The 54,708-nt window shown below is 65.4% G+C and carries 55 protein-coding genes (2 of these 55 only partly in view); 28 read left to right on the forward strand and 27 right to left on the reverse strand.

All coding sequences use genetic code 11. The annotated features are described in order from the left end of the window. Positions 1-463: the 5' portion of a glutathione S-transferase N-terminal domain-containing protein gene (locus ACSFA7_RS10330; protein ID WP_435499271.1), read on the reverse strand. The gene continues 149 nt to the left of window position 1, outside the view; only the first 463 of its 612 coding nucleotides appear in the window; the start codon lies at positions 461-463; its stop codon lies beyond the left edge, outside the window. A 137-nt stretch (positions 464-600) separates the two neighbouring features. Here ACSFA7_RS10330 and purB point away from each other — a divergent pair, with 137 nt between their 5' ends. From purB to ACSFA7_RS10350, 4 genes are all read left to right on the forward strand, one after another. Continuing rightward, positions 601-1,980: an adenylosuccinate lyase gene (purB, locus tag ACSFA7_RS10335; protein WP_176661248.1), complete on the forward strand. Its 1,380-nt coding sequence runs from the start codon at positions 601-603 to the stop codon at positions 1,978-1,980. A 144-nt stretch (positions 1,981-2,124) separates the two neighbouring features. Then, positions 2,125-3,264, forward strand: a complete 1,140-nt coding sequence (locus ACSFA7_RS10340; protein WP_435499272.1) for a PepSY-associated TM helix domain-containing protein — start codon at positions 2,125-2,127, stop codon at positions 3,262-3,264. Between the two features lie 91 nt (positions 3,265-3,355). Beyond that, a complete protein-coding gene (locus tag ACSFA7_RS10345) occupies positions 3,356-5,488 on the forward strand; it encodes a TonB-dependent receptor family protein (protein ID WP_435499563.1) in 2,133 nt (710 codons plus the stop codon). A gap of 34 nt (positions 5,489-5,522) precedes the next feature. Continuing rightward, a complete protein-coding gene (locus tag ACSFA7_RS10350) occupies positions 5,523-6,083 on the forward strand; it encodes a YaeQ family protein (protein WP_307649578.1) in 561 nt (186 codons plus the stop codon). Positions 6,084-6,090: 7 nt separating this feature from the next. On the opposite strand, the gene ACSFA7_RS10355 is transcribed toward ACSFA7_RS10350, so the two are convergent. Then, complete coding sequence (locus ACSFA7_RS10355) at positions 6,091-6,396, reverse strand: putative signal transducing protein (protein ID WP_435499273.1); 306 nt, start codon at positions 6,394-6,396, stop codon at positions 6,091-6,093. A 12-nt stretch (positions 6,397-6,408) separates the two neighbouring features. Further along, a complete protein-coding gene (locus tag ACSFA7_RS10360) occupies positions 6,409-6,873 on the reverse strand; it encodes a DUF3717 domain-containing protein (RefSeq protein ID WP_435499274.1) in 465 nt (154 codons plus the stop codon). Positions 6,874-7,370: 497 nt separating this feature from the next. Here ACSFA7_RS10360 and ACSFA7_RS10365 point away from each other — a divergent pair, with 497 nt between their 5' ends. The 3 genes from ACSFA7_RS10365 (at position 7,371) to ACSFA7_RS10375 (ending at position 9,117) form a co-directional block, all read left to right on the forward strand. Further along, positions 7,371-8,117, forward strand: coding sequence for a TerC family protein (locus ACSFA7_RS10365; protein WP_435499275.1), 747 nt, complete (start codon positions 7,371-7,373; stop codon positions 8,115-8,117). Between the two features lie 94 nt (positions 8,118-8,211). Further along, a complete protein-coding gene (locus tag ACSFA7_RS10370) occupies positions 8,212-8,676 on the forward strand; it encodes a hypothetical protein (protein ID WP_435499276.1) in 465 nt (154 codons plus the stop codon). A gap of 87 nt (positions 8,677-8,763) precedes the next feature. After that, complete coding sequence (locus ACSFA7_RS10375; protein ID WP_198785351.1) at positions 8,764-9,117, forward strand: phage holin family protein; 354 nt, start codon at positions 8,764-8,766, stop codon at positions 9,115-9,117. 6 nt (positions 9,118-9,123) lie between these two features. Here the strand turns inward: ACSFA7_RS10375 and ACSFA7_RS10380 are convergent, their stop codons facing one another. After that, positions 9,124-10,701, reverse strand: coding sequence for a M48 family metalloprotease (locus ACSFA7_RS10380; protein ID WP_435499277.1), 1,578 nt, complete (start codon positions 10,699-10,701; stop codon positions 9,124-9,126). Between the two features lie 109 nt (positions 10,702-10,810). Here ACSFA7_RS10380 and moaC point away from each other — a divergent pair, with 109 nt between their 5' ends. The 7 genes from moaC (at position 10,811) to ACSFA7_RS10415 (ending at position 19,057) form a co-directional block, all read left to right on the forward strand. After that, positions 10,811-11,293, forward strand: coding sequence for a cyclic pyranopterin monophosphate synthase MoaC (gene moaC / locus ACSFA7_RS10385; RefSeq protein ID WP_435499278.1), 483 nt, complete (start codon positions 10,811-10,813; stop codon positions 11,291-11,293). A gap of 194 nt (positions 11,294-11,487) precedes the next feature. Further along, positions 11,488-11,955, forward strand: a complete 468-nt coding sequence (locus ACSFA7_RS10390; protein WP_435499279.1) for a type IV pilin protein — start codon at positions 11,488-11,490, stop codon at positions 11,953-11,955. 72 nt (positions 11,956-12,027) lie between these two features. Next, positions 12,028-12,606, forward strand: a complete 579-nt coding sequence (locus ACSFA7_RS10395) for a GspH/FimT family pseudopilin (protein ID WP_435499280.1) — start codon at positions 12,028-12,030, stop codon at positions 12,604-12,606. Next, positions 12,606-13,100, forward strand: a complete 495-nt coding sequence (gene pilV, locus ACSFA7_RS10400) for a type IV pilus modification protein PilV (protein ID WP_435499281.1) — start codon at positions 12,606-12,608, stop codon at positions 13,098-13,100. Before ACSFA7_RS10395 ends, pilV begins: the two co-directional genes overlap by 1 nt. A gap of 8 nt (positions 13,101-13,108) precedes the next feature. Then, positions 13,109-14,275 (forward strand): PilW family protein, encoded by a 1,167-nt coding sequence (locus tag ACSFA7_RS10405; protein WP_435499282.1) that lies wholly within the window; start codon positions 13,109-13,111, stop codon positions 14,273-14,275. 44 nt (positions 14,276-14,319) lie between these two features. Further along, positions 14,320-14,952 (forward strand): pilus assembly PilX family protein, encoded by a 633-nt coding sequence (locus tag ACSFA7_RS10410; protein ID WP_435499283.1) that lies wholly within the window; start codon positions 14,320-14,322, stop codon positions 14,950-14,952. Between the two features lie 25 nt (positions 14,953-14,977). Beyond that, positions 14,978-19,057 carry a pilus assembly protein gene (locus ACSFA7_RS10415; protein WP_435499284.1) on the forward strand — a complete coding sequence of 1,360 codons (4,080 nt, stop codon included), beginning with the start codon at positions 14,978-14,980 and terminating at the stop codon, positions 19,055-19,057. A gap of 3 nt (positions 19,058-19,060) precedes the next feature. On the opposite strand, the gene ACSFA7_RS10420 is transcribed toward ACSFA7_RS10415, so the two are convergent. The 11 genes from ACSFA7_RS10420 to sucC all read right to left on the reverse strand — a co-directional run bounded on the left by ACSFA7_RS10420 (position 19,061) and on the right by sucC (position 30,548). After that, on the reverse strand, positions 19,061-20,812 hold the full coding sequence (locus ACSFA7_RS10420) for a PglL family O-oligosaccharyltransferase (RefSeq protein WP_435499285.1): 1,752 nt from the start codon (positions 20,810-20,812) through the stop codon (positions 19,061-19,063). Between the two features lie 45 nt (positions 20,813-20,857). Further along, on the reverse strand, positions 20,858-21,364 hold the full coding sequence (locus ACSFA7_RS10425) for a pilin (RefSeq protein WP_435499286.1): 507 nt from the start codon (positions 21,362-21,364) through the stop codon (positions 20,858-20,860). 191 nt (positions 21,365-21,555) lie between these two features. Beyond that, entirely contained in the window at positions 21,556-22,086 is a 531-nt protein-coding gene (locus ACSFA7_RS10430; protein WP_435499287.1) for a methyltransferase family protein, read from the reverse strand. A gap of 146 nt (positions 22,087-22,232) precedes the next feature. Further along, the gene (locus ACSFA7_RS10435) at positions 22,233-22,748 is read right to left on the reverse strand and encodes a pilin (RefSeq protein ID WP_435499288.1); all 516 of its coding nucleotides are present in this window, start codon (positions 22,746-22,748) and stop codon (positions 22,233-22,235) included. 209 nt (positions 22,749-22,957) lie between these two features. Beyond that, a complete protein-coding gene (locus tag ACSFA7_RS10440) occupies positions 22,958-23,761 on the reverse strand; it encodes a 3',5'-cyclic-nucleotide phosphodiesterase (RefSeq protein WP_435499564.1) in 804 nt (267 codons plus the stop codon). A gap of 53 nt (positions 23,762-23,814) precedes the next feature. Continuing rightward, entirely contained in the window at positions 23,815-26,067 is a 2,253-nt protein-coding gene (locus ACSFA7_RS10445) for a CHASE2 domain-containing protein (RefSeq protein WP_435499289.1), read from the reverse strand. A gap of 48 nt (positions 26,068-26,115) precedes the next feature. After that, positions 26,116-26,769 (reverse strand): FHA domain-containing protein, encoded by a 654-nt coding sequence (locus tag ACSFA7_RS10450; RefSeq protein ID WP_206176255.1) that lies wholly within the window; start codon positions 26,767-26,769, stop codon positions 26,116-26,118. A 69-nt stretch (positions 26,770-26,838) separates the two neighbouring features. After that, on the reverse strand, positions 26,839-27,648 hold the full coding sequence (locus tag ACSFA7_RS10455; RefSeq protein WP_435499290.1) for a Stp1/IreP family PP2C-type Ser/Thr phosphatase: 810 nt from the start codon (positions 27,646-27,648) through the stop codon (positions 26,839-26,841). A 28-nt stretch (positions 27,649-27,676) separates the two neighbouring features. Next, positions 27,677-28,360, reverse strand: a complete 684-nt coding sequence (locus tag ACSFA7_RS10460; RefSeq protein WP_435499291.1) for a TerC family protein — start codon at positions 28,358-28,360, stop codon at positions 27,677-27,679. 118 nt (positions 28,361-28,478) lie between these two features. After that, entirely contained in the window at positions 28,479-29,372 is an 894-nt protein-coding gene (sucD, locus tag ACSFA7_RS10465; RefSeq protein ID WP_116910422.1) for a succinate--CoA ligase subunit alpha, read from the reverse strand. Between the two features lie 9 nt (positions 29,373-29,381). Beyond that, the gene (sucC, locus tag ACSFA7_RS10470; RefSeq protein ID WP_354352815.1) at positions 29,382-30,548 is read right to left on the reverse strand and encodes an ADP-forming succinate--CoA ligase subunit beta; all 1,167 of its coding nucleotides are present in this window, start codon (positions 30,546-30,548) and stop codon (positions 29,382-29,384) included. A 207-nt stretch (positions 30,549-30,755) separates the two neighbouring features. Between sucC and argC the strand changes: the two genes are divergently transcribed. Next, the gene (gene argC / locus ACSFA7_RS10475; RefSeq protein WP_435499292.1) at positions 30,756-31,679 is read left to right on the forward strand and encodes an N-acetyl-gamma-glutamyl-phosphate reductase; all 924 of its coding nucleotides are present in this window, start codon (positions 30,756-30,758) and stop codon (positions 31,677-31,679) included. A gap of 21 nt (positions 31,680-31,700) precedes the next feature. Here the strand turns inward: argC and ACSFA7_RS10480 are convergent, their stop codons facing one another. After that, on the reverse strand, positions 31,701-32,426 hold the full coding sequence (locus tag ACSFA7_RS10480) for a hypothetical protein (protein ID WP_435499293.1): 726 nt from the start codon (positions 32,424-32,426) through the stop codon (positions 31,701-31,703). A gap of 113 nt (positions 32,427-32,539) precedes the next feature. Between ACSFA7_RS10480 and yiaA the strand changes: the two genes are divergently transcribed. After that, the gene (gene yiaA / locus ACSFA7_RS10485; protein ID WP_435499294.1) at positions 32,540-32,980 is read left to right on the forward strand and encodes an inner membrane protein YiaA; all 441 of its coding nucleotides are present in this window, start codon (positions 32,540-32,542) and stop codon (positions 32,978-32,980) included. 10 nt (positions 32,981-32,990) lie between these two features. Here the strand turns inward: yiaA and ACSFA7_RS10490 are convergent, their stop codons facing one another. The 3 genes from ACSFA7_RS10490 to recA are packed head-to-tail and all read right to left on the reverse strand — an operon-like array spanning position 32,991 to position 35,028. Further along, positions 32,991-33,422, reverse strand: coding sequence for an SRPBCC family protein (locus ACSFA7_RS10490; RefSeq protein WP_435499295.1), 432 nt, complete (start codon positions 33,420-33,422; stop codon positions 32,991-32,993). After that, a complete protein-coding gene (gene recX, locus ACSFA7_RS10495) occupies positions 33,403-33,864 on the reverse strand; it encodes a recombination regulator RecX (RefSeq protein WP_435499296.1) in 462 nt (153 codons plus the stop codon). Before recX ends, ACSFA7_RS10490 begins: the two co-directional genes overlap by 20 nt. 54 nt (positions 33,865-33,918) lie before the next feature. After that, positions 33,919-35,028: a recombinase RecA gene (gene recA, locus ACSFA7_RS10500; RefSeq protein ID WP_042577340.1), complete on the reverse strand. Its 1,110-nt coding sequence runs from the start codon at positions 35,026-35,028 to the stop codon at positions 33,919-33,921. 147 nt (positions 35,029-35,175) lie between these two features. Between recA and ACSFA7_RS10505 the strand changes: the two genes are divergently transcribed. Continuing rightward, positions 35,176-35,661 (forward strand): MarR family winged helix-turn-helix transcriptional regulator, encoded by a 486-nt coding sequence (locus tag ACSFA7_RS10505; protein ID WP_435499297.1) that lies wholly within the window; start codon positions 35,176-35,178, stop codon positions 35,659-35,661. 64 nt (positions 35,662-35,725) lie between these two features. Then, positions 35,726-36,400: a response regulator transcription factor gene (locus ACSFA7_RS10510; RefSeq protein WP_013544267.1), complete on the forward strand. Its 675-nt coding sequence runs from the start codon at positions 35,726-35,728 to the stop codon at positions 36,398-36,400. A gap of 23 nt (positions 36,401-36,423) precedes the next feature. Here ACSFA7_RS10510 and ACSFA7_RS10515 read toward each other — a convergent pair whose 3' ends face one another. Then, on the reverse strand, positions 36,424-37,383 hold the full coding sequence (locus ACSFA7_RS10515; RefSeq protein WP_435499298.1) for a hypothetical protein: 960 nt from the start codon (positions 37,381-37,383) through the stop codon (positions 36,424-36,426). A gap of 147 nt (positions 37,384-37,530) precedes the next feature. Between ACSFA7_RS10515 and ACSFA7_RS10520 the strand changes: the two genes are divergently transcribed. Beyond that, positions 37,531-38,973 (forward strand): sensor histidine kinase, encoded by a 1,443-nt coding sequence (locus ACSFA7_RS10520; protein ID WP_435499299.1) that lies wholly within the window; start codon positions 37,531-37,533, stop codon positions 38,971-38,973. Beyond that, positions 38,970-39,710, forward strand: coding sequence for a hypothetical protein (locus tag ACSFA7_RS10525; protein ID WP_435499300.1), 741 nt, complete (start codon positions 38,970-38,972; stop codon positions 39,708-39,710). The genes ACSFA7_RS10520 and ACSFA7_RS10525 overlap by 4 nt, the downstream gene beginning before the upstream one ends. Before the next feature lie 7 nt (positions 39,711-39,717). Here ACSFA7_RS10525 and ACSFA7_RS10530 read toward each other — a convergent pair whose 3' ends face one another. The 3 genes from ACSFA7_RS10530 to ACSFA7_RS10540 are packed head-to-tail and all read right to left on the reverse strand — an operon-like array spanning position 39,718 to position 41,374. Further along, the gene (locus tag ACSFA7_RS10530; protein WP_206176267.1) at positions 39,718-39,915 is read right to left on the reverse strand and encodes a sporulation protein; all 198 of its coding nucleotides are present in this window, start codon (positions 39,913-39,915) and stop codon (positions 39,718-39,720) included. Between the two features lie 14 nt (positions 39,916-39,929). Beyond that, positions 39,930-40,742, reverse strand: coding sequence for a biotin--[acetyl-CoA-carboxylase] ligase (locus ACSFA7_RS10535; RefSeq protein ID WP_435499301.1), 813 nt, complete (start codon positions 40,740-40,742; stop codon positions 39,930-39,932). Between the two features lie 2 nt (positions 40,743-40,744). Beyond that, on the reverse strand, positions 40,745-41,374 hold the full coding sequence (locus tag ACSFA7_RS10540; protein WP_435499302.1) for an SET domain-containing protein: 630 nt from the start codon (positions 41,372-41,374) through the stop codon (positions 40,745-40,747). 85 nt (positions 41,375-41,459) lie between these two features. On the opposite strand from ACSFA7_RS10540, the gene ACSFA7_RS10545 reads away from it, so the two are divergent. From ACSFA7_RS10545 to ACSFA7_RS10555, 3 genes are all read left to right on the forward strand, one after another. Further along, the gene (locus ACSFA7_RS10545; RefSeq protein ID WP_435499303.1) at positions 41,460-44,429 is read left to right on the forward strand and encodes a DNA topoisomerase III; all 2,970 of its coding nucleotides are present in this window, start codon (positions 41,460-41,462) and stop codon (positions 44,427-44,429) included. 6 nt (positions 44,430-44,435) lie between these two features. Further along, positions 44,436-45,416 carry a tripartite tricarboxylate transporter substrate binding protein gene (locus tag ACSFA7_RS10550; protein ID WP_435499304.1) on the forward strand — a complete coding sequence of 327 codons (981 nt, stop codon included), beginning with the start codon at positions 44,436-44,438 and terminating at the stop codon, positions 45,414-45,416. A gap of 93 nt (positions 45,417-45,509) precedes the next feature. Beyond that, positions 45,510-45,695 carry a hypothetical protein gene (locus ACSFA7_RS10555; RefSeq protein WP_435499305.1) on the forward strand — a complete coding sequence of 62 codons (186 nt, stop codon included), beginning with the start codon at positions 45,510-45,512 and terminating at the stop codon, positions 45,693-45,695. A gap of 3 nt (positions 45,696-45,698) precedes the next feature. Here ACSFA7_RS10555 and ACSFA7_RS10560 read toward each other — a convergent pair whose 3' ends face one another. Then, positions 45,699-46,580 carry a gamma-glutamyl-gamma-aminobutyrate hydrolase family protein gene (locus ACSFA7_RS10560; protein WP_435499306.1) on the reverse strand — a complete coding sequence of 294 codons (882 nt, stop codon included), beginning with the start codon at positions 46,578-46,580 and terminating at the stop codon, positions 45,699-45,701. A 136-nt stretch (positions 46,581-46,716) separates the two neighbouring features. Here ACSFA7_RS10560 and ACSFA7_RS10565 point away from each other — a divergent pair, with 136 nt between their 5' ends. Next, positions 46,717-47,772: a sugar phosphate isomerase/epimerase family protein gene (locus tag ACSFA7_RS10565; protein ID WP_435499307.1), complete on the forward strand. Its 1,056-nt coding sequence runs from the start codon at positions 46,717-46,719 to the stop codon at positions 47,770-47,772. Between the two features lie 7 nt (positions 47,773-47,779). Here ACSFA7_RS10565 and ACSFA7_RS10570 read toward each other — a convergent pair whose 3' ends face one another. Next, on the reverse strand, positions 47,780-48,862 hold the full coding sequence (locus ACSFA7_RS10570; protein ID WP_435499308.1) for a catalase family protein: 1,083 nt from the start codon (positions 48,860-48,862) through the stop codon (positions 47,780-47,782). Between the two features lie 101 nt (positions 48,863-48,963). Further along, positions 48,964-50,421 (reverse strand): MocR-like pyridoxine biosynthesis transcription factor PdxR, encoded by a 1,458-nt coding sequence (gene pdxR / locus ACSFA7_RS10575; RefSeq protein ID WP_435499309.1) that lies wholly within the window; start codon positions 50,419-50,421, stop codon positions 48,964-48,966. Between the two features lie 82 nt (positions 50,422-50,503). On the opposite strand from pdxR, the gene ACSFA7_RS10580 reads away from it, so the two are divergent. The 4 genes from ACSFA7_RS10580 to dbpA all read left to right on the forward strand — a co-directional run bounded on the left by ACSFA7_RS10580 (position 50,504) and on the right by dbpA (position 54,244). Then, the gene (locus ACSFA7_RS10580; RefSeq protein ID WP_435499310.1) at positions 50,504-51,751 is read left to right on the forward strand and encodes an MFS transporter; all 1,248 of its coding nucleotides are present in this window, start codon (positions 50,504-50,506) and stop codon (positions 51,749-51,751) included. Between the two features lie 389 nt (positions 51,752-52,140). After that, a complete protein-coding gene (locus ACSFA7_RS10585; RefSeq protein ID WP_206179820.1) occupies positions 52,141-52,392 on the forward strand; it encodes a hypothetical protein in 252 nt (83 codons plus the stop codon). A gap of 60 nt (positions 52,393-52,452) precedes the next feature. Then, positions 52,453-52,719, forward strand: a complete 267-nt coding sequence (gene infA / locus ACSFA7_RS10590) for a translation initiation factor IF-1 (protein WP_093128941.1) — start codon at positions 52,453-52,455, stop codon at positions 52,717-52,719. 85 nt (positions 52,720-52,804) lie between these two features. Continuing rightward, a complete protein-coding gene (gene dbpA, locus ACSFA7_RS10595; RefSeq protein ID WP_435499311.1) occupies positions 52,805-54,244 on the forward strand; it encodes an ATP-dependent RNA helicase DbpA in 1,440 nt (479 codons plus the stop codon). Here dbpA and ACSFA7_RS10600 read toward each other — a convergent pair. After that, a protein-coding gene (locus ACSFA7_RS10600) for an MATE family efflux transporter (RefSeq protein WP_435499312.1) crosses the window boundary here: on the reverse strand, positions 54,210-54,708 show its end. The gene runs 986 nt beyond the window's last position; 499 of the gene's 1,485 nt are visible here — the last part of the coding sequence; its start codon lies off the right edge, out of view; the stop codon is at positions 54,210-54,212. The two genes, dbpA and ACSFA7_RS10600, sit on opposite strands and share 35 nt — an antisense overlap.

Raw genomic sequence — 54,708 nt, forward strand, 5'->3', positions numbered from 1 at the left:
GGTGGATGCCGCTGCAGAAGGGCTTGTCGCCCAAGCCCTTGGACATGGCGGCCACGCCATCCACGACCTTCGCGCGCTGGCGCTCGATCCAGGTCGTGCTGCGCTCGTGGTCGTTGCGGCCGGACCAGGTGGCTTCCAGGCGCCACAGCACGCCGGCGTCCATGACGCCATCGGCCAGCGCCTCCCAGGTCTTGACCTCGGCGCGCTCGCGGCCCTGCTGCGGGATGAGCTTGCCTACCGGAGACAGCGTGTCGAGATATTCCACGATCACGCGCGAATCGAACATCGCCTCCCCGCCTTCCATGATCAGGCAGGGCACCTTGCCCAGCGGATTGGAGTTGGAGATGGTGGTGTCGGCGGACCAGACGTCCTCGAGCACGAACTGGTAATCGAGCCGCTTTTCGGCCAGCACCACGCGCACCTTGCGCACATAAGGGCTGGCGGCGGATCCGATCAGTTTCATGAAGGCTCTCTCCCTTTGTTCTTGGCTTGATAACACTTGCTCATAATCATTTTAGGTGAACGGGACAACCCGGGGCCCGGATCCACCCCGATGTGTCGGTACGGCCCCACGGACCGCCGGCCGCCTAAAATTCGGGCATGAGCTTTTCCACCGTCTCCGCCCTCTCCCCCCTTGACGGCCGCTATGCGGCCAAACTCGCGGCCTTGCGCCCGCTGATGAGCGAACAGGGCTACATGCACCGGCGCGTGCAGGTCGAGGTGGCGTGGTTCATTGCGCTGTCCGACTGCGGCTTCGCCGAATTCAAGCCCCTCACCGGCGGCGCCCGCAAGTACCTGCTGGGCCTGGTGTCCCACTTCTCCGAGGCCGATGCGCTGGCCATCAAGGAGATCGAGAAGACCACCAACCACGACGTGAAGGCCGTCGAGTACTGGATCAAGTCCAAGTTCGAAGCCCGGCCCGAGCTGCTTGCCGCCGCCGAGTTCGTGCACTTCGCCTGCACCAGCGAAGACATCAACAACACCAGCCACGCCCTGCAGATCCAGGCCGCGCGCGAAAAGGTGGTGCTCCCCGCCATCGACGGCCTCATCGCCAAGCTGCGCGAAATGGCGCACCAGTTCGCCGGTGTGTCGATGCTCTCGCGCACCCACGGCCAGACCGCCAGCCCGACCACGGTCGGTAAGGAAATCGCCAACGTGGCAGTGCGCCTCTCGAAGGCCCGCGCGCAGATCGCCTCGGTGCAGCTCCTGGGCAAGATGAACGGCGCGGTCGGCAACTACAACGCCCACCTGGCGGCCTGGCCCGATTTCGACTGGGAAGCCTTCAGCCGCAAGGTCATCGAGACGCCCGCGCCGCTGGGCCTGGGCCTGAGTTTCCAGCCGTACAGCATCCAGATCGAGCCGCACGACTACATGGCCGAGCTCTTCGACGCGGTGGCGCGCGCCAACACGATCCTGGTCGACTTCTCGCGCGACGTCTGGGGCTATGTGAGCCTGGGCTACTTCAAGCAGCGGCTGAAGAAGGGCGAGATCGGCTCCTCGACGATGCCGCACAAGGTCAACCCGATCGACTTCGAGAACGCCGAAGGCAACCTGGGCCTGGCCAACGCGGTGCTGCGCCACCTGAGCGAGAAGCTTCCCATCAGCCGCTGGCAGCGCGACCTGACCGACAGCACGGTGCTGCGCAACATCGGCGTGGCTTTCGGCTACGCCACCCTGGCCTACGCGAGCCTGGCCACGGGCCTGGGCAAGCTCGAACTCAACGAAGAAGCGCTGGCCGAAGACCTCGACGCCTCGTGGGAAGTGCTGGCCGAGCCGATCCAGACCGTGATGCGCCGCTACGGCGTGCAGGGCGCCTACGAGCAACTCAAGGAAGTGACGCGCGGCAAGACCGTGACGGCCGAGGCGCTGCATGGGCTGATCCGCTCGCTGGCCATTCCGGACGAGGAAAAAGCCCGCCTTCTGGCCATGACACCCGCCAGCTACGTCGGCAAGGCCGCGGAACTCGCCAGTAGAATCTAAAGTTCCCGTGTATCGATCCACCAGCCGCAGCGAACGGTTGGTCTGACGCACACGCGGACCCCAACTTTCCAGCCAACGCGCCCTTCTTTTCACGGGTGCGCCAGCCAACAACCATGACGGGACTCCTCGAGGTCCCCGTGTTTCATGCTGCGCGCTCCGCTGCGACGTCTCTGGCTGAAGATCCACCGCTGGACCGGGCTCACGCTCGGACCGATCCTGGCCCTCACGGCGCTGCTCGGCGCGGTGCTGGTGGTGGCGCAGCCAATCGACCGCCGGGTGCATGCCGACCTCTTCGTCTCGCGCAGCGCGGGCGATGCCATCGCGGCTGCGGCCGCATTGCCGCTCGAGCCGCTGCGCCAGCGCATCGTGTCCGAATTCGGCCCCGACACCAATTTCACGCTGCGCCCGCCGCACCACGCCGACGAAACGCTCTGGGTGCTGGTGCGCGGCAAGTGGGACGGCACGCTCTACCTCGACCCGGCCACCGGCGCCGAGCAAGGCCGGCGCGGCACCGAGGAAGGTTTCTACAACCTGGCCTACAAGATCCACAACAGCCTGCTGCTCGACAGCACCGGCAAAGGCATCCTGGCCTTCGTGGCGCTGTCCTACCTGTTCCTGCTGGTGACGGGCCTGGTGCTGTGGTGGCCGGTGCGCTGGCCGCCGTCGCTGCGCATCGTGCTGAACCGTGGCCTCCTGCGCGGGCTGTTCGACCTGCACCGCACAGGCGGCGCGGTGCTCGGCCTCCTGATCGCGGTGTCGGTGGCCACGGGCGCCTACATGGCCTGGCGGCCGCTGGGCGACTTCATCTCCGCCGCCGTGGGTCAGAAGCCGGTCAAGCCGCCGACGATCGCCAAGGGCAGCGCCAGCGGCCCGCGCATGCCGCTCGACGACCTCGTGGCCCGCGCGCAGCAGGTGTATCCGGGCCAGCCGATCGGCTACGTGCTGGTGCCCGGCAAGGCGGACCGGCCGATCCGCGTGCGCTTCCGGCTCGCCGACGATCCGCACCCGAACGGCATCAGCTCGGTGTGGCTCAACCCCGTCAGCGGGGAGGTGCTGGCGGCGCGCAAATGGCAGGACCTCGATGCCGGCAACGGCGCGGTGGCGGTGATCTTTCCGCTGCACACGGGCGAGTTGGGCGGCGTGGCCCACCAGGTCGTCACCGCGCTGCTCGGCCTGGCGCTCGGCGGCCTGGGTTTCAGCGGCATCTGGCTCTGGTGGCGCCGACGCGCCATGGCCGCCGCGGCCCGCAACAACAACGCGCTTTCCAGCCGCACGACGTCCTGAAGAAGACGCCCCACGCCCTGCCACACGCATTTCTTGTTTTTCATTCCCGGAGGAGTCCCCCTTGTTCCCGCACAAACGCACCGCCATCGCGATGGCCTTGTTGCCCCTGAGCCTGCAGAGCTTCGCAGCCGACGCAGAACCTGCCGCCGACCCGTCGAAGTCGCTGGAGACCATCACCGTCACGGGCGACTGGCTCGCCAGCCCCAAGGAGACCAAGGTGCTCGAACACGCCGGCGCGCGCAGCATCGTCGAGCGCAAGCAGATCCAGGAAAGCGGCGCCTCCAGCGTGCGCGACGTGCTGCGTCAGATCCCGGGCGTGCAGGTGCAGGAGAGCAACGGCACCGGCGGCAGCGACATCTCGCTGAACGTGGGCGTGCGCGGCCTGACCTCGCGCCTCTCCCCGCGCTCGACCATCCTGCTGGACGGCGTGCCGCTCGCCTACGCGCCCTACGGCCAGCCGCAACTGTCGCTCGCGCCGCTGTCGCTCGGCAGCATCGAGACGGTCGACGTGGTGCGCGGCGCGGGCTCGGTGCGCTACGGCCCCCAGAACGTGGGCGGCATCATCAACTTCGTGACGCGCTCGATTCCCAAGCAGTTCTCGGGTGAAGTCGGCGTGGGCGTCGAAGGCGCGAGCCGCGGCGGCGGCACCAAGACCACGCCCACGCTGTTCGTCGGCGGCACCAATGAGAACGGCCTGGGCCTCGCGCTGCTGTACTCGGGCACGCATGGCAACGGCTTCCGCGAGAGCAACGACCACACCAGCATCGACGACCTGATGCTCAAGGGCGCCTACCGAATCTCGAACACCGACGACATCGCCATTTCGCTGCACCGCTTCGAAGGCAAGGGCCGCATGCCGGGCGGGCTGACCACCGCGCAGTTCGCGGCGAACCCGTTCCAGTCGGACCGCCCCTTCGACGAATTCACCGGCAGCCGCACCGACGGCTCGGTCAAGTACACGCACAACGACGGCGTGAACAAGTTCGAGATGCTGACGTACTACACGGACTCGTACCGCAGCAGCTACCTGGAGCAGGAAGGCACCGGCGCCAACGCCGGCAGGCGGCGCCTGACCACCGCACCGCGCAACTACAAGACCTTCGCCGTCGAGCCCCGCTACTCGCGCCTGTTCGATTCGGGCAGCGTGGTGCAGGAAGTCAGCGTGGGTTTCCGCTACCTCAGGGAACAAGCCTCCGAGGTGGCGGCGCGCACTCGCTACTACACGCCCTCGCCCCTGGAGAACGCCTACAGCCTCACCCAGGCGCCGTACCAGACCAGCAAGGGCGGCACGACCGCGCATGCGTTCTACATCGACGACCGCATCGACTTCGGCAACTGGACGGTCACGCCCGGCGTGCGCTACGAATCCTTCAGCTCGCACAACGACGTGTTCACCGTGGCGAACAACCGCATCACGAACGCGATCTATCCGAAGATCGATTCCAACGAAGTGCTGCCGACGCTGTCGGTGCTCTACCGCGCGAGCGAGCGCTGGTCGCTGTTCGCGAATGCCGGCGTGTCGTTCGGCCCGCAGCAGTACGCCCAGCTCGCGCAGTCCACCACCAGCCTGCATCCCGAGAAGGCCAAGACCTATGAAATCGGCACGAAATACAAGGGCGAGGCCTGGAGCGGCGAGCTGACGCTGTTCAACATCAACTTCGACAAGGAACTGCTGCTGGCGCGCTCCATCACCGGCGACGTCGGCCAGTGGACCGACCTGGGCGCCACGCGCCACCGCGGCCTGGAGTCGGCGCTGCGCTACGACCTCGGCGACCTGAGCGCATCGCTCAAGGGCCTGTCGGTCTCGGGCACGTACACGTACACGCAGGCCACCTCCAAGGCCGGCAACTTCGCCGGACGCGACCTGCCGTTCTATTCGCGCCAGATCCTGACGCTGGGTGCGCGCTACGAGCGCGGTCCGTGGACGCTGAATGCCGATGTGTATGCGCAGTCGAAGCAGCGCTCGCCGGGCTCGCCTGACGATGGCAAGCCATACATCACGCTCGAAGATTCGACCGGCCGCCTCGGCAACATCCCGGGCTACAGCACCGTGAACCTGCGCGCCGCCTACGACTTCGGCCCATCGATGAGCAACCTGAAGCTGGCCGTCGGCATCAAGAACCTGTTCGATCGCCGCTACTACAACCGCTCGGTGGACAACAACGGCGGCAAGTACGTCGGACAGCCTCGCACGCTGTACCTGCAGGCGTCGGTGGCGTTCTGAAGCCAAGGGAGCGCGGGCATACACTCGCGCACCCATGGCCCTCAAATCCACCATCTTCAAGGCCACCCTCGCGGTGGCCGACATCGACCACGGCTACTACGCCGACCATGCGCTGACACTGGCGCGCCACCCGAGCGAGACCGACGAGCGGATGATGATCCGGCTCGTCGCGCTCGCGCTCAACGCCCACCAGCTGCAGGACATCTGCCAGGGCGACGGCACGCTGGCCTTCGGCGCGGGTCTCTCGAACGTCGAGGAGCCGGACGTGTGGCTGCGCGACTTCACGGGCGAGACCAAGATCTGGATCGAGGTCGGCCAGCCCGAGGACAAGCCCATCATCAAGGCCTGCGGCAAGGCGGACGAGGTGATCGTCTACTGCTTCAACCACGCGGCCGAGATCTGGTGGCGCGGCATCGAGAACAAGCTCACGCGGCCGCAGAACCTGAAGGTCTACCGCGTGCCGACCGAGGCCTCGCAGGCGCTGGCCGCGCTCGCGCAGCGCAGCATGCAGCTGCAGGCGACCATCCAGGAAAACACGCTCACGCTGGGCGACGGCACCAACAGCATCGACGTCGAGTTGTTGCGCTGGAAATGAGCGGCGCCTAGGCGGCCGGCATCATCTCGCCGCACTGCCAGCACTGCTCGAAGCCGCCCTCGATTTGCTCGCCGCAGACGCATTGCCAGTTGCGCTGCGGCCGGTGCTGCGCTGCGTGCAGCAGCTCCTTGGCGCGCTCGAACTGGGCGTCGTCTTCGATCCAGATTTCGGGCAGGCACTGGTCGGGCGGCAGCTGGCCCATGACGGCGCCGAGGAACTCGCGCTGCACCGAGGCTTCGACGCCGTCTTCACGCAGGGCGTGTACCCACAAGGTCGCGATGGCGAGATTGGGTGCTTGGGCGAGACGACGCATGGCGATTGCTCTTCAAGGCGTGTCGTCGGGGCCGAGAGGTTCGGCCGGATCGTCGGGCCATTGCGGCGGTTCCGCTTCACGCGCCCGCTCGGCGTACTTGTTGAAGCGCCAGGCCGAGTCTTCCATCGTGATGCGGCGCCAGGTCACGCGCTTCTCGACGGGCGTCATGGCGGGCCAGTGCTGCACCTCGTCGAAGGTGCGGCCGCACCCCTTGCATTCGTCGTCGCCCTGGCTGGTGGAGCAGATCGCGATGCAGGGCGTGTCGGGGGTGCTGTGGTACCAGTCGAGCCAGGCGGCCCAGGCCTTGGGCGGAAAGCCGACCTCGTCGACCTCGTCCTCGTGGTGGAACACCATGAGCGCGTAGACCTCGGCCAGCGCGCGCAGTTCGGGTGCCAGCGTGACGCCGTCGGGCGAAGGACTTTTCGCGCGCCAGTGGTTGATGGCGGCCTCGATGTCTGTGATGTGGATGGCGGCCATGGGGGAGTGAAAAAGCAGCGAGCGGCGATCATAGTCCGCCAATGTCCCGCCGCCTCAAAGGGACATGAATGCTACAAATCAGATAGCGCGAAAGCGCCTGTTCATAGGCCCTGCCGGGCGGTTCCCCGTGAATGCCTGAAAACTTTCGGTTGCCACATCGCGGCCTTCGATGCTCTAATCCCGCCCACGAAGGGGAGTAGCTCCCGACCGCTGTGCACAACGGCGGGAATCGACAGGTCGTCAATACGAAGCAAAACACTTCCGGCCTTTCGGGCAACGCATGCGCACTGGCGCAGGCGCTGTCGAGCAAGACCTTCGATTTGAACCTGTGCAGGTTTGGTCGAAGCGTTCGCAAGTCCCCGGAGTCATCCCGGCGTCTTCGTCTATTCGCTTTCGACCAGCCCTTCGTGGGATGAATCGAAACGCATCGGTATGCGCCTGCCCGTCGCGATCCACACAAGGAACGGCAGGAACGGCGCGAAGACAAAGAGGAACCTATGGAACAGTTCATGACCCCGGAATTCTGGGTCGCTGTCGGTCAGATCATCATGATCGACATCCTGCTCGGCGGCGACAACGCCGTCGTCATCGCACTGGCGTGCCGCAAGTTGCCGCCCGCCCAGCGCACCCAGGGCATCCTGTGGGGCACCGCCGGCGCGATCGTGCTGCGCGTGATCCTGATCTTCTTTGCGCTGACACTGCTGGCCATTCCATTCCTGAAGCTGGTGGGTGCGATCCTGCTGCTGTGGATCGGCATCAAGCTGCTGGCCCCCGAGCATGACGACGCGCACGGCAACATCACCGGCAGCGACAAGCTGTGGGGCGCCGTCAAGACCGTGATCGTGGCCGACCTGGTGATGAGCGTGGACAACGTGATCGCCATCGCCGGCGCCGCACAGGGTGCAGGCGAAGGCCACCAGATGCCGCTCGTGATCTTCGGCCTGCTCGTGAGCATTCCGATCATCGTCTGGGGCAGCCAGCTGGTCATCAAGCTGATGGACCGCTTCCCGATGATCATCACGCTGGGCGGCATGCTGCTCGGCTGGATCGCCGGCACGATGGCCGTGTCCGACCCGGCCCTGGCGAACGCCGCTGCCTGGACCTGGGTGCCGAAGGTGCCGCAGACCGACACGATCAAGTACGCAGCCGGCATCGGTGGCGCACTGCTGGTGCTCGCGATCGGCAAGTGGGTGGCCATGCGCCAGGCCCGCAACAAGCCGGCAACGGCTGTGACGAGCGGCTGAGCACTGGCATACCCCATTGATCGCCAGAGCCTTCGCTGAGAAACTTTCCTGTCCAAACCAGTCTCTGCCACTCTAACTATCTGAAGGAGCACTCATGGAAAAGATCATTCTTTATGTCGACGACGCCGTGTATGCCAGCGAGCAGTTCGCCGAACTCGCGCCGGACGCCAACAGCGTCGTGGCGCGCCATTGGGTGCTCGTGGCCTGCGCGCCGCGCATGACGCATCGCATCAGCAAGTGGGTGAGCCACAGCGCGCGCGAGAACTGGCGCGCCAAGTGGTTCAGCAAGGTGCAGGCCCAGCTGCTGCCCCTGCTCGAGCGCAACGGCGGACAGGTGACGCCGGTGCTGGCCAAGGGCCCGCTCGCCGAGCTGACGCAGCAACTCAAGCGCGAGCACGGCGCCACCCATGTGGTCGATGCACGCCGCCCGAAGATCGGCGTCGACCTGGAACCGGTCACGCCCGACCAGACGCCCGCGCACCAGTCGGGCTGGGCCTTTCCCGGCGCCGTGATGGGCATGGGCGCATTGCTGGTGCTGGCAAACGAGCTGGCTGAGTAAGCGGCAAGGCAGACATCCCTGACGAGCCCCGGTGCGGCAACGCTCCGGGGCTCGTTGTTTTTTAGGCTCTGGGGTATCCTGCGCCGCATGCGCATCATCATCAAATGGCTGCTCAGCGCCGTCGCGCTGCTGGCGGTGGCTTATCTCTACCCAGGTGTCCAGGTTGCGAGCTTTGGCTCCGCGCTCATCGCAGCTGCGGTGATCGGGCTGCTCAATATGATCGTGCGGCCGGTGCTGGTGGTGCTGACGCTGCCGGTCACCATCGTCACGCTCGGGCTGTTCCTGTTCGTGATCAACGCGCTGCTGTTCTGGGCCGCGTCGGGGCTCCTCGGCGGCTTTCACGTCAACGGCTTCGTGGCCGCGCTGATCGGCTCGCTGATCTACTCGCTGCTGGGCCTTCTTATCGAGACCGCGCTGGGCGGTCTCCTTTCCAAGCGCTGAACACGGCTACTTCAGCGGCGGCTCTTCCGCCTGCTGCTTCACGAGCACATCGACGGCCCGCGCGCGGGTGTCGATGATCGACGCCTCGTAGTGATCGATGGGCACGCCTGAAGCGCCCGACTTGCGCACCAACTCCTGCGCCGCCTTGAAACGATCGCGCGCCGCGGGGTAGTCGAGGATCGCCACGTTGGCTTCGGCATCGGCGCGCACTGCGCGCAGCGTGTCGTTCTGCGCACCATACAGGTTGCCCAGCACGCGCCACGCCGTGGCATCGCGCGGATTGGCGGCCACCCAGTCGCGCAGCACGGGGATCATCGGTGCGGGTTGGCGCGTTGCGGTTGCGGCCTCGGCTGCGAGGATCATCTCGGGCCGCTCCTTCGACTTGGCATCGAGCAGCGCGGCCGCCTTGGCCGGGGCGCCGGCGGCCAGCTCGATCTCTGCGTTGAGCCAGCGCGCCTGCTTCGCCGCGGCCGGATCTTCCGCGGTGCGCGCGACGAGCCGCTCGACCAGCGCGCGCGCCGCCTTGTAGTCGCGCAGCTCCTTGGCTGCCATCGCCGCCGCATAGAGCGTGCCTGCCTGCTGGGCCGGTGTGCTCTTGGCGAACTCGCCGCTCGCGGCCGACTGGATCCAGAGACGCAGCACGTCGACGCCCGGACGCGTCAGCACACGGGCGCGCGAGGCGATCATCCCGTGGTCCATTTCGAGCGGCATCGCGGGGGCCGTGTCCATGCGGAACTGGAAGCGGCCCTGCATGTCGGAGATGCGCTCGGTCGTGAGCGGATGGCTCCGCAGGTACGGGTAGGAGCCGTTGTCGTTCAGCCGCGAGGCGTACTGCAGCTTCTCGAACATGGCGGCCGCGCCCTGCGGCGCAAAGCCCGCCTGCGTCATCACGCCGAAACCGATGCGGTCGGCCTCCCGCTCCATGTCGCGCGAGAAGCTCAGCTGGTTCTGCATGAAGAGCGCCTGGCTGCCCATGATCACGGCCTGGCCGGCGTCGCTGTTGCGGCTCTTGCTGGCGGCGATCATCCCGAGGATGAGGCCCGCGATCATCAGCGGCATCTGCTTGCCCTGCTTGCTCATCATCCGGGAGATGTGGCGCTGCGTGACGTGCGAGAGCTCGTGCCCGAGCACCGTCGCCAGCTCGTCGCGGCTGCCGACTGCGGCCACCAGCCCGAGGTTCAGGCCGAGATAGCCGCCCGGCAGTGCGAAGGCGTTGATGTTGCGGTCGCGGCCCAGCACGACGGTCCAGGCGAAGCGCTCGTCGAGTTCGGGCGTGAGTTCGCCCCGGGAACGTGCGGCCGCGAGCAAGCGCTGCCAGATCTCCTGGACGTAGGCGGCGATCACCGGATCGTCGATGTAGTCGGTGTCGCGATAAAGCTCGCGGGCGATCTGGTCGCCGAGGCTGCGCTCGGCGCTGGCGGTCATCTCGCCGCCGTCGCCGAGGCCGGGCAGGATCGGCTGCATCTGCGCGCCGGCGGGTATCGGCAACAGTGCCTGCGCCGCTATCAAAACGGAAGCGCATAGCGCGCGCAGGATGGGCGTTGCGGTGGTCTTTGGCTTTGCGGAGGGAGTCAAACGCAGCATTCCTCGTCCATGGCTCGGGCTCGTATGATGCATCTTCAAAACGAACGTTCACCCATGAGCCCGGCCCCAACGAGCTCGGCACCGCAGTGCGAAGCACGAAGGCACCCCCATGAGCACCCTCACCCATTTTGACGCCCAGGGCCAGGCCCACATGGTCGACGTGGCCGCCAAGCCGTCCACCCACCGCGTGGCCGTGGCCACCGGACGCATCGAGATGCAGGCGGCGACGCTGGCGCTGATCGAATCCGGCACGGCGAAGAAGGGCGATGTGCTGGGCATCGCGCGGATCGCCGGGATCCAGGCGGCGAAGAAGACGAGCGACCTGATTCCGTTGTGCCATCCGCTGGCCTTGACGCGCGTGGCCGTGGCGTTTGCGCTGGCTGAAGGGGGCAGCGCGCCGCAGGTAGCTTGCACGGCCACTGTCGAGACGGTCGGGCCAACCGGGGTGGAGATGGAAGCGCTGACGGCTGTGCAGGTGGCGCTATTGACGATCTACGACATGTGCAAGGCGGTGGACCGGGGGATGCGGATCACGGATGTGCATGTGTTGGAGAAGCATGGGGGGAAGTCGGGGAGTTGGGTGGCCGAGTGACTGCAAACCTTAAGAAATAAGAACAAGAAAGAGACCTAACGGCCTCGGAACAGCCGGAAATCGAGGGGACGAGCGGCACGTCGCCCCTGACGAGCGGTTTTTGCAATGGGTAACCAGTTGGTGACAATCTGTGACCAATGTCACTAGATTGCCTCTCCTCGGACAGAACGAGAGGCACCTCAGGAAAGCCCGCCGTGAATCATTTGCCCTCTTGCAGCCGCATCCTTGCCTCCCGTCGCCTCGAGCGGGGCTTCACCCTGATCGAGATCATGATCGTGGTGGTGATCATCGGGGTGTTGTCGGCCATTGCACTGCCGTTGTATGGCGACTATGTGCTTCGGGGACGCATTCCGGATGCGACGTCGAATCTTTCGGCGCTCGCGGTGCGGATGGAACAGGCCTACCAGGACAACCGCACCTACAAGGGCACGACGGGCAACGACTGCATCATCAACGTCGCCACCCTGGCCACGAGCGACAGTTTCGACTTCAGCTGCTCATCCAGCTCGGCTCCGACCTACACGCTCGTCGCCAAAGGCAAAAAGACGATGAGCGCGTTCGAGTATTCGATCAACGAATCCGGAGTCAAGAGGACATCCCAAGCCAAGACAGGTTGGCCGACCAGCAACACCTGCTGGACCACAAGCAAGAGCGGGTGCTGAATGCGAGCGCATGCGTACCGCCGACCGCAGGCGGCGTTCGTTGCACGCGGTGTGTCGCTGATCGAGTTGCTCGTGGGCATTGTCATCCTGGTGATTGCCATTGCGATCGGCGCACCCAGCTTTGCCGAATGGATCAACAACTCGCAGATCCGCAGCACCGCTGAATCGCTCCAGAACGGCCTGCAATTCGCACGCGCCGAAGCGATACGGCGCAATACCACCGTGCGATTGCAGTTGACCACGACCCTTGACAATACTTGCGCCATCGACATCGCAGGAACCAACTGGGTCGTGAACGTCGGTTCGAGCAATACACCTGCTTCGAGGTGCGGCGAAGGCGTCGACGAATCGAGCGTGTCGCACATCCTTCAAACCGGACAGCCGGTTACCGGCCGGTCAAGCGCCACCCTCAGCAGTAATCACGGCGCGACCTTCGGCTTCAACGGTTTGGGGCGCATGGTTACGACAGCGTCCCCTGTCACCGCCATAGAAGACGGGGCCATCGACATCAAGTCCAGCAAGGGCGTTTGCGCGGCCGATCCCGCTGGCGGCACCTTGCGCTGCCTGCGAGTTCTGGTTTCCGCCGGCGGACAGATCCGCATGTGCGATCCCAAGCGAGGCACTGGCGATCCGATGGCCTGCATTCCCTGATGACGATCATGAACACCTCTCTTCATCACCGAAGTGCCCGTGCTTCACGCAACCACGGCAGTCAACGCGGCATCGTGTTGCTGGAAGCGCTTGTCGCGCTGCTGATCTTTTCGGTCGGGGTGCTCGGCCTGATCGGCCTGCAGGCCACCTCCGTCAAGCAGGCCTCGGCTGCAGAGTACCGATCGACCGCAGTCCTGCAAGCCAACGACCTGGTCAGCCGCATGTGGGTCAGCGACCGTAGCGACGCGATTCTGCAGGCCCAGTTCGTTACCGATGGCGACGGATACAAGGCTTGGAAAGATGCGTGGGCTGGCTCATTGCCTGGCACCACCATTGCGACCAACAAACCCACGGTCACGATCGTCGGCGAGCCCAAGGGCGCCACAGCCTCTCTCGGCACCAACACAGCCACCATCACCATCTATTGGCAAGCGCCGGGCGACACGCAGCGAAATTTCAAGCTGATCGCGCGGCTCGACCAGCCGCAGAAATAAACCCAGCAATGAACCACTTCATTCGTTCCCGCGAACGCCGAGCGACCTCCGGCTTCAGCCTGATCGAGCTCCTGGTCGGCCTGCTGATCGGTATGCTGTCCGTCATCGTCATCATGCAGGTCTTCGGTGTGTTCGAAGGCAACAAGCGCACCACTACCGGCGGCGACGATGCGCAGATCAACGGCTCCATCGCCCTGTACGGCATCGAACGCGACGTGCGCGAAGCCGGCTACGGCATCAACACCTTCAGCCTCCTGGGCTGCAGCCTGAGCTTCACGACGAGCCAGGACAAGAAGGCAGTCACGCTCAATGCTCTGGCGCCCGTGGTGATCAACCCAGCGGCAACGATCGTTCCGGCGGGAGCCGCGGGAACCGACACATTGCTGGTTGTCTATGGCACCAGCGACAGCTCGGCCGAAGGCGACCTTGTTGCGGCCACGCCCTCCACCAAGAGCTATCCGATCACCACGGCCAAGTCGTTCGCCACCGGCGACTACGTGATTGCGCAGCCAATCGCGCGACCAACTCCCTGCGCTCTTGCGCTGGACAAGGTCACAGCCATCAGTGGCACCACGCTCGCGGTGACGCCGGGCAACGCCACTGGCCTGGCGCTGGGCAGCATGGTCTACAACATGGGCCAGGCACTAGTTGTCCGCGCCTATGCGGTGCGCAACGGCAACCTCACGGTGTGCGACTACAGCGCCTACAACTGCTCGGACGCAGCCTATGTGGGGACGACACTGGATTCCACGGTATGGGTCCCCATTGCATCCAACATCGCGGGCTTGCGTGCGCAGTACGGGCGCGACACCTCGGGAATTCCGCAGAACAAATCGGCCGGCATCGTAGACACCTACGACCAGATCACGCCAGGCAGCACGGCCGACGTGAGCGGGCTCGATGTGCAGTGCGCCTGGGCGCGCACGCTGGCGTTGCGCCTTGTGCTCGTAGCGCGCAGCGGCCAATACACCAAGTACAACGCCACAGCCGGCGAAACGCCTTCGACGAACGTCGCGCCCACTTGGGCCGGCACCACATCGGCGCCTATTGATCTGAGCGGCGCGTCGGATTGGAAGAACTATCGCTACAAGACACTGCAAACCACGGTACCGGTCCGTAATCTGGTCTGGCAAGGGTCGCAGACCACGGCGCAAGGAGGGGCTGGCGGATGCTGAGCAATGAATTTCGAACCGGGCGACCAGGCATGAACAACAGTCGCATGAAAGGCAGCAGGTCGCAGCGCGGCGTGGTACTGATCCTCGCGCTGATCGTGCTGGTTGCGCTGACCCTGGCGGCCGTTGCGCTGACACGCTCGGTGGGTACATCCAACACGATTGCCGGCAACCTGGCATTCCAGCAGGCGGCCACGCACTCGGCCGACATCGGCGTCGAAACCGCCGTCAAGTGGCTCGAGGACAACGTCAACGACACAACCGGCTGCGCCTCCGGCAGTTCTGTTTCATGCGATCAGACGGCACAGGGTTACTTGGCCTCCAGGACCGACCCCGATCCCGCGACCCAACAGAGCTGGGCCGATTTCTGGTCGAAGAAGCTCGCCACCAGCGCCAAGCCTCTGGCCATCGATCCGAACACGGGCAATACGGTGAGCTACGTCATTCAGCGCATGTGCGAGACGACCGGTGAGGCAAACACGAGTTCGAACGTGTGCGCGACACCGCCACGCGCCATTGCCGGCAGTTGCCCGGGCGGCACGTCCTGCACCGGCGGCGGGGGCCGCGGCGGCACAGGCAGCAATGTGGACTCGCCCAAGCAGACCTACTACCGCATCACCGTGATCGTCGACGGTCCACGCAATACCCAGAGCATGGTTCAGGCCATGGTGGCGATCTAGTCGCCGCAACAGGAAGAACATACCCATGAAACGCAGCACTACTTATCTTTTGCAAGCCACGCTGTGCATCGTGCCGATGCTGGCAGCCATGTACACGGCCATTGCGGCCCCCACCAATCTCGCGACTGCTCCGTTGGAGACTTCGAGTCCCAACCTTGTCAATCCCAACATCTTCTTCGTGCTCGACGATTCGGGCAGTATGGATTTCGACTACCTGCCGGACTGGGCCACCACGGCCAATCCAGAGCTCTTTCGCAACAGCACCTACAACAGCGTCTACTACAACCCGGCTACGACATACAAGCCTCCGGTCAAGTACAACGGCGATAGCTACGACTCCATGACATCGGCCAATTCCGGAGCGTGGAAAGCAGTCCCGAACGACGCCTACAAAGTACAAGACAACGGAAACAAGGATCTGACGATCGATGCTCGCTTCTACATATTCAATGCGGGTGAGTACTGCAGCGATGCCAGCCTGAGAGATTGCAAGACACAGGACAAGACCAGCACGGACTATCCCTTGCCCGCCAAATTGCGCTGGTGCAGCGACGCAGCGCTCACGGATTGCCAGGCCACGCGCATCAACACGGCGCCTGCGGGGGGGAAGACCTACCTGTTTCCGCGGTATCCGGGCGGTCCTGGCGCCACGGCGACCCTGGAGGTCAGTGGTAGCAACAACCAGGGCAACGAAGTGTCGGTCACCGGCATCCAAGTCAACAACGTGCAGATCATGGCCGGAGGTACCGATGGCAATCTGCGCAACAGCGGCCAGATCGCGACTGCAATTGCAGCCCAGATCAACGCATGTGCAAATCTCGTAACCGGCAGCTGTGGAGTCGCGGGATACAGTGCATCCGTCAACGGCGCGATCGTCACGATCACAGCACCGACTTCCGCTGGAGCAATCCGGTTCAAACCCGTCGCGACCAAGTCCAACTCAAGGAAAACGCTCACATTGACCGCGTTTGTTGGCGGCGGCGTATCGGTACCTGGCACCAACGATCGAACCGACATCAAGCCCGCAAAGGCCACCTATCCAAAGGCAAGTACGCGGACAGACTGCGGTAATGAGACCGCCACCACCTGCACGTACGCCGAAGAAATGACCAACTACGCGAACTGGTGGGCCTATTACCACACGCGCATGCAGATGACCAAGACAGCCGCAGGCCTTGGGTTCGCAGCGCTGACATCGAGTTATCGAGTTGGCTATATGAGCCTCAACAACAACACGGACTCGGACTTTCTCAACATCGCGGACATCACGACTGAAGCGGGCGGGCAAAAAGACCTGTGGTACCAGAAGCTGGTTGCCGCCATTCCCAGCAACGGCACCGGTTTGCGCGTGGCACTGTCGACCGCTGGTCGCATCTATTCGGGAAAGCTGACCGGCAAGCAAAAGCTATGGGTCAATGCCGTCAGTCAGAACGATACTTCCGTGACGGTCAACGACCCGATGCAGTTCGCCTGCCAACGCAACTACACGATGCTCTCGACCGACGGGTACTGGAACGAGAACTCTACGACGAAGGACTGGCAGGGCAACATTACCGGCTACACCGTCACCCGGGTCGACGGCGCAACAACCATCGGCAATACGGACGGCGCGGCGGGCACCGAGAGGCCTTTCTACGACGGCGGTCTCGGTGTCTCCGACTCCCTGGCCGACGTGGCTCGGTACTACTACACCACGGACATCCGAGACTCCATTCTGGGCACTGCCAAGAATGACAAGGGCGTTGATGTCTCTGCCAACAACACACGCACCGGCCCGCAGAACATGACGACGTTCACCATCGGACTGGGCGTGTCCGGGTACATGCAGTACCGTCCCGACTACCAAACAGCCACCACCGGCGACTACTACGACGTGCTGAAGGGCACCACCGCTGCGGGTTCGCGTTGCCGCTGGCAAACCGGAGGCAGTTGCAACTGGCCAGTGCCGGTGAGCAACCAACAAACGACCGTCGACGACCTCTGGCATGCAGGCGTCAATGGCGGAGGCGCGTACTACAGTGCTGGCGACCCCATCGCGCTAAAGGACGGTATTACGAGCTTCCTGAACAACGTGGATGCGCTGGCCAGCGCAGGCGCGGCGGTTTCACCCAGCACAGCCAACATCACGGCCACCGACAATTTCTTGTTCGATGCTGGTTTCACCTCGGTTCAGTGGTTCGGTGAACTTGCGCGCTACAGGATCGATCCGGTGAGCGGAACGCCCAGCACCGTGCCCGACTGGGCGCAATCTGGAATGGCCAGCACATCGGCGGCCACGCCACCGACACCCCTCCTGGACAGAGTCGACTACGCCGCGCGAAAGATTTACACCAACGATGGAACGACCCTGATCAATTTTGCGTGGGGCACGCTGACGGACTCGATGAAGAACTACTTCAAGATGACCGCCATCGGTTCGCTGTCGCAAGTGTGCGCTGGCGGAAGTGCTTGTGTTCCCAAGGCTCAGCAGATCGACAGCGCCGCCGCGGGCTCGGACAAAGGCATGGGCGGCGTCAATCTGGTCAACTTCCTGCGCGGCGACCGCTCGAACGAAGACGGCGGCACCGGTGGCAATTACTACTTCAAGCGAACGCACGTCCTTGGCGACATCGTTGGTTCGCAGGCTGCCTATGTCAAGAAATCGATCTACAACTACCCGGACAGCGGCTATGCGCAATTCAAGCGCGACAACGAGTCGCGCCAAGGCATGGTCTACGTGGGCGCCAATGACGGCATGCTGCATGCGTTCAATGCCGATACGGGCGCCGAAAGCTGGGCCTACATTCCCTCGATCCTGCTGCCCAACCTCTACAAGCTGGCGGCGAAGGACTACGGCCTCCATCACAGCTACTTCGTGAACGGTTCTCCACAACAAGGTGAGGCCTACTTCGACGACAAGTGGCACACCCTGCTCGTGGGCGGCCTTGCCGCAGGCGGGCGCGGCTACTACGCGCTGGACGTGACCACCCCGGACACCCCCAAGGTGCTGTGGGAGTTCAACGTCGGCAACGACGCAGACATGGGCTACACCTACGGTATTCCGATCATCACCAAGCTGTCCGATGGCACCTGGGCGGTGATCTTGACGTCGGGCTACAACAACGTTTCACCCGGCAATGGCGGCGGCCATCTCTGGATCCTGAACGCCAAAACCGGCGCGGTCATCAAGAAGGTCAGCACGGGTGTCGGCAGTGCCACCGCGGTGGTGGCGGGCTCCGGTTGCACGGTCGCTCCTTGCCCGAGTGGCCTGTCCCGCATCAGCGCCTGGATGGACAACATCAACCTCAACAACACGGTGAGCCAGGTTTACAGCGGGGATCTCTACGGCAACGTGTGGCGCTTCGATCTGAGCAAGCTCAAGGCTTCGGGAGGAGAAGCCACGGTGCAGTTGCTCGCAACGCTTCAGGATGCGGCCAACAACCCTCAGCCAGTCACCAGCTGGATCGAACTGGGTTTTGCAAGCAGCAGCCACATCATTTATGTAGGGACGGGCAGCTATCTGGGCGTGCCGGACATCAACAACACGCAGACGCAGACCATCTACGCGATCAAGGACCCATTGACGGGCAGCAATGCAACCACCAGCCTCTATGGCAGTCCTCGCACCAAGGCCTGTACAGACACACTCAAGACCAACTGCTTCATGAAGCAGACATTCACCGACAAGGATGGCCTGCGCACCGTCGCCAGCACGATGAGCTACGCCACCAACCTGAGCAACATGAATGGCTGGTTCATCGACCTGCCGAATTCGGGCGAGCGCATCAACACCGATTCGACGCTGCAACTGGGCGTCCTGGTGTTCGTGTCGAACATCCCGAACAACGCCAATGCCTGCGGCATCGGTGGCTCGGCCTACCTGAACTACGTGGACTACAAGACGGGGCTTTCGCTTTTCCCCGCGACAAAGGCCCAGGTGGTGGGCACCATGTTGAACAATGGCAGCGGTTTGGGCGCTTCGGCTTCTGTCTTTGCGAGGAAGGGAAGTCAGCTGGTCGGCAGTGTGAAGCTCTCGACTGGAAAGTTGGAGAACGTCTTGCTTCCCCCCGGTGCGGGTGGGCCGGGTACGCGCCGCATTTCCTGGCGCGAGCTGGTGGCGAAGTAATTTTCAGGGAGATGGTGCGGCCGACTGCGGCGCTGCCGCACCCATCGATGAGTCCTGGAGCCAGAGTCTGTATTCGCCGGGGAACGCAATGCCGAAACGTTCCGCTTCGGTTTTGGCCTCGCCATGATGACCCAGAAGTTCGGCGCTCTCGATCAATTTGACGATCACCCGGGGCTCGGGTGAAAAATGCAGGACGCGTTCGGCCAGTGTGTGCACCTCTGGGGCATTGCCGGACGTTACGGATGTCAGCGTGACTCTGGCGAAGCTCACTTGGTTCGCGAACATCCAGGACCCCTCCACCTTGGCCAGCGTGTCGTCTTGGTACGTGAGCAGCCGCTCGTCACGCGGCAAATAGATCTGGCTGATGCGGATGTAGTCCCAACTGGCATAGCCGACGATTGCGATCAGCATGACAGCTGACGCCGCAGGCAGCCGCTGAGTCCAATGCCGTGCGCCGATGTCGCCGCGATTCGCACCCGACCACAGGATGCCGAGGCACAGACCGAACACCATCTGGAAGGGGCCGTACCACAGCGGATATTCGAGCAGGCTGTGCAGCACGATCGCGCCGAGCAGCCCCCAGGCCATGAGCCGGAACGGTTCACGTTCGCGCCACGGCCTCGCGCGAATCACCAGCCAAAGGAAACCTCCACAGATCAATATGGCTGCGGGGATTCCGAGCTCCACAGCAAGATGCAGCGGGAGGTTGTGTGCGTTGTCGAGGATTGCGGCAAAGCGCGGCCCCACATAGAGCGTGCTGTGCATGTAATGGGCGTAGCTCAGTTCACCCCACCCCCAGCCGGTCCACGGACGTTCGACGATCAACGTGAGCACGTTGCTCCAGAGGATCATCCGGCTGTCCCCACCAGCAAGCGCGACATCGCTGAGGCGTTGCATCATGCTGACGACACCGCTGCCCGCGAGCCGAGGCAGGAGCCAGGCGATGGCGAAGTACAGCGGTATCCACGACAACAGCATCGACGGCGCCGGCAAACGCGCGACGCGCATTGGATCGATACGGCGCGCCTGGCGCTCTCGCCTCGCAATGAACGCGGCCACGCTTACGATGGCGACGATTTCGAGCAGGCCCGTGCGCGAGGTCGAAGCAGCGGCGGCGACCAGGAGCAGTGAGACCGTGCCCAGCCAGATCAGGCGCTGCCGCAATGACCCGCTTCGATAACGCGCATGGAGCCAGAGCGCTGCGATCAGCGCCATGCTGATCAAGCTCGCGAACTGGTTGCGCTGACGCAGGTTGCCGAAGGCCCGACCGGCGCCGGGTTCAGTGGTCCAGGGGTGGAGGAAGCCCGCGAGGTCGTAGTACTGGAGCAGTCCCAGCACCGCGCTGACTGCCCCCGCCCACAGCAGGCCGTGGGCGACGGCGGACTGCATCCGACCGCGATGCGACTGCGAGAGACCAGCGCCGATGACGGCCGCGATGCCGGAGGCGAAGACAACGGCAAGGGCAGACAGCCAGGGAGCAGTTCCCAGGTAGCGGCTTTGGAAGACCGCGACAAGCACTGCGCTCGCGGAGAGCCATGCAACTACGGAGGGATGAGGTTTGGGATGCCCCACACCAACCATGAGGAGCAGGACCGCAATGCACAGCCAGGACGCCAGCTGCTGCCAGGCGTTGACAGAAGGGCCGGCTGTGATCGGGAAGAGAAAAGGCAGCGCGATCAGCGCGCTGCAGATTGAGGAAGAGAAGTCTTGCTTGGCGGTGTCGTCAGCGCTGGCGTGCGTTGCGAAGAGGCTCATCCAGGTGATTCTGCCCTCGCCCGTTGGACTGAGGCAGGGCGCTCATCACAGAGAGCAGGCTGTCGAAACGTACCTGGCCTCAACGTTGGCGGCCTTGCAACTCCAAGATCCGTTCAAGTCTCGGGTCCAAGTGATCGTTCCAGCGGGAACACCTTGCAGTGGTGCTCCTGCAAGATTTCCAAATGTCGCCACGATCTTCGAGGAGGCAGTAGTGGACAGGGAAACTTGTGGAACACCGGTGCCTGTTGTAGACCAAGTCTCTGCGATCGTAGGCGCTGCATTGCCTCCGGTCGCTTGCAGGTTGGACCCGGTCGCTTGGGGGTCACAGTTGCTAGAAACGGCGGGGTCTCCGACATTGACCTTCCCGTTCAGCAAGCAGATTTCAACCGCGGACTTGATAGTTCCCGATTCACCGATTACTCGCTGAACTTGTGATCGAAAAACATAAATCTGATATTGCGAGACTGCAATTGCTGCAAGTACTCCGACGACTGCGACAACAATCATCAATTCAATAAGCGTGAATCCGTAAGTTTTTTTCCAGCCATTCATCACGCAATCGCCTCTCAATTCATGCAAACCATAGCCAAATTCCTTAGCAAATGAGTTACTCAAAGCGGGCTTAGTTCATCTCGACATCGACTTGACGCAGCACACTTCGTTTTGCACTAAATTTTCACAAGAATTAAAAAAGCCCTGCACAAACCCAAAACAAGAAACGCTTCGTTTCTGCATTTCAAAAATTAAATCAACCCGAAAATCACTCGATATTTGACTTTTTTTGCGTACATCAAATACTCATTATTTTTTAAAAGAAGCTGCTCTTCTCGAAAAATTCTCACCCCTTGGAAGAAATATAGCGCGGCATAAGTAAAAAAATTCCACCAGCTGAATGCCGACAGTAAAAACCCCAGGTGATTGAGAAAGTATCCCAAATATATTGGATGCCTTACAAACCTATAAGGACCCTTGGTTACGATTCCACGATCAGCAGGAAGCAAGCCAAATGATCGCCCCAGATAGATCTTCGAAACTATCTGCCACCCAATAGCAAAAACCTGCATTGCCTCTGTAACCAGAACGGGGGCGAGCTGAATTCCCGAACTCAACGATACAAATAGAAAATAAAAAGTAGCCACCCCCGTGCTAAGTACGGAGATTAGATCAGTGGATGTTGCATTTGATTGCTTGGAAAAGATGACCATCCCAATGGTAATCAGCTCTCCTACCAACAGCAAAATCAGAGTTGGAGAAAGTGTTCGAGAATTCCCCATGGCAAGGAAAATTCGATATACAAATACAGACAATGCAACCGTTACGATAAATTTAATTGCGATCGTGAGAAATAAATTTTTTGACATACATACATACAAATAAAAAAAGCGGTCCGAGACCGCTTTTTTAACAATCAAGAAGTTAATTAACCCCCTGCAGCGGCCGCAGTCGTGGAGCAGCCTTGCGGACGGTATTTGGCATCAACGTCGGTCGAGCAAACCCAAGTTCCAACACTGTCACGGGCCCAGATCACGCGCTTCGTGCTCAGCACCGCAGCGGCGTTGGTACCAAAAACTGCCGTCAGCGTCGCCGTACCATCGGTGCCGACAAACGCAAGCGTTGGTGAGCCACCCGTTGCGCCCGCCGTGCCGTTCACTGTGTTGCCGCCAGTCAAAAGATTGGAGCCCGTTGCCGTTCCCCCGCACACTGTGGCGCTATCTGCCGCGTTAGCGGTCGTCTTGCCGTTGTTCACGCAATCCTCAACCGCGGTCTTTTGATTGCCGGTTTCGCCCATCACACGCGCCACTTGCGACTTCGCAACATACGTTTGGTACTGAGGAATAGCGATAGCAGCCAAGATACCAATGATCGCCACAACGATCATCAGTTCGATAAGGGTAAAGCCGGCCTGTGCGCGGCGGGCAATCTTGCGAACGTTCATGAGAAAACTCCAGGGTTGGTTGGTTGTTACGCCCGGGAACCAGCCCGGAGCGAAGTACCTTCCGCAGCATCTGTGCCACCCGGGTTCCTACCCCTCCAGTGACCGAACACGTCACCTTTGTTCACATTGGCGTTACAGCAAGTGACACAACTTGCTTCAAGATGCTACAAGCGGTGACAAAATTGTCATGCCGCGCAACCGGCAGAGGATCAGAAAGTCAGGATCCCATCCGCCTTCAGCCAGCGAATATCCCGCTGCGCCAGCCCCGCCACCTGCCGCCCGGCCAGCGTCTCGATCTGGCTCATGATCTCTTCGGTTTCCGCCGGCTTGGTGTGCGTGATGTAGATCGGGTAGTGCTTCCCCGGATCGATGTGCGCCAGTTCGTCGGCCAGCACCGCGGGAGACAGGTGCAGGCTGCGCTCCGCCAGCGCCTGCTCCCGGCTGCTGAAGGCGGTTTCAATGATCAGCATCGCCACGTCGAGCGCGTTGACGCGGTCCCAGAAGGGCGCGTTGCGCTCGGTGTCCCCGCTGAAGACCCAATGCGCGCCGCCGGCGGCGCGGCGCACGGCAAAACCGCAGGCCGGCACGGTGTGGACGGCCGGCAGCACCTCGATCAGCTTGGGCGCGCTGGTGCCCAGTTGCAGCGTCTGTCCGACCGAGATGTCGTGAAAGCTCACGAACGGCGCCTCGGGGCTCGGGATGCTCTCGAAATCGGGCCAGATGACGTTGTTGAACACGTGCGTCCGCAGCGCCTCGATGGTGGCGTGCAGCGCGTGCACCCGCAGCGGCTGCGTGCGGCGGCTGCCGATGGCGTCGAGCATCAGGGGGAGCGCGGCGATGTGGTCGAGATGGCTGTGTGTGAGCACGACATCGTCGATGCGCGCCATCTCGTCGAGGGTGAGGTCGCCGACGCCGGTGCCGGCATCGACGAGCAGGTCTGTGTCGACCAGGAACGAGGTCGTGCGGCAGTCTTTGGCGATGGCGCCTGAGCAACCCAGCACACGAACCTGCATTGTGAGAGACCCCTTGAAGGTGTTGGGCTGCGCGCATGCGCAGGTGTCTGTCGTCATTTGGTTTCGAACCGGGTTGCGCCATCCCAGCCAGGGTCTTGCGGACGCAACGCCATCGAGGCTAATCGCTGGGCGTAGAGCTGGTAAAGGACTTTTTTCGCATCGGCGGCGAGCAGGGGGGCGAGCAAGTTCCGGCCCATGGCCCAGTCTTGGTGGCGGTAGGCCGCGAGCACCTGGGCCCAGCGCTGGAGCTGCCCCGTTCGCTGCGCTGCAATGGCGGCTTCGGTGGTGAGCGGCGTGAAGACGGCGACGGCCTGCGCCTTGCCCTTGACGAGCACGCTGTCGAGTTCTTGCCAGGTGCAGCAGTCGGGCGCCAGGTCGCGGGTCGTGCCGCTGGCCACGATCTCGACGCCGTAGTACCCGCTCAGCCCTTCCAGCCGCGACGCGAGATTGACCGCGTCGCCGACCACGGTGTAGCTGCGGCGCGCGGCCGAGCCCATGTCGCCGACGCTCATCACGCCGCTGTTGATGCCGATGCCCACGCTGATCTCGGGGCGGCCGCCTGCGCGGTGGATGCGGTTGATGTCGCGCACCGCATCGGCCATGTCGAGCGCCGCGCGCACGGCCAGCGCCGCGTGGTCGGGCGTGTCGATCGGCGCGCCCCAGAAGGCCATGACGCAATCGCCCATGTACTTGTCGACGGTGCCGCGGTGCGCGCTGATGACATTGGTGAGCCGGCTGAAGACGGTGTTCAGGAATGCCTGCAGTTCGGCCGGCGCCATCTGCTCCGACAGGCGGGTGAAGTCGCGCATGTCGCAGAACAGGACGGTCATCTCCTTGCTCTCGGCGTGCATGCTGTAGCTGCCCGGGCGCTGGAGCATTTCGTCGACCAGCTGCGGCGGCACGTAGGTGCCGAAGAGCCGCACCAGCCCACGCCGCGCGCGCGATTCGACGAAGTAGCCCCAGCTCATGTTGAGCACGAAAGCCAGCGCCGTCATGACGAGCGTCGACGCGAGCGGCAGCACGAGACTGTGGCCGGTGTAGAGCCATGTGTTGAGGCCGATCAGCACCCCGGCCATTCCCGCGCCCAGCAACACGGCGCGCGGCGCCGACAGCAGCGACAGTCCGAACGCCAGCACGAGCCCCGCAATCAGCACCGTCAGCACCTCGTAGCCGGGCGCGTAGTCCGGTACGGCGAGCAGGCGCTGATCGAGCAGGCCCGAGACGATGTTGGCGTGCACCTCGACACCCGGAAACGCCGCGCCGACGGGTGTCGCGCGCAAGTCCTGCAGGCCGGGCGCCGTCGCGCCCATGAGGACGATCTTGTCCTTCAACTCGCCGGGGGCGAGTCGGCCTTCGAGCACATCGGCGGCAGCCACGTAGCGGAACGAACCGCCATCCGCACCGCCGGGCCCGCGAAACGGCACCTGCATGCTGGCGTTCTGGTCGACGGGGATGCGCAGGCGCCCGAGCGCCAGCGATTCGAGCCGCGGCACGGCGCCGCCCGGCGCAAGGAGCGGCCGCACCGGCGGCGATCCGTTCGCGAGCCGGTAGACGGCGAGGGCCAGCGACTCGTAGTAGCCGGGGTTCGCCTGTTCGCCGTCGTAGCGCGCGATGAGCGGCACGCTGCGGATGATGCCGTCGCCGGTCTCGCCGATCAGCGTGTTCAGGAAACCCGCGACGGGCGCAGCTTCCGCCAGCATCGGCAGGCTGGCGCCGAAACCATTCCAGCCCGTCGCGTAGGAGGCGCCTGCAGGAAAGGTGTCGAGCGGCAGCAGCGGCGCCGCCGGCAATTGCCCTTTGGCGCTCGGCGTCGGCATCCGGGTGAAGTAATAGCCGAGCGCGACCCGCCGGTTGCGCAGTGCCGCGGCGAACGTGATGTCGTGGTCGAGCGTAGGTGCGAGCCGTTCGATCTCGGCGGCAAGACCCGTCATGTTGCGCAGGGGTCCGCTCGCGATCTGGCGCAGCCTCTGGAGGCCCGAACTCCGGTCGGGCTCGAGGAACATGACGTCGAATCCGAGCACGGCCACCTGCTGCCGGATCAGAAGTTCGGTCGTGAGGCGGGCCATCGTGTCGCGCGCCCAGGGCCATTGGCCCTGGCGCGCCAGGCTCGCATCGTCGACGTCGATGATCACCACGCGCGTGTCCAGCGTCCGCGGCATGGTGGCGCGCAGGCGCACGTCGTAGATCAGGCGGTCGAGGCGCTCGAGGGCCGACAGCTGCCAGATGCCGGTGGCATGCGCCAGCGCCAGCAGCACCGGCAGCAGCGTGATGGCAATGCGCGGCCAATGCCGCCGCAGCGCGTTCATGGCGCCTCGATCAGCCGGCCTGCGCCGCGCCGGGAAAGAAGAACGGGCTCAGACCCGGACGAACTGCATGCGCGTGGCGCCGCCCAGTTCGAGCACGTCGCGCTCCTGCAAGGCGACGGCCTCGGTGCCGAGCACGGCGCCATTGAGCGTGACGTTGCCCACGACGCTTGCCGCCACGTAGCCCTGCCGGCGACGCGTGACGACCGCAACGGCCACGCCGGGCTTGCCGATGGTGGTGACCACCTTCTGCAGCGGCACATCGTGGTTGTCGCTGCCACCGGAGAGCACGCGAAGCATCGGGATGCCGAGCTCGATGAGCGCGCCGGATTCCGTGGGTGCCGAAGACATCGGAATGGACGTGGAGAACTCGCCCGGCGCCGTGCGCGTCGAGGAAGAAGAACCGACGGCCAGGTTGCTGCGGGCGCGAAAGTGGATGCGGCAGCCACCGACCTCGATGACGTCGTTGTCCTCGAGCGTCTGCTTCTGGACCGCCAGCGCATTGACGTAGGTGCCGTTGGTGCTGTTGAGATCTTCAATTTGGACTTCGCCACCGCTCATGTGCAGCACGGCATGCTCGCCGCTGACCGCCAGGTTGTCGATCACGATGTCGTTGTAGGCGCGCCGTCCCAGCGTCGTGCGGTCCTTGGCGAGCGCCACTTGCCCGATGACAACGCCATCGACCGAAATGATCATCTTCGGCATTGCCGACTACTCCCCAAGTGCAGAACTGTATCGACTGCAAGCGCGGCGGCTGGTTGCCGCTGCGGCCTGCTACCCGGCCATGCGAGACGTGTCGCCCACGTCCGCCCTTGCCAGAACAACCGAAATGTTGTCCCGGCCGCCATTGTCGTTTGCAATTGCAACCAAAAGTTGCGCTTTTTTCTGAAGGCCGGCATCGTGTTCTAAAAGCGTGAAAAGCTGCGGATCCGTCACCATCTCGCTCAGTCCGTCGGAGCAAAGCATATACAGGTCGCCGGGTCTTGCGCTGTGTTCATGCATCTCCAGCAAGACCTGGGCCTCCACGCCGACCGCCCGGGTCACGAGGTTGCGGGTGGGCGAATTGAGGGCTTCCTCGGCGGTGATGGCGCCCGCGTCGAGCTGCTGCTGGCGCAGCGAATGGTCGCGCGTGAGCAATTCCAGCTTGTTGTTGCGCAGGCGATAGCAGCGCGAGTCGCCGATGTGGCCAACCAGCACGCGCTGCGTCTGGAACGCGGCCAGCACCAGCGTCGTGCCCATGCCTTGCAGCTCCTCCTGGGTCGTGCCGGCATGGAGGATCGACGCATTCGCCTCGTCCGTGGCAGCCTGCAGCGCCCGGCGCACCACGCGCGCCGGTGCCTGCGGCCCGCCTTGGGCGAACCAGCGGCCGAAGCTGGCGTGCAGCAGCGAGACGGCCATGGCGCTGGCCACCTCGCCGCCCTTGTAGCCGCCCATGCCGTCGGCCAGCACGGCCAGCCCGAGCGCGGGGTCGACGTGGACGGCATCCTCGTTGTGGGCGCGCACGCGGCCGGTGTCCGTCAGCGCGGCGAACTCCCAGCACAGCGCCGGCCGGTTCGAGAAAAGGGATGCGCCGAGGCTCGCCATGGTCTGCAGGCGTCGGCCGGGTAAAGGCTCAGTGCGCAGCGGCGTGGGCGCGCCGGTGCAGCAGACGGCCCGCGGCCACGACGAACACCGCACCGGCGGCAGCCGCCGCGTAGTGCAACCAGGGGTTGGCAGCCAGCACGCCGCGCAGCGCGACGTCGCTCACGATGGTTTCGCCGCCGACCCAGCCGATCAGCGCGGCGCCCAGCATGACGATGATCGGGAAGCGTTCCATGAGCTTGATCATGAGCGTGCTGCCGAAAATGACCAAGGGAATGCTGATCGCCAGGCCCAGGATCAACAGGACCATGCTGCCCTGCGCGGCCGCCGCGACGGCGATCACGTTGTCCAGGCTCATCACCAGGTCGGCCAGGAGGATGGTGCGCACCGCGACCATCATGCTGCCGTATTCCTTGGATTCGCCCTCGCCGTCGTCTTCTTCGCCCAGCAGTTGCAGGCCGATCCACAGCAGCAGCAGGCCGCCGACGATCTGCAGGTAAGGCAGCGCCAGCAGCTTGGCGGCCACCACCGTCAGCACGATCCGCAGCACCACGGCCGCGCCCGAACCGAACAGCACGGCCTTTTTCTGCTGCGCAGGCGGCAGCGAGCGCGCCGCCATGGCGATCACCACGGCGTTGTCGCCCGAAAGAATGATGTTGATCCAGATGATCTTGACCAGACCGATCCAGAAATCTGTGCTTTGAAGGAGTTCCATGTCTCTGATCCCACTGTGTTTTATTTGAAAAAAGCGCCCGCAATCGAGTGCGGGCGCTTTTTTATTTCTGTGGTCCTCGCATGACCCGGCCCTGTGGCCGGTGTCCTGCAAACATCTCTTACAGCTTGGCCTTGAGCAGCTTGGCCAGTTCCGAGAAGTTGCGCGTCACGGTAAAGCCGCACTCTTCCATGATGGAGAGCTTGGCATCGGCCGTGTCGGCACCGCCCGAAATCAGCGCGCCGGCGTGGCCCATGCGCTTGCCGGGAGGGGCGGTGACACCGGCGATGAAGCCGACGACCGGCTTCTTCATGTGTTCCTTGCACCAGCGGGCTGCGTCGGCTTCGTCGGGGCCGCCGATTTCGCCGATCATGATGACGGCGTCGGTGTCCGGATCGTCGTTGAAGGCCTTCATCACGTCGATGTGCTTGAGGCCATTGATCGGGTCGCCGCCGATGCCCACTGCCGACGATTGGCCGAGGCCGATTTCCGTCAGTTGAGCCACGGCTTCATACGTCAGCGTGCCCGAGCGCGAGACCACGCCGATGCGGCCCTTGCGGTGGATGTGGCCGGGCATGATGCCGATCTTGATTTCGTCGGGCGTGATGAGGCCGGGGCAGTTCGGGCCCAGCAGCAAGGTCTTCTTGCCGCCGGCCGCTTCCTTGGCCTTCATCTTGTTGCGCACTTCGAGCATGTCGCGAACCGGGATGCCTTCGGTGATGCAGATCGCCAGGTCCAGGTCGGCTTCGACGGCTTCCCAGATGGCGGCCGCGGCGCCTGCCGGCGGCACGTAGATCACCGACACGGTGGCGCCGGTTTGCGAAGCGGCTTCCTTCACCGAACCGAAGATCGGGATGTTGAAGATCGACTCGCCGGCCTTCTTCGGGTTCACGCCCGCCACGAAGGCGTTCTTGCCGTTCGCGTATTCCTGGCACTTCTCGGTGTGGAACTGACCGGTCTTGCCGGTGATGCCTTGCGTGATGACTTTGGTGTCTTTGTTGATATAGATCGACATGACGTTTCCTTAGGCTTTCTTGACTGCTGCCACGACCTTCTGGGCCGCGTCCGCCATGGTGTCGGCGCTGATGATCGGCAGGCCCGAATCGGCCAGCAGCTTCTTGCCTTCGACTTCGTTGGTGCCCTTCATGCGAACGACCAGCGGCACTTGCAGGTTCACGGCCTTGCAGGCCGCGATCACGCCGGTGGCGATGGTGTCGCACTTCATGATGCCGCCGAAGATGTTCACGAGGATGGCTTCCACGTTCTTGTTCTTCAGCATGATCTTGAAGGCTTCGGTGACCTTCTCGGGGGTGGCACCGCCGCCCACGTCCAGGAAGTTGGCCGGCTCGCCGCCGAACAGCTTGATGGTGTCCATGGTGGCCATGGCCAGGCCGGCACCGTTCACCAGGCAGCCGATGTTGCCGTCCAGCGAGATGTAGGCGAGGTCGAACTTGGAGGCTTCGACTTCGGCCGCGTCTTCTTCGTCGAGGTCGCGCAGGGCCACGATTTCGGGGTGGCGGAACAACGCGTTGCTGTCGAAGTTGAACTTTGCGTCCAGCGCCATGACGTTGCCCTTGCTGTCACGGTTGAGCGGGTTGATCTCGACCAGCGAGGCGTCCGTCTCCATGTAGCAGGCGTAGAGCTTCTTCAGGATGTCGACCGTTTGCGCGGTCGAGTCAGCCGGCATGCCGATGCCGTCGGCGATCTGCTTGGCCTGTTCGTCGGTCAGGCCCTTTTCGGGGTCGGCGAACACCGTGATGATCTTCTCGGGCGAGGAGTGGGCCACTTCCTCGATGTCCATGCCGCCTTCGCTCGAAGCGATGAACGCGACCTTCTGGGTCGCGCGGTCGGTCACGGCGGAAACGTAGTATTCCTTGTTGATGTCGGCGCCATCTTCGATGTAGAGGCGGCGCACCTTCTGGCCCTCGGGGCCGGTCTGGTGGGTCTTGAGCTGCATGCCGAGGATGTCGCCAGCGAGCTTCTTGACGTCTTCGATCGACTTGGCGACCTTGACGCCGCCGCCCTTGCCGCGGCCACCCGCGTGGATCTGGGCCTTGACGACCCAGACCGGGCCTCCAAGCTTCTGGGCGGCTTCGACAGCCTCCTGAACCGTATAGGCCGGAATGCCGCGCGGCACCGGCACGCCGAACTTGGCAAGGATTTCCTTGCCTTGGTACTCGTGAATCTTCATGAGGGATGTCTCTCGGAAGGAGGAGGTTGAGAACGGGAGATCTGGGGTCTGAGGCTTGGATTGACTCTGTTGCTCGCGGGCGACGGCAGCCTGACGGCTGGGGGCGGCGAACAACCGCGGACTGTATCATGGTGCGCCGCACCAATACTGTACGTGCGGTTGCGGTCAATACGTACTTTCTTCTAGCCACTCTACGCACACTCCGATATGGCCAAGGTTTTCATCGACGGCGAAGCCGGCACCACCGGCCTTCAGATTCGCGAGCGGCTGCAGACAATGCCGCAGATCGAGCTCGTGAGCATCGCGCCCGAGCTGCGCAAAGACGTGAACGCCAAGCGCGAGCTGATGGCCGGCGTCGACCTCGTGGTGCTCTGCCTGCACGACGACGCGGCCCGCGAATCGGTCGCGCTGATCGATCAGCTGTCCGGCAAGAAGCCCAAGATCATCGACGCCTCCACCGCGCACCGCGTAGCGCCCGGCTGGGTCTTCGGCTTCCCCGAACTGGTCGAAGGCCACTGGCAGGCGGTGGCGCAGGCCGACCGCGTCGGCAACCCCGGCTGCTACGCCACCGGTGCGATCGCCATGGTGCGTCCGCTGGTCGATGCGGGCATCCTGCCAGTCGACTTTCCGGTATCGCTGCCTTCGGTGAGCGGCTATTCGGGCGGCGGCCGGGCGATGATCGAGGAGTACGAGAGCGGCAAGGCGCCGCTGTTCGAGATCTACGCGCTCGGCCTCAAGCACAAGCACATTCCCGAAATCATGGCCTATACCGGCCTCACGCGCCGGCCGGTCTTCATTCCTTCGGTGGGCAATTTCAAGCAGGGCATGCTGGTGCAGTTGCCGCTGCACCTCGACCTGCTGCCCGGCAAGCCGAAGTCCGGCGACCTGCAGGACGCGCTGGCTGCGCACTACGCGCGCAGCAACACGCCCGAGCAGTTCGTGAAGGTGCTGCCGCCCACCGAGAGCGGCAAGCTCGATGCGCTGGCGCTCAACGACACCAACCAGCTCGAGATCCGCGTGTTCCCGAACGAAGACCACCGCCATGCCGTGGTGATTGCGCGCCTGGACAACCTCGGCAAGGGCGCCAGCGGCGCCGCGGTGCAGAACCTGAAGCTGATGCTGGCGCTCTGAGCGCCACGCACTTTTCCCGTCTTACTTGACGAGCCAGAGGCCCACGCCCAACAGGACGGCGTGCGCGCCCAGCGCGATGTAGAGCGGCTTGCGCGAAGGCGTCGACATCTCCTGCAGCGTCTCGTTGATGCGGCGTGTGAGCAATGCGCGCAGCGCCGGATCCTGTTGCGCGCCCTCTCCCACCGCCGGCTCACCGTGCGCGGCGCGGCCTTGCTGCCATTCGGCCAGCATGTCGCTCAATGGCAGGCGGTTCAGCACGAACGCCACCACCGACCGCACCGCCCTGCCCTCGCCCAGCACCGGCGCGAGCTGCTTGGTCAGTGCATCGACCGAGAGCCAGTCGGCCGTGCGCTGCAGCGCGCCGTGCGTGCGTGGCATGGCTTCGATGCGGCCCGCGACAGCGCTGGCGAGCCGCTGCGACACCGCCTCGCCGCGTGCCGCGACGAGGTGCTGCATCGCCTTCGCACGCCCCTGGTGAACGCCCAGCATCGTGTAGACGACCACGAACAGGAGCAGCAGCACCGCGATCAGCACCGCCGGCGAAGTGACGAGCGCCACGATGGCCCCGGCACCGCCGGCCCGCGCTGCTGTATTGCCCGGCCCGTTCAGCTGGCTCACGTAGAAGAAGAAGACACCACCACCGAGCACCACGCCGAGCAATCCGCCCTTGATGACCGAGCCGGCGAAGGAGAGTCCGGCCTTGGCGCCGGTGCGAACGAGAGATGGTTGGCTGACGGGTTCTGACATGGAAGGCTCCTCCGGTTTTTTTACGCCGCCTCGCACGAGGCCGGTCGCCGCTGATCATGCCATCGACATCCAACACCATAATCGCGCCACATCACAACGAGGAGAGGATCGCCATGGCAGCAGTCAAGTTTCAGAAACCGACCGGCGCATTCGTCGCCGCATCCTGGGCCGCGCTGATCATCGGCGCCATCGTCTACCTGATCGGGCTGTGGAACGCCTCGATGCAGCTCAACGAGAAGGGCTACTACTTCACCATCCTCATGTACGGCCTGTTTTCCGCCGTGTCGCTGCAAAAGACCGTGCGCGACCGCATCGAGGGCATGACCGTGACCGGCATCTACTACGGCCTGTGCTGGATCTCGCTGTTGCTGTCGGTCGCCCTGCTCTCGGTCGGCCTCTTCAACGCCACGCTGGCGGCCAGCGAAAAAGGCTTCTACGCCATGGCCTTCCTGCTGAGCCTCTTTGGCGCCGTAGCGGTGCAGAAGAACGTGCGCGACATCGCGGCGCACAAGGGCGAGACGCCGGCGCTCGACGACACGCCCGAAGCCGGCTGAAGCCGCCGGCTCAGTCCACTTCGAGCAATCGCTTCAGCGACTGCAGGTCGCGCGCGATCCACGCGGCATCGCGCTCGAAGGCTGCATCGTCCATGTGCGGCTGGCGCAACAGCGTGAACTGCAGTTCGCAGGCGTCCGGCGCCACTCCGATCACGCGGAACGGCAGGTAGACCTCGGGCACGCCTTCGGGCGCGACCCAGTGGTCGAGCACGCCGAAGTCGTTGGCCGGTGCAAAGCGCATGCGGGCATCGCCGCTCTCGGGCGTGCGCACGATCCAGTGATCGCCGTGCGGCAGCAACGCGCTCTTGGCGAGGCCGCTGGCCCAGTCGGGCAGCCGCGCCGGATCGGCGGCCACCTTGTAGGCACGGCGCCAATCGCAAGCCACGCGTTGCGTGACGACGCGCGACAGCACGCCGTGCTCTTCATTCGTCTGTTGATTCATCGAAATCGCTCCTGAGCACCTTGGACACAACGGCGCCCGAGAAACCGCGCGCCATCAGGAATCGCATCTGCTTCGCCCGCTCCTTCGTATCGGCCGGCGGCGCGTCGAAGCGGCGGCGCCACAGGGCCGTGGCGCGTTCGACCTCGGTGTCCTGCAATCCAGCCACCGCCTCGGCAATGGCCTCGGGCGCGATGCCCTTGGCCTGCAACTCCTGCCGCACCCGCAGCGCGCCCGACCGGGCGGCGCGCTGGTTCAGCACCGAGGCCACCACGCGCGGCTCGCTGATGAAGTCCTTGGCGGCCAGTTCGTCGAGCGCCTTCGCCAGCGTGCCGGGTTCTTCTTCGTGCTTCGCCAGCTTGCGCTCCAGCTCCGCGCGCGAGTGCTCGCGCTGGCTCAGGAGCCGCAGCGCGCGGCCTTTGAGGGAGGGGGCGCCGAAAGCCATTCGTGGAGGGTCGCTCGCGCGGCCCGCGAAATTCGCGACGGGCCGCTGTCGAACTTACTCAGCCGCCTTGTCGGCCTTGGGCGCCTTGGCAGGCTTCTCGGCCTTTTCCGGCTCCGATCCTGCATCGGCGGCCAGCAGCGGAATGCCCAGCGACTCGCGCACCTTGTTCTCGATCTCGCGCGACAGCTCGGGGTTCTCGCGCAGGAATTCGCGGGCGTTGTCGCGGCCCTGGCCAATCTTCTCGCCGTTGTAGGCGTACCAGGCGCCCGACTTGTCGACGATCTTGGCGGTGACGCCCATGTCGATGACCTCGCCTTCGCGGCTGATGCCTTCGCCGAACAGGATGTCGAACTCCGCCGTCTTGAACGGGGGCGAAACCTTGTTCTTCACCACCTTCACCTTGGTTTCGTTGCCGATGGCTTCGTCGCCCTTCTTGATGGTGCCGATGCGGCGGATGTCCAGGCGCACCGAGGCGTAGAACTTCAGCGCATTGCCGCCGGTGGTGGTTTCGGGCGAGCCGAACATCACGCCGATCTTCATGCGGATCTGGTTGATGAAGATGACCATGCAGTTGGTCTTCTTGATCGTGGCGGTGAGCTTGCGCAGCGCCTGGCTCATCAGGCGAGCCTGCAGGCCGGGCAGCGAGTCGCCCATTTCGCCTTCGATTTCGGCCTTGGGCGTGAGCGCGGCGACCGAGTCGATGACGATCAGATCCACGGCGCCCGAGCGCACCAGCGAGTCGACGATTTCGAGCGCTTGCTCACCGGTGTCGGGCTGGCTGATCAGCAGGTCGGACAGGTTCACGCCAAGCTTCTGGGCGTACTGCACGTCGAGCGCATGCTCGGCGTCGACGAAGGCGCAGGTACCGGCCTGCTTCTGCATGGCGGCGATGACCTGCAGCGTGAGCGTGGTCTTGCCCGAGGATTCAGGGCCGTAGATTTCGATCACCCGGCCGCGCGGCAGACCGCCGACGCCCAGGGCGATGTCCAGGCCGAGCGAACCGGTGGAGACGACCTGGATGTCTTCGAGCGCCTCGCCTTCGCCGAGCCGCATGATCGTGCCCTTGCCGAACTGCTTTTCGATCTGGGCCAGCGCGGCCTGGAGGGCCTTGGCCTTTTCACTGTTGGCGACCGAGATGCTTGCGCCCTTGACGACTGCGTCCATGTGGAAATCTCCTTGAAAATCAACGGTTTGTGTCTGGTTTCGATCCATCTGCTTTTAATTACAGGCTGGATGCTTGAACAGTAGTGTAGGGGTTCGTGGGTTTCCGTAAACCCATTTTTTGGTCAGTTTGCTTTACCATTCGGCGCCATGGCCGAAGCTGCTTTCCCGACCGATCCCGACGCCTGGCGGCAAACCCACCTGGGTCGCCTGCTGGGCCATGCGATGCGCCGCTTCGACGAGCGCGTGCTGGCGCTGATGGCGCACGACGTCGATGTGCCGCTGGCCCTCTCGAACCTCGCCGCGCGCGCCCAGGTGAGCGCCGCGCACATCCACATCACCCGGCATCTCGCGCGCGAAGGCTCGCGCCTCACCGAGCTGGCCGACCGCGCCGGCATGACCAAGCAGGCGATGGGTTCGCTGGTGGACCAGTGCGAGGCCTGGGGGCTGGTCACGCGCGGGCCCGACCCGCTCGATGCGCGCGCGCGCCGCGTGCTCTTCACGGCCGACGGCCTCGCCTGGCTCGACGCCTTCCGCAGCGCGGTGACGCAGGCCGAGCGCGAGTTCCGCAGCAGCGTCGGCGACGAGATCGCCACCGTGGTAACCATCGGTCTGGAAGCCTATACAGCCGCGTAGACTCCCTCACAGAGACAAATGCGAACGGCGCCGGCATGGCGCCCGAACCGGCCGGAGGTGGCTCATGCGGATTCTGATTGCCGAAGACGACCAGGTGCTTGCCGATGCCCTGCTGCGCAGCCTGCGCACCTCGGGCGCGGCGGTCGACCACGTGGCGAACGGCTCGCAGGCCGACACCGCGCTCATGACCCACAGCGAGTTCGACCTGCTGATCCTCGACCTGGGCCTGCCCAGCCTGCACGGCATCGAGATCCTGAAGCGCCTGCGCGCCCGCGGCTCGCAGCTGCCCGTGCTGGTGCTCACCGCCGCCGACAGCGTGGAAGAACGCGTCAAGGGCCTGGACCACGGCGCCGACGACTACATGGCCAAGCCCTTCAGCCTGCAGGAGCTCGAAGCGCGCGTGCGCGCCCTCACCCGCCGCGGCATGGGCGCCACCAGCAACGCGATCCGCCACGGCCCGCTGGTCTACGACCAGGCCGGCCGCGTGGCGACCATCGACGGCAAGATGATCGAGCTCTCGGCGCGCGAACTCGGCCTGCTCGAGGTGCTGCTGCAGCGCGCCGGCCGGCTTGTGAGCAAGGACCAGCTCGTCGACCGCCTCTGCGAATGGGGCGAAGAGGTGAGCCTGAACGCGATCGAGGTCTACATCCACCGCCTGCGCAAGAAGATCGAGAAGGGCCCGGTGCGCATCGCGACGGTTCGCGGACTGGGTTATTGCCTCGAGAAAATCCCGGGCTGAACCGCAGTCCTGCGGTTTCAGCTCTACGGCTGCTTGCGCAAACCGGCCGACAGGGTGGCACCGTTGGTCGTCCTGACCAAGAAGAAGACGCTTCGGAAATAGCCATTGCTGTCGAAGGATCCCGCGGGCACCAGGACGATGGCCGCCGGCCCCAGGTAAGGCCGGTCCGTCTTGAGCTTGCAGGCATCCTTGCCATCGGTGCTGCCATCGACTGCGCTCAGCTTGAAGCCGTACATGTTCTTGGACGTGCCGGGTTCCGCCTGCGCGAGGATGCCCGAGATGCTGCAGTTGCCAATTTGCACTCCGGCCGTCTTACCCGTGAACGCCCCTGTGGCATCGACCTCGATCGACAGGCCGACGCCGAAGTTGCTGTCCGGGTTGGCCCACTTTCCGACCACACTGTCCTGCGAAACCGCCAGCGCGTTCTCCGTCGCATAGTTCAGGGGGCCGAACGCCGAGGGTTCACGCTTGCCGTAGGCATAGGTCCCGCGCATCGTCTTCTTGGAGGTGAAGGTGCCCGAACCCGTCACGGGCGAGGCATCGATGAAGTAGTAGGCCGTGTCCGGATTGAAGGACCAGTCCAGGCCCGCGACCTTGATCGATCCCCACAGCGTGCCGATGTGATCCTTGCTGGCAATCGCGCCGTCGGCCCCGATGAGGGTGAGATCGAGCAGCGAGACGTAGATGCCTTCGCTGTCGTTGCCCACGGCAGCGGTCGAACCGGCCTGTGGCGCGCTCAACGACGGCAGCGGCTCGCTGCCGGGCACCGGGTCGCGATTCGGCGGTGTCGATGGCGCACTGGGCGGCGCGGGGGCGGGGGCAGGCGCGGTCGCCGTTGGTGTGACCGGTGGCAGAGGAAATCCGACACCACCTCCGCCGCCTCCACCGCCGCCACCGCATCCGGTGGCGGCGACGCCCGCCGCCAGCACCGTCGCGGCGATCCACCATGGCTGCGCGCAGCCGTTCAATGACTTGGTCTTCATGACACTCCCTGAGATTTTTTATGGAATTGCAGAAACTGCGCGCAGAGACTACAACCGGGCACCCATGCAACCGCCGCGGCGCGGCTTGCAACCGCCGCACTAAGTCACGCCCGCCAGCAATTTCTCGCTCCTTCAGGAACCTGCCCCTTGAAGCTTTTCCAGCGCGCCCAGCGCTCCTTGTTCGGCGAGATCCTCGACTGGATGCTCACGCCGCTCCTGCTGCTGGTGCCGGTGAGCATCGGCGTCACCTGGCTGGTGGCACAGGGCATCGCCAATGCGCCGTTCGACCGCGCACTCGAGCACAACGTCAAGGCGCTGGCCGAACTCGTGACGGTGAAGGACGGGCAGACGCAGTTCGTGCTCTCGCAGCCGGCGCGCGAGATCCTTCGCGCCGACAACGCCGGCCATGTGTACTACCAGCTGCTCGACGGCCACGACACGCTGCTGAGCGGCGATCGCGACCTCCCGATGCCCGGCCTCGACGAGCCGCTGCCGCCCGGCCAGGTGTTCCTGCACAACAGCGCCCTGCACGGCAAGGAAGTGCGCGTGGCCTCGCTGTGGATCGCCAGCGGCGTTGAAGACGTGCCGCCCACGCTGCTGCAGCTGGCCGAGACGCGCGAGAAGCAGTCGGTGCTCGCCACCGAGATCATCAAAGGCGTGCTGCTGCCGCAATTCGCCATCCTGCCGCTCGCGGTGCTCTTGATCTGGCTCGCGCTGGTGCGCGGCATCAAGCCGCTGTCGGTGGTGGAGGCGCGCATCCGCGAACGGCGCCCCGGCGACTTGAGCCCGCTCGATGAATCGTCGGTGCCGCTCGAAGTGGTGCCGCTGGTGTCGTCGGTCAACGAGCTCCTGAACAAGCTCAACGACTCCATCGACACGCAGAAGCGCTTTCTCGCCGACGCGGCCCACCAGCTCAAGACGCCGCTTGCGGGCCTGCGCATGCAGGCCGACCTGGCGCAGCGCGAGGGCGCGAATGCCGACGAGCTCAAGCAGTCGCTCAAGCAGATCGGCCGCGCCAGCGTGCGTGCCACCCACACGGTGAACCAGCTGCTCTCGCTCGCGCGCGCCGAGGCCCACGGTGCCAACACCCGCCACCAGCCCTGCGACCTGGCGCGGCTCACCATCGAGGTGGTGCGCGAGGCCGTGCCGCGCGCCATCGAGAAGCGCATCGACCTCGGCTACGACGGCGCGGAGGCCGGCGCGCCCGGCGTGATGTTCGACGGCAACCCGACGCTGCTGAAGGAGCTGGTGCGCAACCTCGTGGACAACGCGCTCAACTACACGCCCTCCACGCCCGAGCACCCCGGCGTGATCACCGCGCGCGTGCTGGCCGACCCCTTCGGCCATGTGCTGCTGCTGCAGGTGGAAGACAACGGCCCGGGCATCGCCGAGGCCGACCGCGAGCTGGTGTTCGAGCCCTTCTACCGCGTGCTCGGCAACGAGGCCGACGGCTCGGGGCTGGGCCTGCCGATCGTGCGGGAGATTGCCAACCAGCACCGCGCGCAGGTGAAACTGGAGGACGCGCATCCGGGCAAGCATCCGCCGGGGGCGCGCTTCACCGTCCGTTTCGAAGGAGAGCATCTGGAGTGAGCGCGTCCGCCAAAGAGAGCAAAGCCATCGAGGCGCTGCGCCGCCGTTTCAAGACGATTCGCACCGACACCGACGTGTCGGACATGTTCGACTTCGGCGCCGACCTGCTGGAGCTCCAATCAACCGAGGCGCTGGCCTTCCACTACGCGCTGCTGCGCGACACCGGCATGGACAGCGAGTTGTACGACTGGCTTTGCCGCAAGTTCAGCGAACGCGGCGACGAAGCCGAAGACCATCTGCTCGCGTGCTTCGGGCAGGAGCACGACCCGGCGATGCAAGCGACGGTGCTGCAGATGCTCGGCACCTTCAAGTACCGCAAGGGCCGGCGACTGAAGGAAACGGCGGCACTGGCGCGCGCTACGCTCGCATCGCCGCACGAAGACCTCCGCTGCAAGGGCCTGTGGGTGATCGGCTGGCTCGGCGGCACGACCGACATCGCGAAGGTGGCGCCGCTGCTCGCCAATGACCCCGCCGTTGCGAACCGCCAATGGGCCGCCAGTGCGCTGATGCAGATCGTGCTCAACCACCGCAGCGCGGCGCCCAAGGCACTCGAATGCTTGCGCGCCGCCCTCGAAGCCGAGACCGATCCGGTGGCGCTTCGCGGCATCCTGGTCGCGGTGCAGGAAATCGCGGGCAAGAAATTCGGCCTGAGTTCAAGTTCGCACGAGCCACCATCCGAAGAGAAGCTGCAGACCGCACTGGCCAAGGCGCGCCGCATGTTCGCGCGCGCCGCCTGATCCCCGGTTACGGCGCGGGCGCGCCCGCCTTCGCGTCCTTGCGCACCTGCACCCATTCGGGCTTGATCTGCCGCGACACACGCTGCGGCTCGCGCTCGTTGAGGCTCGCCGGCGCAAGGCCGAAGCCCACCAGATCGCCGCGCGCCCACAAGAAGTAGCCGGCATTGGCCAGCAGCAGGACGATCAATGCCAGGCGCAGTTTCATGGTGGTGATGATGCTCAGAACGCCATGCCGCGAGGGCGCACGCTCACTTCGTCGCTGTTGATGGCCTGCAGGCCCGCGGCCGTGCGCACCTGCAGCTCACCGCTCCAGGCCACGCCTTCGCAGACGCCCGCGGTGCCGTCGCTCAGCACCACCTCGCGGCCGCGCAGCACGTCGCGCGCGGCAAAGCGCTCGGCGAACTGCGTGAAACCCTTCGCCTCGAAGGCGAGCACGTCGCGCACCAGCGGTTCGGCGAGTTCGCGCAGCACTTCGGGCGCGGTGGCGCCGGGGCGCCACTGATGCAGCCACGCGGGCGGCGTGCGCATGCCGTCGGCTTCGCGCGCACCGATGTTGATGCCGATGCCGATCACCACGTAGCGCGGCGCACCCGGCCCGGCGGCGTGCGGCAATGCGGTCTCGATGAGGATGCCGACCAGCTTGCTGTCGTTCACCCAGATGTCGTTGGGCCACTTGAGGCCAACCTTGTGCGCGCCCGTCGGATCGAGGCTTTCGGCCACGCTGACACCGACGGCGAGCGAGAGGCCCGACCAGTCGGCCGGCGCGAGCGGCAGGCCGAGGGAGAACAGGAGCGATGTTTGCTCCTCGCTCTGTGGCGCGCTCTGCCACGCACGGCCGAGGCGGCCGCGCCCTGCGGTCTGGCGCTCGGCCACCAGCAGCACCGGCTCGACGCGGCCGGCGCGCGCACGGCGCATGAGCTCGGTGTTGGTGGAATCGATCTCGGCCACGGCCTCGACCGCGAACCCGGGCAGCAGCGGCGCCACCGCAGCGGCGATCCGGTCCTCGTGCCAGGCAGCCGTGGTGTTGCCCATGCTCAGTCCTTGTCGGACTTGTCCTTTTTGGACTTCTTTTTCTCGTCTTTTTTCTCAGCCTTTTTGTCGGCTTTCTTATCGGCCTTCTTGGCCTCTTTCTTCTCGGCCTTTTTCTTTTCAGCCTTCTTCTTGGCTTTCTTCTTCTTTTTCTTCTCTTCGTCCTCATCCTTGGGTGTCAGCAGCGTGCCGCGGCACTGCTCGGAGCCGCACCAGCAAGGAAATTCGGACAGGAGCTTGGGCGTGTACGGCTCGTCGATGATCAACCCGTAGTCGTAGTTGAGCTCTTCTCCTGCAGCAATGTTGCGCAGTGCCTTGATATAAACGCGCCCATCGACTTCGTCGGCTTCGCAGTTCGGCTCGCACGAGTGGTTGATCCATCGGGCGTCGTTGCCCTTGACGTTGCCGTCGATCACGCGACCGTCGTCGATGTGGAAATAGAAAGTGTGATTCGGCTGGGCCGGGTCGTGCGGATGGCGGCGCAGCGCCTCTTTCCAGTTGATGACCTCGCCCTTGTATTCGATCAGCGTTTCGCCTTCGGCCAGGTCGTCCACCGCGAACACGCCGTTGCCATGGACATCCGAGCGCCGCATCTGGATGCGGCGGCCGGCGAGTTGTGGGGATTTGGAAGGCATCGCCGAAGTCTGTTAGTTTGAATATGCACACATGCGTGTGCGCGCGTGCGTACGCGGGAAGCCGCAGAGTATAGAGAGCCCATAGATGACAAAGACGTTGGTAATCGCAGAAAAGCCGTCGGTGGCCCAGGACATCGTCCGCGCCCTCACGCCGGTAGCCGGCAAATTCGACAAACATGACGAGCATTTCGAGAACGACAGCTATGTCGTGACCAGTGCTGTCGGTCACCTGGTCGAAATCCAGGCGCCCGAGGAGTTCGACGTCAAGCGGGGCAAGTGGAGCTTTGCCAACCTCCCCGTTATCCCGCCGCACTTCGACCTCAAGCCGGTCGACAAGACGAAGACGCGCCTGAACGCGGTGGTCAAGCAGGCCAAGCGCAAGGACGTGACGCAGCTCATCAACGCCTGCGACGCGGGCCGCGAGGGCGAGCTGATCTTCCGCCTGATCGAGCAGTACGCCGGCGGCAAGAGCCCGCTGGGCAAGCCGGTCAAGCGGCTGTGGCTGCAGTCGATGACGCCGCAGGCGATTCGCGACGGCTTCGATGCGCTGCGCAGCGAGAAGCAGATGCAGGGCCTGGCCGACGCCGCGCGTTCGCGCTCCGAGGCCGACTGGCTGGTGGGCATCAACGGCACGCGCGCCATGACGGCATTCAATTCGCGCGACGGCGGCTTCTTCCTCACGACCGTGGGCCGCGTGCAGACGCCAACGCTGTCGGTCGTCGTGGAACGTGAAGAACAGATCCGCAAGTTCGTCTCGCGCGACTACTGGGAAATCCACGGCAGCTTCGCGGCCGAGGCCGGCCAGTACCCGGGCAAGTGGTTCAACCCCGACTGGAAGAAGGCCAACGCGCCGCTCCTGGCCAACGGCGAACCCGATGCCGAGCAGCGCGCCGACCGCGTGTGGAGCGAGCAGGAAGCCCGCGCCATCGCCGACGCCTCGCGCGGCAAGCCCGCCACCGTCACCGAAGAGAGCAAGCCCACCACGCAGGCCTCGCCCGCGCTGTTCGACCTGACCTCGCTGCAGCGCGAGGCCAACGGCCGCTTCGGCTTCAGCGCCAAGACCACGCTCGCACTTGCCCAGAGCCTGTATGAGCGCCACAAGGCGCTGACCTACCCGCGTACCGATTCGCGCGCGCTGCCGGAAGACTATCTGCCGGTGGTCAAGCAGACCATGGAGATGCTCGCCGACAGCGGCATGAAGCACCTGGCGCCGTTCGCCAAGCAGGCGGTCGACGGCAACTACGTCAAGCCCAACAAGCGCATCTTCGACAACGCCAAGGTGTCGGATCACTTTGCGATCATCCCGACGCTGCAGGCCCCCAGCGGCCTGAGCGAGGCCGAGCAGAAGCTCTATGACTTCGTGGTGCGCCGCTTCCTGTCGGTGTTCTTCCCGAGCGCCGAGCACCAGGTGACCACGCGCATCAGCACGGTGGAGCAGGGCGGCAAGAAGTACCCGTTCCGCACCGACGGCAAGGTGTTGGTGAAGCCGGGCTGGCTCGCCATCTACGGCAAGGAAGCGCAGGACGACGAAAAAGAAGACGACAAGGACGGCAAGCGCCTCGTGCCGGTGAAGCCGGGCGAGATCGTCAACACCGAGTCCGCCGACATCAAGGGCCTGAAGACGCGCCCACCCGCGCGCTACTCCGAAGCGACGCTGCTCGGCGCCATGGAAGGCGCGGGCAAGACGATCGACGACGACGAGCTGCGCGAAGCGATGCAGGAGAAGGGCCTGGGCACGCCCGCCACGCGCGCGGCCACCATCGAAGGGCTGATTGCCGAGAAGTACATGCTGCGCGAAGGCCGCGAGCTGATCCCGACGGCCAAGGCCTTCCAGCTCATGACGCTCCTGCGCGGCCTGGGCGTGGAAGAACTCTCCAAGGCCGAGCTCACCGGCGAGTGGGAATACAAGCTCGCGCAGATGGAGAAGGGCGCGCTCAGTCGCGACGCCTTCATGCGCGAGATCGCCGCCATGACCGAGCACATCGTCAAGAAGGCCAAGGAATACGACCGCGACACCGTGCCGGGCGACTACGCCACGCTCGCGACGCCATGCCCCAACTGCGGCGGCGTGGTGAAGGAAAACTACCGCCGCTACGGCTGCGTGGGCAAGAGCGGCACGGGCGAGGACGCCTGCGGCTTCTCGTTCGGCAAATCGCCGGCCGGGCGCACCTTCGAGGTGGCCGAGGCCGAGGCGCTCTTGCGCGACAAGCACATCGGCCCGCTGGAAGGCTTCCGCTCCAAGGCGGGCTGGCCCTTCACCGCCGAGATCATCCTCAAGTACGACGAGGAAGAATCGAAGAACTGGAAGCTGGAGTTCGACTTCGGCGACGACAAGAACGGCGACACCGGCGAGATCGTCGACTTCAGCGAGCAGGACACCGTGGGCCCGTGCCCGGTGTGCGGCGCGCCGGTGTTCGAGCACGGCAGCAACTATGTCTGCGAGAAGTCGGTGCCGACCAACGCGCAGCCGACGCCCAGCTGCACCTTCAAGACCGGCAAGATCATCCTGCAGCAGCCGGTGGAACGCGCGCAGATGGAAAAGCTGCTCGCCACCGGCAAGACCGACCTGCTCGACAAGTTCGTGAGCATGCGCACGCGCCGCGCGTTCAAGGCCTTCCTCACCTGGAACGCCGAAGAGGGCAAGGTGACCTTCGAATTCGCGCCGCGCGAAGGCGGCAGCAAGTTCCCGCCGCGCAAGACCTTCGGCAAGCCGGCCGCCAAGACCGCGGCAGCGAAGAAGGTGGCGGCGAAGAAGACGCCTGCGGCCAAGAAGGCACCGGCCGCAAAGAAGGCCGCCGCGCCGCGCAAGCCGGGCGCGGGCTTGAAGCCCAGCGACTCGCTGGCCGCGGTGATCGGCGCCGAACCCGTGGCGCGCACCGAGGTCATCAAGAAGCTGTGGGACTACATCAAGGCCAACGGCCTGCAGGACGCGACCAACAAGCGCGCGATCAATGCCGACGCGAAGCTGAAGCCCGTGTTCGGCAAGGACCAGGTGACGATGTTCGAGCTCGCGGGCATCGTGGGCAAGCACCTCTCGGCGCCCGACGCGGCCTGACGCGGCATGCGGCGCCGACACATTGCCTCCGCGCTGGCCGCAGCTATGCTGCTGGGCGGCGCGGGCCTTGCCCAGGCCGCCGCGTGGCCTGACAGGCCCGTCAAGCTGGTCGTGCCGTTCCCACCGGGGCAGGCCACCGACATCTTCGCCCGCGCGCTCGCCGAACAGCTCGGCAAGCGACTGGGCCAGCCCGTGATCATCGACAACAAGGCCGGCGCGGGCAGCAACATCGGCACCGAGTTCGTGGTGCGCGCAGCGCCCGACGGCTACACGCTGGTGGTGGCCGGCAGCGCGATGGCGGTGAACCAGACGCTCTATGCCAAGCCGGGCTTCGATCCGCGCCGCGACCTGGTCGGCATCTCGCTCATCGCGAAGGTGCCGCTGGTGTTTCTTGCCACGCCCGAGAGCGGCATCCGCACGCTGGCCGACCTCACGGCGCGTGCCAAGGCCGAGCCCGGAAAGCTCAGCTACGCGAGCGCCGGCATCGGCGGCACGCAGCACCTGTCGGGCGAGATGTACAAGTCGGCGGCGCATGTGTTCATCACGCACATTCCGTACCGCGGCAGCGGGCCGGCGCAGTCGGACTTCCTGGGCAACCAGGTGCCGCTGATGGTCGATTCGGTGACGGCCGCGCTGCCGCACATCAAGGCGGGCAAGGCCATCGCGCTGGCGGTGACCTCGGCCACGCGCTCGTCGCAATTGCCCGAGGTGCCGACCGTGCGCGAGAGCGGTGTGGCGGGCACGAAGAATTTCGAGGCTGTCGGCTGGCTCGGCCTGATGGCGCCGCGCAGCACGCCGCCCGAGATCGTGGAACGGCTGAACCACGAGGTGACCGACATCCTGAAGACGGAGCAGATGGCGCGCTTCATCCGCGAGCGCGGCTCCGAACCCGCGCCCACGAGCGGCGCTGAGTTCGACCGCTTCGTGGCGAGCGAGATCGGGCTCTGGGGCGCGGCAGTGAAGGCCTCGGGCGCGAAGCCCGAGTAAGGGCCAAGGGCCGCCGTCGGCAGTGTTGTTACAAGACCGGGCACGACGGCGGCCTATAGTGGTCCGCAGTCCCAACCATTCTTGGAGTTTCCCGTGAAGTCATTCATTGCAGCTGTGTTCGCCCTCGCGATGGGCGCCTTGGTGGCGGGCTGCGCCGGCACCGGTTCGGCGGGTTCGGCCAACGGTGCCTCGGGTGCCTCGTCCGGCAGCGGCGTCACGGTGTTCGGCACCATCGACGCCAGCGTCAGCGGCAGTTCGAACCGCTCGGACCGCCGCTGATCTTCAGCGCCGCAGCAGCGCCTGGCGCAGCACCCGCGCCGCGCGGTCGCGGATCTTGCCGGAACTCGAGCGCGGCGGCGTCTTCGGCGCGACCTTGGCGGTCGCGCAGGCCCACAGGAAGTCATGCAGGATCGGCGTGTCGTCGACCGTCTCGGTGCTGCCGTACTTGTGGAATTCGGGATGCCATTGCGTTGCAGAGATGTAGCTGCGGCCGCGGTCGGGCAGGCGGCGGATGGCCTCGGGCACGCGATCGGGCAGGCTCCAGGCCTCGATCTCGAAACCCGGGGCGAGCCCCTTGATGCCCTGGTGGTGGATGCTGTTGACGCGCGCGGTCTCCACCTGCGGGTAGAGCTTGGAGAGGCGCGTGCCCTTCACGATCTCGATCTCGTGGAAGTTCTGGTCGTAGGTCACCGGGTCGCGGTGGCGCAGGCCTCCCTCGTGCTGTTCCTCGATGTCTTGGTAAAGCGTGCCGCCGAAGGCCACGTTGATGAGCTGCAGCCCGCGGCACACGCCGAAGACGGGCTTGCCGGCCTGCTCGAAGGCTTCGACCAATGCCAGGTCGTAGAGGTCGCGGATCTGGTCGCCGATCCAGGCGTCCTTGAGCGGCACCTCGCCGTAGCTGCCGGGCCAGACGTCGGCGCCGCCGTGCATCACCACGCCGTCGAGCCATTCCGCATAGTGCGAGAGCTTGGTGTCGCCGCGCGCGGTTTCGCCGGTAGGGCAGGGCACCATCACGACCATCGCGCCGGCCGACATGAGCCAGTGCGCGATCGATTGCTCGACGTACTGCAGCGTCTTGTTGGTGAAGAGCGAGCGGGCCGGGTCGGCATGCGAGAAGCAGGCCGACAGGCCGATCTTGAGCCGGGCGGAAACAGGTTGCGTCATCGCGGGACTGTCAGCGCGAACTGATCGGGAGGTGCGAAAAGGAAAGTCCATTGTGGCTCGTTGGCCTCTCGCACGGGGTCGGACGACACGCCAAGTATGCTTTCAACGCCGCCACGACGCATAAGGAAGACAAGCCATGAAAACGATCAAGGGCCCCGCCATATTCCTGGCCCAGTTCGCGGGAGACACTGCCCCCTTCAACACGCTCGACGGCATTGCCGGATGGGCCGCAGGCCTGGGCTACAAGGGCGTGCAGATTCCGAGCTGGGATGCGCGCCTCTTCGATTTGAAGAAGGCCGCCGAGAGCAGGACCTACTGCGAGGAAGTGAAGGGCACGCTCGCCAAGCACGGGCTGGAGATCACGGAGCTCTCGACGCACCTGCAGGGCCAACTGGTCGCGGTACACCCGGCCTACGACGCGGGCTTCGACGGCTTCGCGGCGCCCGAGGTGCGCGGCGATCCGGTGCGGCGCCAGCAGTGGGCCGTCGAGCAGTTGCACTTTGCGGCGAAGGCCTCGGCCAACCTCGGGCTCACGGCGCACGCGACCTTCTCGGGCGCGCTGGCATGGCCGTACCTCTACTCGTGGCCGCCGCGCCCGCCGGGACTCATCGAGGAAGCCTTCGACGAACTCGCGCGCCGCTGGCGCCCGATCCTCGATGCCTTCGACGCCGCGGGCGTGGACGTGGGCTACGAAATCCACCCCGGCGAAGACCTGCACGACGGCGTGAGCTACGAGATGTTCCTGGAGCGCGTGGGCAACCATCCGCGCGCCTGCCTGCTGTACGACCCGAGCCACTTCATGCTGCAGCAACTGGACTACTTGGCGTACATCGACCACTACCACGAGCGCATCAAGATCTTCCACGTGAAGGACGCCGAGTTCAACCCGACCGGCAAGCAGGGCGTGTACGGCGGCTTCCAGAGCTGGATCAACCGGGCAGGGCGCTTCCGGTCGCTGGGCGACGGGCAGGTGGACTTCAAGGCCATCTTTTCGAAGATGGCGCAGTACGACTTCCCGGGCTGGGCGGTGCTCGAGTGGGAGTGCTGCATCAAGCACCCGGAAGACGGCGCGCGCGAGGGCGCGGCCTTCATTGCCGATCACATCATCCGCGTGGCCGACCGCGCCTTTGACGACTTCGCGGCGGGCGACGTGGACGTGGCGTCGAACCGGAAGATGCTCGGCCTGGGCTGAACCCCGCTCAGCGGTGCAACGGACAGCCGTTACGTTCGCTGCGGTAGTTCGACGAGGCGGCGTACGCGGCCTTGCGCGCACGCATCACGTGGCCCAGCGGCCGGTGCGCGGCCAGCGCGTGCCAGGGGTTGAAGGCCATGCCGTCGTCGATCTCGCGTGCGAGTTCGTCGCTCCAGCCGACCTGCGGGCCGACGGTGATTCGCGCCACGGGCACGAAGGGGCTCAGGTCCTGCGGCCATTCGACCGAGGCGTCTTCGACCGGCATGCGCTCCAGGTCCACGCACAGCTGCACGCGCAGTTCCCATTCGGCGGACTGCTGGCGCACGACGTCCATGACCGCTTCGCGCGTGCCATCGGGCTTGTCGTCCAGTTCGATGGGCTGGCCCTCCAGCGCCACCAGGTTGGGCGAGACCGGCGCCAGCTGCAGCTTCGCGATGTAGTTGCCGTAGCGCAGCGGCACCTGCGTGAAGAAGGTGCCGCCCAGCGGATGGACCTCGGGGTGGCCGCCCATGGCGATCAGCGTGCCGCTCTGGCCGCCGACCGCTTCGACGGCCTTTTCCACGCCCTGCAGCACACTCGAGAGCACGCGCTTGGCGTTGGGCGCCTTGTCGGTGGTGCCGGCGAGCAGCTTCAGGCTTTTCAGGAACCCCTTCGCATCGGACGCGGGGAACACCGGGCCGTCGACGAACAGGAAGTCCTGCGTGGTGTGGGCCTCCGAGCCTTCCACGCGCTCGCCTTCGACATCCATCACCTTGAGCGCCATGCCGCGCGGCAGCGAGACGCGGTCGTCCAGCATCTCGGCAGGCGGCGTGGACAGGCGCATCACCACCGCATGGCGGGCCGGCGTGGCGAAAAGGCCCTGGGCCAGCGGCTCGGGCAGGCCGTCGAGCACGCGCAGTTCGCCATGCAGCAGGCCGTGGCTCTTGGCATGCACGCTGCGCGCCGCATGGCCGGTGTGATCGGCCATGGTGCGGGACATGCCCAGGAGCGTGCCGACGAGTTCGGCCTGGGTCTGGAGCTCGTCGTCGGCCACCGTCTCCACGGACGGGTCGAAGCGCACGGGGGCGGTGGAAAGCGTGGCGGTGTTCATCGGGGCTCTTCTTTCTGCGACTTGCAATAGACCCACGATCCGGCGCGCTCGCAGAGCGCCTTGTAGGAGCGCAGCGCCAATGCGTGCGCGAAGGGCAGCGCTCAGAGCAGCGCGGCGAGGCGGCGGATCGCGCCGTTGATCTGCGATTCGTCGATGAGGCCGTAGCCGAATGCGAGGCCGTTGGGCACGTCGGGCGCCTGCGGGTCCAGCGCGAAGCGCGAGAGCGGCGGCAGCGTGATGCCGGCCGCCGCGGCGCGTTCGACCACGGCGTGGTCGCGCGTGCCGGTGCGCAGCCACGCCGACAGATGCAGCCCCGCATCGGAAGGAATCACCTCGAGCCGCCCCGCGCAATGCCTCGCCAGCACCTCGAGCAAGGCGGCGCGGCGCGCGCCGTAGACCTTGCGCATCTTGCGGATATGGCGCGCGAGATGCCCTTCGGCGATGAACGCAGCCAGCGCCTCCTGCCCCAGCACCGGCCCGTGCCAGTCGGCCAGCTCGCGTGCCCGCACCAGCGCCGCACGCGCCCACGGCGGCGCGACCACGAAGCCCAGCCGCAGCGCGGGAAACAGGCTCTTGGAGAAGGTACCGACATAGCAGACCGACTCGGCGCGGTCGAGCGTCTGCAGCGCGTCGAGCGGACGGCCGGCGAAGCGGAATTCGCTGTCGTAGTCGTCCTCGATCACGACCGCGTTGCGCGCCCGCGCGAAGGCCAGCAGCGCCGCGCGCCGCTGCGGCGACATCGCGACGCCGGTCGGGAACTGGTGCGAGGGCGTCACGCAGATCACGCGCGCCTCGGGCGGCAGGCGGTCGACGCAAAGGCCCTCGACGTCGGTCGGCACGGTGACCACCTTCGCGCCCGCTGCGGTCATGGCCTCGCGCAGCGACGGATAGAAAAGCTGCTCCACCGCGACCACGGTGCGCCCCGGCACGACCAGGATGCGCGCGAGCAATCCGAAGGCCTGCTGCGCGCCGGCGGTGACGACGATGTCGTCTGCGGTGCAGCCGACCGCGCGGGTGAACGACACGTGCTTCGCGATTGCCTCGCGCAGTGCGGACTGGCCCTGCGGCTCGGCGTAGTCGGCGGGCTCGCGCGCGATGCGGCGCAGTGCACGGTCGGACAGGCGGCGCCAGATATCGAAGGGGAAGGCGCCGATGTCGGGCAGGCCGACGCGGAAGTCGTCGCGCGCGCGTTGCGGCTGCAGCGTGGGCGCGAGGTCGGCGCCCGGCACGTTCAGCGGCACCAACCGCGGATCGCGCCGGGTCAACGTGCCTTTGGACGTGCGGCCCCGGCGCGACTGCGGCAGCGTGTCGGCCACGTAAGTGCCTGCGCCGGGACGCGCCAGCAGGTAGCCCTCGCTTAGCAGCAGGTCGTAGGCCGCGAGCATGGTGTTGCGCGACACGCCCAGCCGCCCGGCAAGCGCACGCGTGGCGGGCAGGCGCGCGCCGGGCTGCAGACGGCCGTCGAGGATGGCGTCGCGCAACTGCCGGTGCACCTCGCGCAGCAGGTCGCGCGAGCCGGTGTCCGGCAGGCGGATGGCGAGTTCGAAAAGTGGCTCCATGAAGTTCGCCGATTGTGGTTCTTTTGAAGAGCCAATCGCAAGCCTATTCTGAAGGCCTCAGAACGCTCACCGGAGTCCCGCCATGCACACCGCACCCCTCGCCGCCCCGCAAGCGCTACCCGCCGAACGCTTGCCTGTCAGCCTCGCGTGGCTGGCGCTGGGCGCCTTCGCCCTGGGCACCGAAAGCTTCATGGTCGTCGGCCTGCTGCCGATGCTGGCGGCCGACCTGCAAGTGAGCGCCGCGCGCGCCGGGCAACTGGTGCTGCTGTTCGCGCTGAGCTACGCCATCGGCTCGCCGCTGATGGCTGCGCTGCTCGCGCGCTTCGGCCGGCGGCCGCTGTTGGTCGCCAGCCTCGCGGCGTTTTCCGGCATCACGCTGGCCGCGTCGATGGCGCAGGGCTTCGCGCAACTGGCGCTGGCGCGGGTCGCACTCGGATTGGTGGCCGGCGTGTTCCTGCCGACCGCGAGCGCGGTGGCGGCCTCGATGGTGTCGCCCACGCTGCGCGGCCGGGCGCTGGCCATCGTGACCGGCGGCGGCACGGTGGCGGTCGCCCTCGGCGTGCCGCTGGGCGCGTGGATCGCGGGCTGGGGCGGCTGGCGCACGGCCTACCTGCTGGTCGCCGCGGTGGCGGCGCTGGCCGCCTGGGGCGTGGCCATCGGTCTGCCGCGCGGCCTGGCTTCTGCGCCAACCCCTGCCGCGCGCGCGCCGTCCTTCGCGGTCACCCGCAAGCCCGGCGTGCTGCCGGCCCTGCTGACCTCCGTGCTGTGGACCACCGGCGGCTTCAGCTTCTATACCTACATCGCGTCGTTCCTGTCGGGCACGGTGGGCTTCGGCGCCCAGGGCGTGAGCGCCGTGTTCTGCGCGATCGGCGTCGCGGCGGCCCTTGGCACTGCCACCGGCGGCTGGGCCACCGACCGCTTCGGCGCCGACCGCGTGGCGCAGGCCTTCGCACTGGTGCTGGTGGTGATCTTCGGCGGGCTGTCGTTCTCGGCGCAGATGCTGCCGCGCGACGTGGCGCTGCCGCTGATCGTGGCGTTGTCGGCGCTCTGGGGCTTTGCGGGCTGGGGCTTCGGCCCGGCGCAGGCGGTGCGGCTGATCCGCCTGGCACCGGACCGCGCGCCGATGACGCTGTCGCTCAACGCCTCGGCGATCTACCTGGGCATCGCGGCAGGCTCTGCGCTGGGCGGCGTGGTGATCGAGTTGTTCGGCGTGAGCGCCGTGGGCTGGGCCGCCGCCGCCAGCCAGCTTGTAGGGCTGGGCCTGATGTTGCGCGCCGCCCACAAGTTGCAGGCTGCGATTTCTTCGCCGACATCGCCGCTGGCTGCCTGATTGCAGCGTGTTTTGCTATATTTTCAATAGCAAACTCCACAGAAACGACCGTCCTTGGCGGGGTCATCGGGCCCCGGCTTGCTTTGAAGACGGGCAACTGTCATGCCCGTCAAGCTATAATGGCGGGTTCGTTTCGATACCACGACGAAGCACTTCGTCATATTGCCGGCTGACCTGCACTGTCCCTTGGATTCTTCAGGCCCCCACACTTTCAGCCGGCTCCCCAGTGTGTTGGAGCGCCAGACCGGGCGCCCATGATTGCCACCACTGCCTTCGTTCTTGTTGAAGCGAATAGCGCGTCCGCCGCGCCATTCCGGCCGGCCCACGCCCGTTTTCAATTATTTTTCAGGCACTTCGCGTCCAACATTCGCGCGCTGTGCCAAGGCTTCATGGACATCATTCAACACAGTATCGCGGTGGGCAAGTACCTTGTTTCCCCGCTCATTCGACACCAGGACGACGGCAATTTCGCCGCCTCCGTCTCGATCCGCTCCGGCCACGGCAGCGGCATGCACGACCGCGTGATGCGTTTCACGCCACGTTTTGCGAGCCACGCCGCCGCCGTCGGCTATGCCATCGACCAAGGCCTGGGCTGGGTGCGCGAGCGCCACGCGCCTCTCGCCTTGCCGTGCGCAGGCTGAAACAATCACGCCCATCTTCATATCCAACACACATCGAACGAGATTCAGAGGTAACCAAGCATGCCCAAGGAAGAACTGATCGAAATGAACGGCGCAGTGACCGAAGTCCTGCCCGACTCGCGCTACCGCGTCACGCTGGACAACGGCCATCAGCTGATCGCCTACAGCGGCGGCAAGATGCGCAAGCACCACATCCGCATCCTGGCGGGTGACAAGGTGTCGCTCGAACTCTCGCCCTACGACCTGACCAAGGGTCGCATCACCTTCCGCCACCTGGAACGTCGCGGCCCGCCGCCGACCGGCGGCAACAACTCTCCCCGCCGCTGATCCGCGACGGACAAGAGGCCTTGCGGCACCCCGCGAAGGGTGCCGGCAAGGCCTTTGTTTTTCCCGGGTCCCGGCTGCTGAAACGATGACTACGACCAATCCCACAGCCGACGGCTCCCACGCTGACAACGGCTTCGCCACCCTGGCGCTCTCGCCCCAGATGCTGGCCAACCTCACCCAGCTCGGCTACACGCAGATGACGGCCATCCAGGCCGCCGCCCTGCCGCCGGCGTTGCTCGGCAAGGACCTGATCGCCCAGGCCAAGACCGGCAGCGGCAAGACCGCCGCCTTTGCGCTCGCGCTGCTCGCCAACCTCAACGCACGCCGCTTCGCCATCCAGGCGATGGTGCTGTGCCCGACGCGCGAGCTGGCCGACCAGGTCACGACCGAGATCCGGCGCCTGGCGCGCGCGGAAGAAAACATCAAGGTGGTCACGCTCTGCGGCGGCGTCGCGCTGCGCGGGCAGATTGCCAGCCTGGAGCACGGCGCGCACATCGTCGTCGGCACGCCGGGCCGCATCATGGACCACCTGGAGCGCGACAACCTCGACCTCTCGGCGCTCAACACGCTGGTGCTCGACGAAGCCGACCGCATGCTGGACATGGGCTTCTTCGACGATATCGTGAAGGTCGCGCGCCAGTGCCCGAAGGAGCGCCAGACGCTGCTGTTCTCGGCCACGTACCCCGAAGGCATCGCCAAGCTCGCGCAGCAGTTCATGAAGAGCCCGCAGCAGATCACGGTGCAGGCGCAGCATGAAGGCAGCAAGATCCGCCAGCGCTGGTACCAGGTGAAGGACAGCGAGCGGCTGCACACCGTGAGCCTGCTGCTCGACCATTTCCGCCCCGTCAGCACGCTGGCCTTCTGCAACACCAAGCAGCAGTGCCGCGACCTCGTCGAAGTGCTGCAGGCGCAGGGCTTCAGCGCGCTGGCGCTCTTCGGCGAGCTCGAACAGCGCGAACGCGACCAGGTGCTGGTGCAGTTCGCCAACCGCAGCTGCTCGGTGCTGGTGGCCACCGACGTGGCGGCGCGCGGCCTGGACATCTCGCACCTCGAAGCGGTGATCAACGTCGACGTGACGCCCGATTCCGAGATCCACATCCACCGCGTCGGCCGCACCGGCCGCGTGGGCCAGTCGGGCGACGCCGAAGGCCTCGCGCTCAACCTCGCCAGCATGAACGAGATGGGCAGCGTCGGAAAGATCGAACAGCTGCAGGGCCGCGAGTCCGAGTGGCACGAACTGGCCGAGCTCACGCCCGGCAAGGGCGCGCCGCTGCAGCCGCCGATGGCCACGCTGCAGATCGTCGGTGGGCGCAAGGAAAAGATCCGCGCCGGCGACGTCCTGGGCGCCCTCACCGGCGACTGCGGCTACACGAAGGACCAGGTCGGCAAGATCAACGTCAACGAGTTCTCGACGTACGTGGCGGTGGACCGCGCCATTGCGGCAGAAGCAGCGCACAAGCTCGGCAGCGGCCGGGTCAAGGGCAAGTCGGTCAAGGTGCGGCTGCTGACGCTGCAGGACCAGTAGCGGCCACCGGCTGCGGCGTGGCGAGCGCCGCAGCGTCGCCATGCGCCGAGGTCGGCGCCACCGGCGCATCGAGCACCGGGGCGGGCGCCTTCATCGACGGCTCCTGCCGCGCCAGTTTGGCCGCCAGCCGGAACGCCACCACTACCGCCAGCAACCCGAAGATCGACGAGCCCACGGCCTGTCCGATCAGCACCCCGGCCGCGCCGTGGTGCGAGCCCCACCAGGCGAACGGAATCGTGCCCAGCGTGGCGCGGCCCCAGTTGAAGAAGGTCGACAGCAGCGGATGCCCGAGGTTGTTGAACGACGCGTTCGCCACGAACAACCCGCCCGAGAAGAAGAAGCTCGCCGCGAGCCAGGTGCAGAAGAGCGCGATCAGCTCGGCCGCTTGCCCCTCGGCCGAGAACGCGCGGATCAGCACGCCCTGTCCCAGCGCCAGCACCAGCCAGGCGACGGCCACCGAAGCC

It is taken from the genome of Variovorax trehalosi, from assembly GCF_051216415.1.
Classification (GTDB): domain Bacteria; phylum Pseudomonadota; class Gammaproteobacteria; order Burkholderiales; family Burkholderiaceae_C; genus Variovorax.

Coding starts and splice junctions, on each gene's coding strand:
- purB (WP_176661248.1), top strand. CDS start 601: ATGAGCTTTTCCACCGTCTCCGCCCTCTCCCCCCTTGACGGCCGCTAT.
- ACSFA7_RS10340 (WP_435499272.1), top strand. CDS start 2,125: ATGCTGCGCGCTCCGCTGCGACGTCTCTGGCTGAAGATCCACCGCTGG.
- ACSFA7_RS10345 (WP_435499563.1), top strand. CDS start 3,356: ATGGCCTTGTTGCCCCTGAGCCTGCAGAGCTTCGCAGCCGACGCAGAA.
- ACSFA7_RS10350 (WP_307649578.1), top strand. CDS start 5,523: ATGGCCCTCAAATCCACCATCTTCAAGGCCACCCTCGCGGTGGCCGAC.
- ACSFA7_RS10355 (WP_435499273.1), bottom strand. CDS start 6,396: ATGCGTCGTCTCGCCCAAGCACCCAATCTCGCCATCGCGACCTTGTGG.
- ACSFA7_RS10360 (WP_435499274.1), bottom strand. CDS start 6,873: ATGGCCGCCATCCACATCACAGACATCGAGGCCGCCATCAACCACTGG.
- ACSFA7_RS10365 (WP_435499275.1), top strand. CDS start 7,371: ATGGAACAGTTCATGACCCCGGAATTCTGGGTCGCTGTCGGTCAGATC.
- ACSFA7_RS10370 (WP_435499276.1), top strand. CDS start 8,212: ATGGAAAAGATCATTCTTTATGTCGACGACGCCGTGTATGCCAGCGAG.
- ACSFA7_RS10375 (WP_198785351.1), top strand. CDS start 8,764: ATGCGCATCATCATCAAATGGCTGCTCAGCGCCGTCGCGCTGCTGGCG.
- ACSFA7_RS10380 (WP_435499277.1), bottom strand. CDS start 10,701: ATGCTGCGTTTGACTCCCTCCGCAAAGCCAAAGACCACCGCAACGCCC.
- moaC (WP_435499278.1), top strand. CDS start 10,811: ATGAGCACCCTCACCCATTTTGACGCCCAGGGCCAGGCCCACATGGTC.
- pilV (WP_435499281.1), top strand. CDS start 12,606: ATGACGATCATGAACACCTCTCTTCATCACCGAAGTGCCCGTGCTTCA.
- ACSFA7_RS10405 (WP_435499282.1), top strand. CDS start 13,109: ATGAACCACTTCATTCGTTCCCGCGAACGCCGAGCGACCTCCGGCTTC.
- ACSFA7_RS10410 (WP_435499283.1), top strand. CDS start 14,320: ATGAAAGGCAGCAGGTCGCAGCGCGGCGTGGTACTGATCCTCGCGCTG.
- ACSFA7_RS10415 (WP_435499284.1), top strand. CDS start 14,978: ATGAAACGCAGCACTACTTATCTTTTGCAAGCCACGCTGTGCATCGTG.
- ACSFA7_RS10420 (WP_435499285.1), bottom strand. CDS start 20,812: ATGAGCCTCTTCGCAACGCACGCCAGCGCTGACGACACCGCCAAGCAA.
- ACSFA7_RS10425 (WP_435499286.1), bottom strand. CDS start 21,364: ATGAATGGCTGGAAAAAAACTTACGGATTCACGCTTATTGAATTGATG.
- ACSFA7_RS10430 (WP_435499287.1), bottom strand. CDS start 22,086: ATGGGGAATTCTCGAACACTTTCTCCAACTCTGATTTTGCTGTTGGTA.
- ACSFA7_RS10435 (WP_435499288.1), bottom strand. CDS start 22,748: ATGAACGTTCGCAAGATTGCCCGCCGCGCACAGGCCGGCTTTACCCTT.
- ACSFA7_RS10440 (WP_435499564.1), bottom strand. CDS start 23,761: ATGCAGGTTCGTGTGCTGGGTTGCTCAGGCGCCATCGCCAAAGACTGC.
- ACSFA7_RS10445 (WP_435499289.1), bottom strand. CDS start 26,067: ATGAACGCGCTGCGGCGGCATTGGCCGCGCATTGCCATCACGCTGCTG.
- ACSFA7_RS10450 (WP_206176255.1), bottom strand. CDS start 26,769: ATGCCGAAGATGATCATTTCGGTCGATGGCGTTGTCATCGGGCAAGTG.
- ACSFA7_RS10455 (WP_435499290.1), bottom strand. CDS start 27,648: ATGGCGAGCCTCGGCGCATCCCTTTTCTCGAACCGGCCGGCGCTGTGC.
- ACSFA7_RS10460 (WP_435499291.1), bottom strand. CDS start 28,360: ATGGAACTCCTTCAAAGCACAGATTTCTGGATCGGTCTGGTCAAGATC.
- sucD (WP_116910422.1), bottom strand. CDS start 29,372: ATGTCGATCTATATCAACAAAGACACCAAAGTCATCACGCAAGGCATC.
- sucC (WP_354352815.1), bottom strand. CDS start 30,548: ATGAAGATTCACGAGTACCAAGGCAAGGAAATCCTTGCCAAGTTCGGC.
- argC (WP_435499292.1), top strand. CDS start 30,756: ATGGCCAAGGTTTTCATCGACGGCGAAGCCGGCACCACCGGCCTTCAG.
- ACSFA7_RS10480 (WP_435499293.1), bottom strand. CDS start 32,426: ATGTCAGAACCCGTCAGCCAACCATCTCTCGTTCGCACCGGCGCCAAG.
- yiaA (WP_435499294.1), top strand. CDS start 32,540: ATGGCAGCAGTCAAGTTTCAGAAACCGACCGGCGCATTCGTCGCCGCA.
- ACSFA7_RS10490 (WP_435499295.1), bottom strand. CDS start 33,422: ATGAATCAACAGACGAATGAAGAGCACGGCGTGCTGTCGCGCGTCGTC.
- recX (WP_435499296.1), bottom strand. CDS start 33,864: ATGGCTTTCGGCGCCCCCTCCCTCAAAGGCCGCGCGCTGCGGCTCCTG.
- recA (WP_042577340.1), bottom strand. CDS start 35,028: ATGGACGCAGTCGTCAAGGGCGCAAGCATCTCGGTCGCCAACAGTGAA.
- ACSFA7_RS10505 (WP_435499297.1), top strand. CDS start 35,176: ATGGCCGAAGCTGCTTTCCCGACCGATCCCGACGCCTGGCGGCAAACC.
- ACSFA7_RS10510 (WP_013544267.1), top strand. CDS start 35,726: ATGCGGATTCTGATTGCCGAAGACGACCAGGTGCTTGCCGATGCCCTG.
- ACSFA7_RS10515 (WP_435499298.1), bottom strand. CDS start 37,383: ATGAAGACCAAGTCATTGAACGGCTGCGCGCAGCCATGGTGGATCGCC.
- ACSFA7_RS10530 (WP_206176267.1), bottom strand. CDS start 39,915: ATGAAACTGCGCCTGGCATTGATCGTCCTGCTGCTGGCCAATGCCGGC.
- ACSFA7_RS10535 (WP_435499301.1), bottom strand. CDS start 40,742: ATGGGCAACACCACGGCTGCCTGGCACGAGGACCGGATCGCCGCTGCG.
- ACSFA7_RS10540 (WP_435499302.1), bottom strand. CDS start 41,374: ATGCCTTCCAAATCCCCACAACTCGCCGGCCGCCGCATCCAGATGCGG.
- ACSFA7_RS10545 (WP_435499303.1), top strand. CDS start 41,460: ATGACAAAGACGTTGGTAATCGCAGAAAAGCCGTCGGTGGCCCAGGAC.
- ACSFA7_RS10550 (WP_435499304.1), top strand. CDS start 44,436: ATGCGGCGCCGACACATTGCCTCCGCGCTGGCCGCAGCTATGCTGCTG.
- ACSFA7_RS10560 (WP_435499306.1), bottom strand. CDS start 46,580: ATGACGCAACCTGTTTCCGCCCGGCTCAAGATCGGCCTGTCGGCCTGC.
- ACSFA7_RS10565 (WP_435499307.1), top strand. CDS start 46,717: ATGAAAACGATCAAGGGCCCCGCCATATTCCTGGCCCAGTTCGCGGGA.
- ACSFA7_RS10570 (WP_435499308.1), bottom strand. CDS start 48,862: ATGAACACCGCCACGCTTTCCACCGCCCCCGTGCGCTTCGACCCGTCC.
- pdxR (WP_435499309.1), bottom strand. CDS start 50,421: ATGGAGCCACTTTTCGAACTCGCCATCCGCCTGCCGGACACCGGCTCG.
- ACSFA7_RS10580 (WP_435499310.1), top strand. CDS start 50,504: ATGCACACCGCACCCCTCGCCGCCCCGCAAGCGCTACCCGCCGAACGC.
- ACSFA7_RS10585 (WP_206179820.1), top strand. CDS start 52,141: ATGGACATCATTCAACACAGTATCGCGGTGGGCAAGTACCTTGTTTCC.
- infA (WP_093128941.1), top strand. CDS start 52,453: ATGCCCAAGGAAGAACTGATCGAAATGAACGGCGCAGTGACCGAAGTC.
- dbpA (WP_435499311.1), top strand. CDS start 52,805: ATGACTACGACCAATCCCACAGCCGACGGCTCCCACGCTGACAACGGC.